Source organism: Peribacillus sp. SIMBA_075, from assembly GCF_046534585.1.
This window is the reverse complement of the sequence record NZ_JAWRYN010000002.1, coordinates 57,672-115,342: the sequence shown is the minus strand read 5'-3', so window position 1 is coordinate 115,342 and position 57,671 is coordinate 57,672. Positions and strand designations below refer to the sequence as shown.

Genomic DNA, 57,671 nt, shown 5'->3' with positions numbered 1-57,671 from the left:
ATCGATCAGTTTCTCAAATTTGTCTGAACAGAAAAACAGAGGGTATCCACGATTCCCTCTTTTCTAGTTAGATTTTATTAAAATAGCTCATCCTCGGATTTAAGATTTGATTCGGACTTTTTAATTGAAAGCTGTTCGCTTCCGGAACAAAGTCTATTTTCATGACTTCATCCAGAAAAATCATTTTTGATTTCTCAACATATAGGGGAATTCCGTTCGTTTCCGCTTTTTCGGTACCTTCTTCAGGTTCGTTGACCAGCCATAGCGCGGTCACACCACTTACCACGCAGCCACAGCCATCAGTATCATATTTCAACTGTAAATATCCTTCTTTTCCCTGAACCTTATCGGCTATTTTCTCAGCGGCTCTTTCCGTCCATTCAATATACATGATCCATGCCTCCCGATATCTTTGCATTCCCCTATTATAAACGATAAAAATGTTTCTGTTAATGATACTGCTTCCTTCTGCAAGATCGCCCAGATTATCTTTTGCCCCGATGATCCCCTTTCACCAAGAAGAAAATACATTAAAAAGAACCGATATCGTTTCGAATATGAAAGGCTGTCCCTTGGGGAACAGCCCTTCCGCTCATCATTCCATTATCCTTACATCCGCTATATCGGAAAGCTTGATATAGTGAGCCTGCTGAAAGCGATCGACGATATGAAGCTTTTGGGTGAGCTCATTATAATAATGGATCCTGCCGATTAACAGCTGATACCGGTTTCCTTCATAATGAGCGATCGTGACATCCTTTCTTTCCTCCATCGCTTCCCCCATTACCACATTCATTTCTTCCAGTTGCTGCTCATCAAGGATGCGCTTCGTTTCATGGCCATCCTCCACCACCCAATCCCGGAGCATCTTCACATGCTCCGGCAACATCATCGATGTCCATTTGATACGGCCGCGATCACGAATCATTCTTTTCCCTCCCTTCAAAGTCGACCTTACGCCTTATGCCCACCAAGCAGCCTGCTTCGGTAAACGGCTGTACCCGCTTCCGTATACGAAACTGCACGCAATAACGATTTGGGTCCATATTTATGGCGGATTCGATCAACCGTGTAACTCAATTCCCGCTTTTTCCAGCGCGAAGCATCAAATAAAGTCAGCTGCATTTCGTTATCATCCACAATATTCGAGAGTGTGACCGCTATGCTCCGAACCGTTTTTTGCTTATAGTTCTCATGAAAAAGCTCCAGGCAAACTTTATATAACTCCATCGTAATGTTAGTCGGTTCACTAATCGAACGCGAACGATGGAAGCCTCCGCCAAACTCATCCTTGCTGTAACCAATGCTTAAGCTGACCGTCCTTCCTGCCTTGCGGTGGGTGCGTGCCCTTCTTCCAACCTCTTCGCAAATTTCCAGCATGACCTGCTTGACCTCATGCTCCTCCTTATAATCCCTTAGCAGGATTTGACTTTTGCCAAAGCTGACTTGCCCTTCGATGATTGTTGCCCCCATATCCGATAAATCGATTCCCCACGCATGGTGGTAAAGCTGATTGCCCATAATTCCGAACTTCGCTTCAAGTAATTCAAGATCATAATTGGCAAGCTGCCCGACCGTGAATATGCCCATTCCATGAAGGGTTTTTTCTACGCGCCTGCCGATTCCCCACATTTCACGAAGCGGGGCAATCGGCCAAAGTTTGTTCGGCACATCCTCATACTTCCATTCCGCAATCCCTTTATGCTTGGCTTCCAAATCAAGGCAAAGTTTTGCCATAAGCATGTTCGGACCAATTCCAATGGCACAGGGGAGCTGTAATTCCCGTTCGATTTCATCTTTTATCTTTTCAGCTATCACCTGGGCATCTCCCCATAAAGAAGCGGCACCATCGACTTTCACAAAACTTTCGTCCACACTATACACGTGAATCGCTTCTTTGGGCACATAACGGTTGAACAAGCGGGTGATTTCCGTCGAGACCCTTAAATAGGTCGCCATTTTGGGTTCAACGACGACAATCCTTGGATCATTCGGAATCTCAAACCTCCGCGAACCTGTCTTGATGCCAAATTCCTTCTTCATCTTTGGGGAAGCCGCAAGCACAACGCTCCCCGTCCTCTTCAAATCACCAACCACCGCCAGATAACAATCGAGTGGGTCCAGACCAAGCATGACCGCTGAACAGCTTGCATAAAAACTTTTCATATCGATACACATAATTGATTGTTTCGGCATTGACCCATAGTCCATCATTTCTTCACCCTAACAAGAATATACGTTCGCTTTTATTATATTCATAACTTTAACCGAATATACGTTCTTGTTCAATGGAAGTTTTCATACAATTTTCTACTTTTTAATGCAATTTCCTTTAAAAATATAACAAACCCTAAAAATGGATTAAATAACAATTTTAAACTGATTATCCATATAGTTTTTTAAAAACAGATCAATTAGGATCTTGAATAATCTCGAATGAATCAAAAGGCTTAGTTTTTTAAATCCCCCTCACTGCTTTCAACAGTCTTTCGTCCCTTTAATTTCAGTCTTACTACTCATTTTTTGTAATGAAACTGTAACCAAAATTATGTCTAATTGTCATAATGGTATTGTAGGATAATATTGTTAAGAATAAAAGAGAGATAGATAGAGAGGAAATGAACATTATGAAGAAATGGATCGCTTCAGCTGCTGTTGCATCTGCCATGATGCTAACCCCACTGCAAGCCTTTGCAAATATCGGAGATCAAACCCTCAGACCCGGAATGACACATAGCGATGTCAAACAACTACAACAACTTTTAAAAACCAAAGGTTATTTCACATATTCAGGTTCACTGACTACATATTACGGCACGTATTCCACATCTGCAGTAAAAAAATTCCAAAAAGCTAAAGGATTAACTGCCGACGGAATTGCTGGCCGAGGCACATTTAATGCGCTTGGTGTTTATAATGTCAATAATACAAGCCTAATCAGCTATGCAAAAACCTTAATCGGCAAACCCTACAAATGGGGCGGGACAACACCAACTGGATTCGACTGTTCAGGCTACATTTATTATGTATTCCAGAAATCACAAGGAATTACCTTACCACGTACAACATCATTGCTCTATTCAAATACAGGGTTAAAAGTATCTTCACCATCTAAAGGTGATCTTGTATTCTTTGATACTTCTTCTGGAAGAACAGGAGTATCACATGTTGGGATCTATATCGGAAATGGTCAATTCATTAGTGCTACATCTTCAAAAGGAATAGCCATCGCGGATATGGATAATACTTATTGGAAACCAAGATATTTAGGTGCGAAAACTTTATAAAATCCAGGACGTGAGCTCATTCTTGTGAGCGGATTCCCATAAAATAACCGGACAGAATTCATAAATGATTCAGTCCGGTTTTATTCATTTCTTTTATTTTATATATAGTATTTCATCCGTTAAATCCTCAACTGTCACCATGAATGAAAAATCTAAGTTGGAACGATTCATCATTTCGATATTATATACATGTTCTGAGGGCAAATGGCTGACCTCGAGAATCATGAATCGCTGACTTTCCGCTTTGCTGACATGATCGAGGGCAGCAGTGACCGCCCTTTGTTCGGCTAAGCTTTTTGCATCCGTCAAAACAAGAATCAATTCCGCTTCCGCTTTCCCAGGAAATGTTTTCTTGACCCCGCCCCGGTGCCATGGTTTCACTTTCATCCCGATTTCCAGGTCAGCATAATCGAGATCATTCCCATGTTGATCTTGAATATATGTATCATTGGTCACCTTGTAGTACGTCCCTTTAATCAAAATCCGTTTATCGTCAAGATCCGTAATGAAACCTTTTTCCCCCTTATCAATGGCCTCATGCATATTCCTATCAGAAGATTGACAGCTAGCCAGAATAAAGGCAACAATTATATATATATAAAGGTTTACGATCATCTTCATGAAAATCCCTCCTAAAAAATAGACGGTTTTCCCAATGAAACAGTTACCAATTTATTCAAATTTTTTTCAAACAAAGGGGGAATGTCATTAGACATTCCCCTTTTGTTTTATCTATTGCTGACCTTATTCGCCTTGTAGCGCTATAGAAAGTCTGGCCTACTTTTTGAAGAATGCTTTTTTCCCTAAAGATTCGGTTATCTTTGGAAACATGTTATACCATTTCCCAGCTAAATTCATCCAGCCAGGGAGATTGATTTCCCTCTTATTGGTCAGCATCGCTGCTACGATTTTGGTCGCGACATCTTCAGGGTTAAGCATGAATTTTTCAACATTCTTTAAATATGTCCCTGATTCATCCGCAATGTTAAAGAAATTCGTTTCTATGGGCCCAGGATTGACGGTGGTCACAAAAACATGATCTTCCATTAGCTCGAGCCGAAGTGCGTTTGAATAGCCAAGAACTGCGAACTTGGTCGAAGAATACAATGTTGATTTAGGAGTGGCAATTTTACCGGCCTGTGAAGCGATATTGATGATATGCCCCGATTTTCTCCGCTTCATATACGGAAGAACCAGCTTTGTGCAGGCCATTAATCCAATGACGTTAACAGCAAACATTGCTTTCGTTTCATTTAATTCCGTATCCTGGGCTTCTTTAAACGTGCCGAAACCGGCATTATTGACCAATACATCCACTTCACCTATTTGTTCATGGATGTCATTGAATACCCTTGTCACCTGATCAGTATCTGCAACGTCAAGCTTATAGGCATATGCGTCAATCCCATATTGGTTGATTAGTTCATTCTTTAGCTGTTGTAATTTATCCAGGCTTCTGGCCAAGAGGACGAGACGGCCTCCCTGCTTTGCACTTTGGATTGCAACTTCCTTGCCAATCCCTCCGGAAGCACCGGTAATAACAATAACTTTCCCTTGTAACTTATTCAAAAAAGTGAGCCTCCTTGAGAACATTAAGCGATTGAATACAGAATGACCCCTGATTGGATTTCTGTTTCGACTTCACCCAAATCTTCTAAATAATCCAGCTGACCAACCGTTTCCGAAAGTGTCAGGCCCACTTCCTGAAGGTAAACTTTCGGAAAAAGCTGCTGACACACTTCAAAGACCGATAAAGGTTTATCTTGAAGCATGCTTTTCACCTGCATGGCCCGGTTATGCTGCCGCTCGAATCTATATTGAATCAAGTCAGCAACCGCATCTCCTTCCACTTCAGTTCCATGTCCAGAGTATACAGTGGATATGGAAAAATCCAATAATTTCTGAAGTGATGCATTATATTGCAGTAACGGACGAGGCCTCTTACCGCCCAGAAGTAAAGGCGGTTCCATTAAAGGATTAGGTGAAATCTTAGCAAGCAAGTGATCACCCGCGATCATGACACCGTCACTTTCCCTGTAAAAGGATAAATGGCTTTGCGCATGCCCTGGAGTCTCGATCGCTTTCCAGCCTGGAAGACCAGGAAGCTCATCCCCCTCAGCCAAATATCCATGCAGCTTCCGTTGACTAAGGAAGCTGATTTCATCGCGGTTATGGATCAGTTTATTTTTCAGCTCTTCTGCCACTCCAAACTTCGTGGCATAATCAAGAAAAAAACGATTATGGGTTTCAAGGAACTCATCACTGATAGTCAGCCAGCGCTGATTGTTTTTATGTCCATAAACAGGGATATCCTTTTCAAAGAAATCGAGTGCACCTGCATGATCAGGATGATGATGGGTTAAAATGATTTGTTCGATATCAGTCAATTCCAGACCCAAATCACCAAGTCCATTAGTCAAGGCTTCCTTTGATCGTTTTGTTTTAACTCCAGTATCAATTAGCGTTAAAGCATCCCCTTTAACAACATAAACATTTACATCGCCCACTGCAAATGGCGTGGGCAATGCAAGTTTTGCGATATCTCCATTCCAATTCGCCATAATCTTTTCCACCTTAGAAATTATATTTATATAAATCTTTTTATACGCTAGACAGAATTTTTAGTACACTTATCAATAAAATGTAGGTATAATTACCATTTTACATGTATTTTTAATCACTGTCATTATTTTCACATAATTCATGTCTATTTTTTGTCGTCCATGCATATATTATCATTGACAGAGTACTGATATATCCTTCATAATCACAAGTAATTAAAGACGGATGGCTTTGATTAAGGCCAAGTAAATTTATTGATGGCGTAAAGAGAGTGAAGCTCGGAATGTGCTGAAAGGCTTCATCGCCCCCTCATTATTGAACCTACCTTATGAGCCTTCAGGAAAACCTGACGTAATTCCCGCGTTAGAGGAATCAAGTGCAGCTTTTCTGTTTATTTGTTATGGAAAAGTTGAACAAAGGTGGTACCACGGAAGCTAGACCTTTCGTCCTTTATTGGATGAGGGGTCTTTTTGTTTTTAAAAAAAGACCGAAAATTTAAAAGAAAAAGGAGCGAGAAATATGAAAAAAATCGCATTTATCGGGGCTGGATCAATGGCAGAAGCCATCATTTCGGGGCTGGTGACTCAACAGGTAATTGATCCAGCAAATATTTTTGTAACAAATAAATCCAATGATGACCGGTTAAATTATTTAAAGAAAGAATACGGTGTAACTGCCACAAGATCGCTGCAGCAATTAGTACAGAATGCAAACCTTGTCGTACTGGCGGTGAAACCGAAAGATATTTTAGAAACGATGCAATCAATAAAAGAATACATTCGCGAAGAAATGCTGTTCATTTCCGTGGTGGCCGGGGTTCATACAACAAGTTTGGAAGGAGTCGCCAACAAACAGTTCTCAATCGTCCGAGCCATGCCTAATACATCGGCAGCTGTAGGAAAATCAGCAACTGCCCTTGCGGCTAATGGTCACACGAAAGAAGCGCAATTACAAACGGCGATTACCCTTTTTGAAACGGTAGGAACCGTAGCTGTCGTTGGCGAAGCCCAGCTAGATGCGGTAACAGGCTTATCAGGAAGCGGGCCGGCTTATATATATTACTTGGTCGAAGCATTGGAAAAATCAGCAGAAAAAATAGGTCTCGATTCCGAAACAGCGAAGCAATTGATTCTCCAGACACTGATGGGTGCGGCCGATATGTTACAGAAATCACCTAAAACGCCTGCCGTGCTAAGAAAGGAAGTAACTTCACCAGGCGGAACGACTGAAGCAGGTCTGAAAGCACTTCAAGCACATCAAGTGCAAGAAGCATTCATTGCCTGTGTACAAGAGGCGACTGAGCAATCGAGGAGAATGGGCAATCAAATAAGTAAAGAACTTGCCAAGCATGTAGTTTCACAGTAAAAGGCACATGATGATTACCAGCTGTTGCCTAGCCACTCCCGTATAGGCAGTGGCTAGGCAACAGCCCTTTTTATGATCCAACTCCTGAAGGCATAGGGAAGGCCCATGCCTTTTGATTTTCCAGCCCTTCCGCAGTGCGCGTTACTTTATAATGAGCATATCCGTTTCATCAAAACTCCAATCCTTCGAATACGCAACCTCCCAATAGTAACCATCGGGGTCTGAAAAATATCCGCTGTATCCTCCCCAAATAACATCTTGAGGTGATTTCTCGATCGTTCCCCCGGCCTTTTCAGCCTTGTTGATCACTTCATCCACTTCTTCTATTGATTTAGCATTATAAGCGAGCGTAAGCCCCGGGAAACCATGTTTCTTAGGCGGTGCTTTCTCATTAATGTCCTTTGCTAGCTCCTCTAAAGGATACAAAGCAAGTTTCGTTCCTGCATTATTAAAAAAAACGATTGCTGGTTCTTCCTCTTTTATCGATGTGCAAAATCCCAACCCATCCCGATAAAACCTTAAGGATTCATTGATATCCTTAACACCTAAAGTTATAAGGTTAATTCTGTTCATACTATTCCTCCTTTTTTCTTCTTCAAAGGGTAATTCGACATATGAATCATTTTCCCTTTATAGTTTGATTGACCATCAAGCCACACCATCACAAATGCTTCTTCTTAAATCTCCTAACAAGGCATACCATTTGCCAAAACCGGCTCCAAGAGTATTCCTTCTCGGATCGGTCCTCATGCAAATTACGTAGGAAATCCACTTTCTTTGCCGAATGAATACTTGTTTTGTCATCTGTAAAGGAATTGTCTCATACTTATCGAATTCAACAACAAAAGGGGGAATCTCGATGAATACAAGTGCAGTTGCCCGGTTACTGAATGTTTCCCATAGTACGATTCAACGCTGGGTCACCCAATTGAACATGGAGGTAGAACGGAATCAGCTTGGCCACTATCAGTTTTCAGAAGAAGACATTGCATTATTGAGAAAAATCCAAGATCAGCTGAACGAGGGCATCATTCTCCAAAAGGTCAGTATATCAGAGAAAAAGATTAGAAAAGCAACCGGCCAGAAACACTCCGAAACGAATAAAGAACATGATCAACTGATAGAACGAGTCGTCAGGCTTGAAAATGGACTGAAAACAAAAGCGGACGATGTTGTATCCTATCAACTTTTACAGCACAGAAGTGAAATGGAAGAAATGCACAAGCTCGTTAAAAAGCTCGAAGCTCGTATCGAAGCGTTAGAAACACCAATTGTCCAGCCATTTGATTATTTCCTCGCGGCTGAAGAAGCTGCTGCCACTAAAAAGACGAAAAAAAGGCCATTCATAAAAATGATTTTTGGAAATAACAGAAGGAATGATAGTTCATCATGGAGCACAGCAGACAGCGATTAACATCGATTATATTCAAGATCGTTAATGAGCACCCCACCATAACCATTTTTCCTAGCTCAAGTACTTCTTCGGCATTCGTGTAGTAAATAGAGACCTGATCTGATTAATTACCCCAAAAATAAAAAGGCCAGGACCCAAGATTTATCTCACCTGGGTCGGGCCTTTTCATCATCTTAAATCAACACTGCACGGTCATTGAGCATTTTTTCGCCTTTGATGCGCTGGAATTCGTTAAGCAGCTTTTCAACGGTTAGCTTTTGCTTTTCAGCGCCTCTAGCTTCAAAAATGATCTGTCCCTTATCCATCATGATCAAGGAATTTCCAAGATCGATGGCCTGCTGCATATTATGGGTCACCATCAACGTCGTTAACTGGTTCTTTTCAACGATTTCCTTCGTCAGATTTGTCACAAGCTCTGCCCTGGAAGGATCGAGTGCTGCTGTATGTTCATCAAGAAGCAGGATTTTAGGATCGGTGAAGGTCGCCATCAGCAATGAAAGTGCCTGGCGCTCCCCACCTGATAATAACCCCACTTTTGCAGTCATCCGATTTTCCAAGCCTAAATGAAGGGTACCCAAACATTCTTTAAAAAGCTCTTTCCGTTTTTTTGTCACCCCGAAGCCCAAACCTCTTCTGTTGGTTCTGCCATATGCAATCGCCATATTTTCTTCAATCGTCATATGTGGTGCCGTCCCCAGCATCGGATCCTGAAAAACGCGGCCAATCATTTTAGCACGGGCATGTTCCTCAATGGCCGATACGTTTTCCCCATCAATGATGACTTCACCGGCATCAGGGAGAATCTTGCCGGATATCATGTTCATCAGCGTCGATTTACCTGCTCCATTACTCCCGATGACTGTTACAAATTCGCCTTTAGTCATCTGCAGTTCAAGATTCCCAAGGGCTAGCTTTTCATCTGGTGTCCCTTCATTGAAGACCTTATAAATCTGATTTAACTGAAGCATATCCTTCTCCCCCTTTCGATGAAGTACCACCATGGCGCATCTGTATTTCTTTGAGCCGCCTTTTCTTTCGGCTTTTTTCCTTTTGTTTATCGGTAATTTTCGGAATGACAAGTGCCCCGACCACAATAAGTGCCGTAATTAATTTAACATCACCTGTATTAAGGAAATCTACGCGGAGTGCCAAAGTTACGACGATCCGGTAAATGATCGCTCCTCCAATGACCGCAAGTGTCGCACGTGCAATCGTTTTTGAGCCAAATAATGCTTCGCCAATTATAACGGATGCCAATCCGATGACGATGATTCCAATCCCCATGCCAATATCGCTAAACCCGTTATATTGGGCAACCAAGGATCCCGAGAAAGCCACAAGTGCATTTCCGATTGCAAGTCCCAGGATTTTCATGTTTCCTGTATGGGCGGAAAAACTCTTGACCATTGCTTCATTATCACCCGTCGCACGTAAAGCAAGACCGATTTCCGTTTTTAAAAAAGCTGACATTCCAGCTTGAATGATTAAAGCCACAATCAACATAACAATTAGTATGGCCCACGTTTTGGGCAAGCTATCACCGAGGCCCACGATCGTTAAAAGACCATTCAACACATTGTCCACCCCTGTGCCAGCCCAGGCATCCTGAATATTCGTGATGATGGTTGTTTGGGAAAGCAACGGAATGTTGGATGCACCCATGATCCTTAGGTTGATGGAGTAAAGTGCGATCATCATTAAGATACCTGCAAGGAGTGGATTGATTTTCCCTTTCGTATGAAGGAAACCCGTTATTGTGCCAGCAATGAACCCGGCAACCATTGCACTCAACGTGGCTATGATCGGCGAGAAACCGTTAACGATCATAATGGCGGCAACAGAGGCCCCTGTCACAAAACTGCCTTCAACTGTCATATCCGGGAAGTCGAGAATCCTGAATGTTAAATAGACACCGAGTGCCATGATCGCATAAATCATTCCCGACTCAAAAGAGTTGAATAAGGCTGAGAACATATTTTTCTTCCTTCCCCGAACAAAAGCAGAGTTTATTTTACAAACTCAGCATCTGCTTTCCATTCTTCTTTTATTTCAACACCCATATCTTTTGCTGCCTTTTCATTGATGACCAATTTTAGTTTTTGTGGATATTGAACCGGGATATCTCCGGGTTTTTTGCCATCCTTCAGGATTTCAACCGCTTTTTGCCCCGCTTCATAACCAATATCATAGTAACTGAAGCCATAGGCTGCAAAACCACCCGCATTCACGGAATCCAACTCGCCAACAAACAAAGGGATATCTTTATCATCTGCCACAGAAATGACCGATTCCAGTGCCGAAACAACTGTATTATCAGTAAAGATATAGAAAGCATCCGCTTTTCCGATTAATGATTCCGCTGCCTGTTTAACATCTGCAGAAGTTGAGACAGATGCCTCCACAACTTTCAATCCCGCTTTTTTCGCTTCCGCTTTCACATTTTTTATTTGGACGACGGAATTTTGCTCCCCTGTATTATAAACGGTTCCAATTGTCTTGGCGCCAAGTTCATCTGCTAGGAATTTCATTGACTTGGCAATTGCTTCAGGATGGGAATCCGTCGTACCCGTCACATTTCCGCCTGGCTTATCCAAAGATGTAACAAGCTCCGCCGCAACAGGATCGGTAACCGATGTAAAAACGATTGGAATATCCTTGGTCGCATTTAAAGCGCTTAGGGCACTAGGAGTGGAATTCGCAAAAATCAAATCCACTTTATCCCCAACAAAGTTATTGGCGATCGTTTGACTGTTATTTTGGTCACCCTGTGCAATTTGAAGATCATATTTGGCATTGATGTCGCTATCCTTCAATGCCGCCTGGAATCCTTTATATGCCTGATCCAGGGAATCATGCTGTACGAATTGTGATACCCCAATGTTGAAGGTATCCTTTCCGCCTTCATCCTTCGCCGCATCTTTTTCCTTGTCATTTCCACACCCAGCCAATAATAACCCTGCGACCAATGTCATAGCTGCAGTTGAATATAATTTCTTTTTCATATTTTCCCCCGCCTTTTTTCTTATTTAAGACTATGTCTTTCTAACGAAGCCAGCATTTTCGCTTTTATGTCCTAAATTATAATCGTTTAGTCCCAATTATCCAATATATATTTTAACTTTTTAGAATTTTTCGAGTTTTAAATGTAAAACATCAAAAAAAGCTGCTGTGAAAGGTATGATGACTTTCACAGCAGCTTAATGGAATATCAGTGTTCGACTACTTGATTAACAATTTCGGTAACTGTAGCACGATCAATTTTTTCTTTGCCTTCTTTTAAGGCCTTCAATGTGGCTTTTGCCAATTCCAAAGGTATTTTACAGAATTGGATGATCTCTTTCGTTTCAATTTCCCCAATGTACGCATCGGCTAATGCAAGATTATGTTCCGTATGGGCAAGCATCTCATCGAAACCCCAGCCATCCGGATAAAAGTTCACACCACGTTCTGCATCCTCCTCACGGTTACGCAGGATATTGACCGTTTGGAGTCCACGGCCAAATGCGATGGCAAGTTCACGGTCCGTTTCCGTTCCATCGTACCAGTTCCACATATCGGACAGCATGACGCCAACTAAACCCGCAACATAATATGTGTAATCATCGAGCTCTTCTTCATTATGAATTTGCCAGTCCTTAGTAACCCATTTTGCCATGCCTTCGGCCATTTCCTTTGTCGACTCCAAGACTTTGGCTTTTGCACCGGGAGGACAAAATTGAATCCAGTCCGAAAGAAGCAGGGTCACTTCGGGCAGAAAATCCTTATATGGTTCAAATAACGATTGAAGTTCTTCTTCCCTATGATCCGCCCCAAGCAGCTCGCTTAGAGCATGTAACAGGGTAACCTTAGTATCTGCAGGCAGATCGGGGTGGTCTTCGATCTCATCGATGGCGCGCATGCAAAGGTATGCAGCTCCAATTGCCTCCTGTAATCCCTTCGGAAGATAGCTGATTGGAATGAAAAAAGTCCGGCTTGTTTTTAAGAGAAAATCCATTGCTTTAGTATGTAGGCTACTTTGGTCAGTCATATTTACACTCCTTTAAATATCCAATGAACAATTGATTAATTATATCAAACATTCTCTTTGATTTCAGCTACCCTATTCCTTTGAATATAAAGGAACTTTAATGGCCATTAGATCTTCAGCCATGATCGTGTTTGCGAAGATAGCTTCGCTTTCCTTCCTTAACCTCTGTGAATCCTCTGGAGTATACCGTGAGCTGATATGAGTAAGGATTAGATGCTTAGCTCCCGCTTTCAAAGCCGTTTCTGCAGCCTGAACCGTGGTCGAATGATAATAGGCGGATGCCATTTCAGATTCTTCTGCTGAAAATGTAGCTTCATGAACAAGGTAGTCCGCTGAATCAGCAAGAATGAGAGCATTGCTGCACACACGCGTATCACCCAGAATCGTGATGATCCGGCCTTTTTGCGGAGCACTTAGATAATTCTTCCCATTTAAGATACGGCCGTCATCAAGACTGACCGTTTGTCCATTTTTCAATGCTTTAAAAAGCGGACCCGGCTTCACACCTTCTTGAAGCAGCCGATCGACGAGCAAGCTTCCCTGGCGATCCTTTTCTATAATCCGGTAACCGATACTGTAGATGCCATGATCCAGCGCCATGGCCGTCACTGTGAATTGTTCGTCCTCAAATGCTACGCCTTCCTCTATTTCAATGATTTCCAATGGATATTTTAAATGAGTGCCACTCACCTGTAAGCTCGTCTTAATAAATGCATCAATGCCATGCGGACCATATACGGTCAATTTATCCACTCCGCCCTGAAAAGATCTGCTGCTTAAAAACCCAGGTAGTCCGAAGATGTGATCACCATGCAAATGGGTGATGAAAATTTTTTCAATCTTTCGCGGTTTGACTGCCGTTTTTAAAATTTGATGCTGTGTTGCTTCACCACAATCGAATAACCAAACCGTCCCGCGCTCTTCCAATAATTGAAGAGCGATTGATGTCACATTACGCGCTTTAGCCGGAACGCCAGCGCCTGTACCTAAAAAAACAAAATCCACGATACTACCTCCGTTGCAAATACTTTATGACTTAACTATAGCATAATCAAAGGTGCTCTTTCATTTATGCCCCATTAAAACCGAAACAACATTAAACTTTTAATGAAATATGAGAAAAAAAATGCGCAAATTGATTGCTTTGAGGGAAAGCTAAACGTAGAATTAGAAATTGGTACACAATCGGGAATTCCAACTTTATAGACAGATTTAACGGAAAGTTGAGGTTTTAACATGACAGAAAACAATAAACCCACAGCATTGATTATGATTTTTGGTGCTACCGGAGATTTAGCGAAAAGGAAACTGTTTCCTTCCATATATCGACTATTTCAAAAAGAGAAAATCAATAAATTCGCCGTCGTTGGAGTAGCAAGGAGATCATTGACGAACGAAGAGTTTCAAACAAGTGTCAAGGACTCCATACTTAAGTTTGGACATGCGGAAGAAAAGGTAGACGAATTCATTTCCCATTTCCATTATCACTCCCATGACGTAACTAGCTCGGAATCATACCTCCAGTTAAAAGACATTGCCGAAAATTTAGACGGGCAGTACCATTTAGAAGGAAATCGGATCTTCTATTTAGCGATGGCACCTGAGTTTTTCGGAACGATTGCCGAACAGATTAAAGCTCAAGGCCTGACTGATTCGACTGGATATAAGCGCCTGGTCATCGAAAAGCCATTTGGGCACAGTTTCGAAACTGCTCAAAAATTGAATGAGCAGATTCGAACTGCATTCGCTGAAGATGAAATCTACCGTATCGATCATTATTTAGGAAAAGAAATGGTTCAAAATATTGAGGTCATACGTTTTTCAAATGCCCTATTCGAGCCGCTTTGGAATAACAGATATATATCTAACATCCAGGTTACTTCAAGTGAAACGCTTGGTGTTGAAGAACGTGGGCGTTATTATGAAACTAGCGGTGCCCTAAGGGATATGGTCCAAAACCATCTGCTGCAAATGGTTGCCTTGCTTGCCATGGAACCCCCGATCGCTTTGACAACCGAAGAGATCCGAAGCGAAAAAGTGCGGGCATTGCGTTCACTTCGACCTATGAAGGTGGACGAAGTCAATCAATACTTCGTCCGTGGCCAATATGGTGAAGGAACGATAGGCGGTCAAGCGCTTCCGGCATACCGCAATGAACATAACGTAAATCCCGAATCCAACACAGAGACCTATGTTGCGGGTAAATTGATGATAGATAACTTCCGTTGGGCCGGTGTACCTTTTTATATCCGTACCGGTAAGAGAATGGATGTCAAATCAACGAATATCGTTGTACAATTTAAAGATATCCCAATGAATCTATATTATAAAACAGAAGAAACGTTAAACCCAAATCTTCTCGTTATCCATATCCAGCCAGACGAAGGTATCACATTGTACTTAAATGTCAAGAAATCCGGGACGACATCCAATACAAAGCCAATGAAGCTGACCGTCTCGAACAAAGGGATCGAACACATCAATTCCCCCGAGGCATATGAAAAGCTATTGTTTGACAGTATGCGCGGAGATGCTACAAACTTCACTCACTGGGACGAGGTTGCCCTCTCATGGAAGTTCGTCGATACCATTTCCGATGCATGGGAAAATACTAAAGAAGAATCTTTCCCTAATTATGAAGCAGGATCCACAGGTCCACTTGCATCCGATGAACTCCTGGCAGAAGATGGACATATTTGGTGGCAAATCAAGAAAAGCGAAAATAATGATGATTGATAGGATATCAAGAAGGGATGCAGATTTGAATTCTGCATCCCCTTCTTCATTCATGAAACATTCTTCCTGACCAATTTCTCCCGGATAATATGAAACATTTCCTTGGGCTTTGACATTTCTTCATCTCTTTCTAAATTAAGCCAAAATGAAACACCCAGTTCTAAGACAATGAATAATAAAAAAATGGCTACAGCCAACCAGATGATGAACATTAGTCATCCGCTCCTTCTCTCTTATCTGCCTACTGTATCCTATGGTCCGTCCATGGCTTTCAATGTTTATATTTCCTTTTCCGCAGGTGTTTAAACCTAAAAAGATGGATGGATGAATGACATACATCATACTACATTTCCATAAAAAAGGAAATAAACCAACACTATTTACACCTAGTTCATTTTTACCCTTTCCAACCTTTTGGACCCTTTATAGAAAAAGAATGGTAAGGTCTTGCTGAGGTTACACTAGAAAAGGTGCAAGTAATGGCACCACTAACTTCGATGTGGGGGGATTATCGAATGGACATTCGTGAAGGGCTAATTCCAACAGCGTTGGGCACAGCCGTGACAGCTGCTGGTTATGCAATGAAGCAGAACCGGCGCTCAAACAAAATGGTGGCTAATACGGTATTTGGTTTCGGTTTGGCACATATTGTATTAGGGGTCATTGACCTTGTGGAGCATCGGAGATAGTTTTTTTTAAAAAAGCCGGCTTAAAAGGGAATTCCCTTTTAGCCGGCTTGAACTTATTATTTTTCCATCCATTCGGTATGGAATGTTCCTTCTTTATCAATGCGTTGATACGTATGAGCTCCAAAATAGTCACGTTGGGCTTGAATTAGGTTAGCTGGCAGCGTTTCTGTACGATAGCTGTCGAAATAGGCAAGTGCTGATGACAAGCAAGGAACCGGAATTCCGTTCATCACTGCCGTTGACACTACCTCACGTAGAGCTCCTTGATAGCTTTCGGCAATCCCTTGGAAATAAGGATCAAGAAGCAGGTTGTTCAAGTTCGCTTTACGATCGAACGCTTCCTTGATTTTTTGAAGGAATTGTGCGCGAATGATACAGCCGCCACGGAAAATCATCGCGATTTCGCCATATTGCAAGTTCCAGTCATTTTCTTCTGATGCTGCTTTCATTTGTGCAAATCCTTGTGCATATGAACAGATTTTGCTCATATAAAGTGCTTTTCGGATACTTTCAATCAAAGCCTTTTTGTCGCCTGTAAATGATTCGGCTTTTGGACCACGAAGGATTTTACTCGCTTCAACACGCTCGTCCTTGATTGCTGAGATAAACCGGGCGAATACGGATTCCGTAATGATTGGAAGCGGAACACCAAGATCAAGCGCACTTTGACTTGTCCATTTCCCTGTTCCTTTTTGGCCCGCTTTATCTAAAATGATATCGACCATCGGCTTGCCAGTTTCTTCATCATATTTTTTGAAAATATCAGCAGTAATTTCAATTAGATAACTATCAAGTTCCCCTTCATTCCATTCAGTAAAGACTTCATGGAATTCTTCAGCGGACAGCCCAAGAAGATTTTTCAAAAGGAAATAAGATTCTGAAATCAATTGCATGTCCCCGTATTCAATACCATTATGTACCATTTTCACATAATGACCTGCTCCATCCGGTCCGATATACGTACAGCAAGCATCACCATCGACCTTAGCTGAAATATCCTTCAAGATCGGTGCAACCAGTTCATATGCTTCTTTTTGACCCCCAGGCATGATGGATGGACCTGTTAGAGCCCCTTCTTCCCCTCCTGAGACGCCTGTACCGATGAAATGGATGCCAAGCTTGCTTAATTCGTCATTACGGCGCTGAGTGTCCTTGAAGAAGGTATTTCCTCCATCAATAACGATATCCCCTTTTTCAAGTAACGGTTTTAATTGCTCGATTGTCGCATCTGTTGCAGCACCAGCTTTAACCATCAATAAAATTTTGCGTGGTGTTTCCAAAGAATGGACGAATTCCTCAAGCGTGTATGCGGCCGTTACGTTTTTACCTTCCGCTTCCTTCATCATTTCGTCCGTTTTTGCTCCTGAGCGATTATAGACGGAAATTGAATATCCTCTGCTTTCAATATTAAATGCAAGGTTCTTGCCCATTACCGCTAGTCCGATAACGCCAATCTGTTGTTTTGTCATGATCATCTTTCCCTTCTCTATATCTTTACACAGCTTATACGCTATTCTTTTTCAAAAGAAGGATCATTCCTCCTGGATTGCTCAAAGAAATCTTTGCTGAAGCTAGTGTCCGTTCCAATCGAACGGTTCTTCAAGGGTAATCCCTTTTTAATAATATTTTCTCCGTACTTATTTTGCAAGTGTTCCATCGCTTCATACAGAGGTTCTTTTGCTGCATCCTCTTGAAAGGAGAAAATATCCAGCTGTTTGAAGGCTGACTCTTTCTCTATGACATCATAGGCAGTGACACCAAGGAGTCTGATCCCTTCCCCATTCCAATTTTTCATAAAGAGATCTGTAGCTCCATCCAGGATATCCTTTTTTTCAAAAACAGGATTAGGAACCGTCCTGCTTCTCGTTATAGTGCGGCGGTCTTTGTAACGGATCGTCACTCCTATTTTTTGACCAAGCAGGCGTTTATTTTTCAAACGGATGGCTACCCTCTCAGAAAGCTTTTCCAATACACCGATCAATTCTTTTTGATTTGTGGAGTCATGTGGCAGAGTTGTTGAGTTCCCAATGCTTTTATGATCAAAAATCGCTTCGGGATCCACAATCCTGGGGTCAATTCCATTAGCCCTATCTTTCAAACGGATGCCATTGATCCCAAGAAGCTGTTTCAGTTGACTATCATTGGCAATTGCAAGGTCCCTGATCGTCATTATGCCGATGGTTTTAAGCTTTTCCGAGGTCTTATCCCCGATTCCATGCATTTCGTTCACTTGTAAAGGCCAGAGCTTTTCCGAAATATCCCTTTTCCTTAATATGGTGATTCCCATTGGCTTCTTCATATCAGAGGCAGTTTTGGCCAAAAATTTATTAGGGGCAATCCCGATGCTGCAAGGGAGATCCATCGTATTCAAAATTCTTTCCTGAATGCTATTGGCTATATCTAAAGGTGAACCCAATTCGGCGCATTCACTAATATCCAGATACCCCTCATCTATCGAAACCGGTTCAACCATCTCTGTATATTGCCTCAATACATTGAAAATAGCCAGTGATGCCCTTCGATAACGCTCGAAATTCGGTTTCTGAATGACTAATTGAGGACATAGTTTTTTCGCCTGCCAAATCGGCATGGTCGTTTTAACCCCGAACTTCCTCGCCTCATAGCTGCAGGTGACGATTATGCCTCTTCTCTCTTCAACATTGCCTGCAATCGCAAGCGGTTTGCCTTTCAATGAAACATCATATGACATTTCAACTGAAGCATAGAAACTATTCATGTCTACATGGAGAATGACCCTGCCATTTTTGGGATACATGTCCTTCATGTTTGACCGTCACATCCTTGTAAAAATAAAAAACACCGGATAATAGGGCCAATAAAAAACCATTTCTTTTAAGATACCCCTATTTATCTTTGGTAACCACAGTGAAAGATAATGCAAATCCAAGAAAAACAGCCATCATGTCATTGATGACTGTACATAAATTCCAGCAATACTTGAACAAAGATGATACGAGTTTTTAAGGATCAATGATTGTAATCAAACGGCTACCCCATTGGCAACACCCTGCATATATTCAGTTTATTGATTGCCTGGCTGGACTATGTGTCCGGTGGGGAGGACACCCGTCCATTTTGCAATCCACCTCTGTTCATCATTGCCGAGAGCTGATTTACCTGGATATAATACCTCATTCATATATCAGTGGTAATAATTCATTCCTGACATTGCCCATTCCAGCAACAAATCCTTGCTAGGGGGAATCAATTATATGGCATCAGATTTCTCGATGGAAATCACGGATTGAAATCGGTAAAGCACATTCCTCATTTCCAACAAGAAATACGGCCACCTTCTTTAGATTTACTCAGGAAACTCTCTTCCGGATCTATTTTTCGATTTAATTATTCCCCGGATACTTCTTTGATGATACTGACAACCATTTCAGCAAGCTTCGTTAATTCCTCAACGGGTATTCTTTCATTCGTAGTATGGATATCTTCATACCCCACTGCGAGATTGACAGTAGGAATCCCAAAACCTGCAATGACATTGGCATCGCTTCCGCCGCCGCTTTTAACCAACTCGCATGGACGACCGATTTTCTCTGCTGCCTTTCTTGCGACCTCGACTACATGATCGCCAGCCCCATATTTAAAACCAGGATACATGACGTTAACTTCAACTTCAGCCCGTCCGCCCATTTCAATGGCGGCAGTCTCGAATGCCTCTTTCATTCTCGCCACTTGTTTTTCCATTTTTTCAGGAATCAAGGATCTTGCTTCCGCAAGGATTTCAACATGGTCACAAACAATATTGGTTTGCTGTCCACCTTGGAAACGTCCGATGTTGGCTGTCGTTTCCTCGTCGATCCGGCCTAACGGCATTCTTGAGATCGCTTTGGAAGCGATCGTAATTGCCGAAACTCCTTTTTCAGGGGCGACACCAGCGTGAGCAGTCTTGCCTAAAATTATCGCAGACACTTTCGCCTGAGTAGGTGCAGCAACGACGATATTGCCAACTTTCCCATCACTATCAAGAGCAAAACCGAATTTTGCCGTTACAAGTGAGCGATCCAATGCCTTTGCCCCTATCAAGCCAGATTCTTCACCGACTGTTATGATAAATTCGATTGTCCCATGCTCGATATTCTGTTCTTTCAACACTTTAAGCGTTTCTAACATGACCGCTAATCCAGCTTTGTCATCCGCTCCTAAAATGGTCGTTCCGTCTGACACTATGTATCCATCTTTGATGGAAGGCTTGATTCCGTTCCCAGGTACAACCGTATCCATATGGGAGGTGAAATAAATGGTATCTACGCCCTCTTTCATTCCTTTTAAAGTACATACTAAATTGCCTGCACCATGACCCGTAACTGCTGTTGTATCATCTTCAAAAACCTCTACACCCAGTGCCTCGAATTTTTCTTTCAGCACTTTGGCGATGGCTGCTTCATTTTTCGTTTCGGAATCAATCTGGACCAATTCCATAAATTCACTAACTAAACGTTCTTCATTAATCATAAAATAAAACCTCCAAAAAAAGTTTTCCTCTTTAATTATACTTCTAAAAGCGGCGCCCCGGCAAATAATGTGAAATTGAGGAACCGTGCTTAAATGGAATGCTGGTCATCCCCCGTCCAAAGTTCCCCTTAAAAAGGGTGAATGATAACATATAAATGGGTTTACGAATTCTTCCCAGTATGGAAAAGAGCCCAAAATAGATATATTTCGGGCTCCTTGCAGTTGGATCATAACGGGATATTGCCGTGTTTTTTCCATGGACGTTTTTCTTTTTTGTTGCGAAGCATTTCAAGTGATTGAATGATCTTAATCCTTGTTTCCCGGGGATCAATTACATCATCTACCATTCCAAGACTTGCAGCAACATATGGATTAGCGAATTTATCACGGTATTCTTCTATTTTTGCCTCACGAGTCGCTTCAGGGTCTTCACTATTTTGAATTTCACGGGCAAAAATGATATTTGCCGCTCCAGCCGAACCCATTACCGCGATTTCCGCATTTGGCCATGCAAATGTTAGATCAGCACCGATGGATTTACTATTAAGGGCCACATAAGCTCCTCCGTATGCTTTACGCAGGATGATTGTCAATTTTGGTACTGTTGCTTCTGAATAAGCGTATAGCAGCTTTGCACCGTGACGGATTATCCCGCCATGCTCTTGTTTAACGCCCGGGAAGAAGCCTGAAACATCTTCAAACGTAATTAACGGAATGTTAAACGAGTCACAAAAACGGATAAAACGGGCAGCCTTATCAGATGAATCAATATCCAGTCCCCCTGCCAATACTTTTGGCTGGTTACAGACAAGTCCCACTGATTTCCCTTTGATTCGCGCTAAGCCGACCACTATGTTTTTCGCAAAGCCCTCTTGCACTTCCATGAAGGAACCCTCATCGACAATTTGCTCCAATACTTTCCGAACATCATATGGACGGATCCCTTCATAAGGGACTACATCCGTTAAGTCCGGACGGTAGTCATCCCCATCGTCCGTTTCCAAAACCGGCGGCTTCTCTTCATTGTTTTGTGGAAGATAGCTCAGGAGACGTCTAACGTCGGCCAATACTTGTTCTTCTGTCGCTCCCTTGAAATGCGCATTACCGCTTATGGTATTATGTACAGTCGCTCCACCCAATCCTTCAGATGAAATCTTTTCACCCGTAACCGTTTCAATGACTTTAGGTCCTGTTATGAACATTTGGCTCGTTTTTTCAACCATGAAGACAAAGTCGGTTATGGCTGGAGAATAAACGGCTCCGCCTGCACAAGGTCCCATAATAACGGAAATTTGTGGAATGACGCCTGAATAAATGGAGTTCCGATAAAATATTTGTCCATAACCGTCAAGGGAAACAACACCTTCTTGAATACGCGCTCCACCAGAATCGTTCAAACCTATGAAGGGGGCCCCATTTTCCGCCGCCAAATCCATAACATTGGCAATTTTCAGAGCATGCATTTCCCCTAGTGCACCGCCAAATACAGTAAAGTCCTGGGAAAACAGATAAATGTCGCGGCCGTTTACCTTTCCATAACCGGTGACGACCCCTTCTCCCGGTCCTTCTTCCTTTTCCATGCCAAAATTAGTATTACGGTGTTTGATGAAAGGATTAAGTTCAATGAAAGTTCCCGGATCAACTAAAAGCTCGATTCTTTCCCTTGCAGTAAGTTTGCCCTTTTCATGCTGCTTATCGATTCTTTCTTCACCGCCGCCCATTTCCACTTTTCGGCGTCTGTCATATAAGTCATTGATCGTTTCATATATGTCTGTCATTCCTGCTCCTCCTTTGATCCGGCTCGTTCACAAAGCTCAAACAATACACCTGCAGTAGACTTGGGATGAACGAAAGCAACATCTGCTTTGTGTGCTCCCTTTCTTGATGAATCATCAATCATGCGCAATCCTGATTCTTTAATTTCTTTAATTCGATCTTCGATACTATCGACACCAAGGGCCACATGATGAATCCCTTCACCGCGTTTATCAATGAATTTGGCGATTGGACTTGAAGGTGACAACGCTTCCAATAACTCCAAACGGGTATTGCCTGCCAAGATAAAGGCCACTTTTACGCCTTGGCTCTCCACTGTCTCTATTCCTTCAAGTTCCAAGTTCAGCGTTTCCGTGTAAAGTGGTAAGGTTTCATCAAGTGACTTGACGGCAATACCAATATGATCGATATTTTTAATCATCATTCATCCCCCCATGTTATGTATTATGGATGACTCTATTAAAATACTATTAATCTTCCATTGAAGCCTTTCAAGATTCGGAATAATATGAACATTGTACTTTTACTTGTTTCTACTAAACGTTCAAGTTAAAATAAAACCAATTAAACTGTTTGAGGGAGAGAGAGCATATGGGAAATAAAAAAATAAGAAAGATCGTCGTGTATTTAATGCTTATCTCGATGTTGTTGACGACCTTATTATCAGGTATCGCATTTCTTTTATAATAAATATCGGAATGAGAGGGAAGCAAAGACTTCCCTCTCTTTTTTATTTTATCGCTCCGTTTTTCTTTGCCAAAGTTTTGAAATCATCGTTCGACTTGGTGATTAACACCTTTGTGCCGATAGGGACTTTTTCATACAAACGCTCTACATCGGCTTTATGCATCCGTACACAGCCATTTGAAATGAATTTACCGACTGACGACGGTTGATTCGTACCATGTATCCCGTAAATCCTGCCATCGGTATTTCGTGCATCAAATCCAATCCACCTCGATCCCAAAGGGTTCCTGGGATCGCCGCCCGGAATATTCTTTTTTCGATAATAGGGATTGACCGCTTTTATTTTAACCGTGAAAATCCCTTCAGGTGTCAATTCCTGACTCTTCCCAGTGCCGACCGGCAGAATCTCCTTGACCTCGTTATCATCAATGAACGCCAATTTATTGTTGGCTTTATTGATGATGATAAAAGGATCTCCCGGCTTAACCGATTGAGGTTGAGCTTGTACCTGTAGCGGCCACAAAGATAGCATAAGCAACAAAGAAAGGATCCATTTCATTTATATCAATTCCTTTACTCTTTTGCTTAGTTTAAGCCATGTGCCTCTTTTTCATTCGGTTATTGGCCAGCTTGGGTAACCCCTTGAAGGAATGCTTCAACAATAAATAGCGTTCCATTTCCTTCATGAGCTGCAGTAATGCGGCCCTTGATTCAAACTCTTCCCGTGTCTGTGGAAGTGCCATTCCCCTAAAATGCAGCTCCATTTCTTCAAGCTTTTTCAGATAAAGAATGGCCGTATTTTGTGGATGGACGTTTTCTGCCAGGTCCTCAATAAAATCAGCCACTATCCCGCTTTGCTTGACGACCAATGGAATATTCGTGACTAGAGGAAGAATGCGTTCAATTATTTCAAATTGCTTTTCACGCATTTTGAAATAATGGTAATACAGGTCTTCTTCCCTTAAGAAATGATTTTCCACGTCCCTGAAGGCAAGGCTTTTGGCTTGGTTAAGAAGATTGGCTGTTTCAGTAATTTCCTTACCATCCCATGTGTGGTCATTATCCCTTAAATAGCGGACAATCCCCATCAAGATCGCACTAAAGTTAGTTTCGATACTTTCCTGATAGGCAAGCAGTTTTTCATCGACACTGGGCATGTACAGATTCATGACAAGTGCAACTCCAACTCCAACGGCAATTAATATCGTTTCATTGATCAGCAGGGAAAAAGTGATGTTGCCAGCTCCATAAAGATGCATGATGATGACGCTGCTCGTTACAATTCCCTCATTAATCTTCAAGGCAACTGTCGTAGGAATGAAAATCAAAAGGATCAACCCTATTGTCAGCGGATGGAACCCGATGAAATGAAAAAATAGGGATGCATAGACCATTGCGATCAAACAAGCTAAAAACCGGTGCCAGGAGGCATCCACCGACTTCTTTTTTGTAACTTGAATGCATAAGATCGTTATGATTCCCGCAGCCGAAAAATATTCCAGGTTAAGCATTTGCGCGATAATAATTGCCAGGGTAACCCCCAAAGCAGTTTTAATCGTCCTGTATCCGATTTTAAACATTGTTATGTATCACCTGGCTCTTTCGCTATCTATTATAATACTATCAGGATTTCAGATGTTTTTACAGTCCTTTGTGAATGAAATTCCCAATTTTTCAAAATCCATTCACTCAAAAATACATTATAGGAATAAAATAAAAAAAGGTAACCTAGTCGTTACCTTTTTTTTATAATTATATACTATTTGCCTTGGCTTATAAAACTTTTTCCAAGAAGTCTTTTGCACGCTGGCTTTTCGGATTGGAAAAGAATTCTTCCGGAGCACTTTCTTCGACGAGAAGACCCCCGTCCAAGAAAAGTACACGATCGGCCACTTCTTTGGCAAATCCCATTTCATGCGTTACGATAAGCATGGTCATCCCAGTATGTGCCAGTGACTTCATTACCTCGAGCACTTCTTTTACCATCTCAGGATCAAGAGCTGAGGTCGGCTCATCGAAAAGCATCACTTCCGGATTCATTGCCAATGCCCGCGCAATGGCGACCCGTTGTTTTTGTCCGCCTGATAGACGATTCGGATATGACGATTCTTTATCGGCCAAACCGACTTTAGTCAAGAGCTCCCGAGCTTGTTTTACTGCTTCAGCTTTTGATAATTTTTTCACCTTCATCGGTGCATATGTCAGATTCTCCAGGACGGTTTTATGAGGAAATAAATGAAAATGTTGAAAAACCATTCCTACATTTTCACGCACTTTCATGATATTGGTCTTTTTTTCAGTGATGTTTTGATCTTTAAACCAAATTTGACCATCAGTTGGAGTCTCAAGCATATTGATGCAACGCAAGAAAGTTGATTTTCCCGAACCGGATGGGCCGATGATCGCTAACACTTCACCCTGCCCTATCTCGGTGCTGATGCCTTTTAATACCTCGAGCTTACCATAATTTTTTTTGAGCTCATCAATTTTAATCACTGCGTCTCATTCTCCTTTCAATCACTTTGCCTAAGATGGTAAGAACCATAACCATCACATAATAAATGAGACCGGCAAATAAAATCGGCTCGAAGAATTTATATGTCTCACCGCCGACAATATAAGAACGGCGCATGATATCCCCCAACCCAATAATTGTGACAACGGCTGATTCCTTCGTTAAGGAAATCACTTCGTTCACAAGGGACGGCAGGATATTCTTGATGGCCTGCGGAAGTATTATATTAAGCATCATCCCTGAATAGGGTACCCCAAGTGCAAGTGCAGCCTCACGTTGCCCTTTATCTACCGCTAGAATGCCTCCCCTGATAATCTCAGAGATGTATGCGGCAGAGTTTAGCCCGAATGCTAAAAATGCTGCTTGGAATGCTTCGATTTGAATCCCTAATATTTGCGGTGAACCAAAATAAATCAGCATTAATTGCAGCACTAAAGGGGTACCGCGGAAAATGGATGTATAAAAGTCAGCAATCCAATTTAAGGGCTTGATTCTACTGATTTTAAGTATAGATAATAATATTCCCAAAACAAAACCGATTACAGCCGCAACCGCTACAACCTTTAATGTAGTCGGTATTCCCTCCAGGATATATGGAAGGGAGGGTATAATCCTATCAAATTCCAGATTCACTCCATTCATCCTCTCTTATGAAGGCCGTTATCATGGGCCTTCCTCCTGCTTCATTTAATGTCAATAAAGCGCGGAAAAACGTTCAGAAGGCATATTGCATCTCTTCTGAACGCTTTTCCTCTCTCTGTATTATTCGGTTTCGCTGCCACCGAACCATTTTATTATTAATTTTTCCATTTCACCATTCTGTAACATTTTTTTCAATTCGGCATTGAATTCGCCAGTTAACTTGCTTCCTTTTTGGAAAGCGATTGCCGAACCGGCATCTTCTTCACCAGATTTGATCACATAGCCCACCAAATCTTTATTATCTTTCAAATAGCCTTTTGCCACAGTATCTTCCATGATTGCGGCGTCAAAACGTCCCGTGGACATTTCTTGAACAACCTCTGGAATACGATTCCGTTTTTCAATTTTCATCCCGGTCTTTTTGGATTTATTCAAGTCGTTTGCCAATGTCTCCTGAATGGATGCAAGCTGTACCCCTACCGTTTTCCCTTTTAAATCTTCAACAGTTTTGATTTTACTGTCCTTTGTCGTGATGATCATGTTTTTAGCTGTATAGTATATATCACTGAAATCAACGGATTGTTCACGTTTTTCTGTTGGAGTCATTCCAGAGATAACGAAATCGACCGATTTATTTTCCAGAGCTGGAACAAGACTATTAAAGTCAATGTCCTTCACTTGAACCTCATAACCTAATTTTTTACCGATTGCTTTAGCGATATCAATGTCAAATCCTTTTATTTGATCACTTTTAGATGTTTCAACATATTCAAATGGCGGATAATCCGCAGATGTTCCCATTACCAGGACCTTTTTGTCTTCTTTGCCAGCTGTGTTTTTATCTTTTTTCTCAGATGTTCCGCATGCTGCTAAAATACCTACTAATAACACAGAAGTAAGCAACAATGCTAACTGCTTTTTCAACTTCATTATTATTCCTCCAAAATGATATTTTCAATTCTCTTGTTATTAAATTTGGTTTTAGGATAAATTAATTAATTTGCATAACTAATATTCATACACTAATGTGTATTTTAACACACTCTAATAATTATTCAATAACGTAAAAAATAGATTTACTTTTCGAAGTATTCACTCAATTAACCTTCCCCATTTCGCACTTTTTCTCCAGAGGGGATATATCTGGCTTCCTTATCTATCTTCTTTCCTAAATGTTCCTTATTTATGCAAGTTCATGAATAAAAAAAAACCCGTCGATTGGCGGGTTTTTTTGCTTATGGCTATAGCTTACACTTCTTCGCAATATTGATCGAAGTAGTCTTGTAATTTTTCAACTACGGACATCGGGTGGTGCCCTTCAATTTCATGGCGTTCTATCATAGTGATGATTTTTCCATCTTTCAGCAATGCAAATGATGGGGATGACGGTGGATACCCTTCGAAGTAATCACGGGCTTTTTCCGTCGCCTCCTTATCTTGCCCAGCAAAAACAGTTACAAGCTGATCAGGGCGTTTATCATTATGAATCGCATGAGCTGCTGCAGGTCTAGCTATTCCCCCAGCGCAGCCACAAACGGAGTTGACCATAACAAGTGTCGTTCCTTTTTGTGCAAATACCTCTGCTACTTCCTCGGGAGTAGTCAATTCTGTATATCCAGCAGTCTTAATCTCATCGCGAGCCTGTTTGACTACGTCGTTCATTAAAAAATTAAAATCCATATTCATGGTATGTGCCCCTTCCAAGTTTTCTCTTCAATCCTATCATAACAATTGCCACTTCGTGATTCAATAAATTTACCTGCTAAAGGTGGATAAAGGGATCTGAAACATGTTTAAAACGAAAAGGAAGCGGGAACCATGTGTGTAACAACAAGAAAACTTCTTACAAAGGGATGGGGCATGAGAAACAATTCAAGCCCCACCCCTTTCCTGTTTAATTTGACTTAAACGTATCAGTAAAAAATTGAAAGACTTGCTTAACAGCAGTGGTGACCGTTTTATTCCCTGACATCACTTCATTCTCCAAAATAGGGAGAAGACCTTTGACGGTTTCATTTTTATAGAACATCGTTTTAAGTTGGTGATCCATTAATGAATAAAGCCATTCCTTAGATTGCAGTCTTCTCCGTTCTTGAAAAACACCAGATTCCTTGGTCATAGCGGAAAATTCATTCAATACATCCCAAAGCTCTGGAATTCCTTTACCGGTTATGGCAGAACAAGTATATGCCTTTCCTGCCCATCCCTTTGTTGCCGGCTGAAGGAAGTGCAAGATTCTACTATATTCGGACTTTGTCCTAATCGCCAACGGAATGTTCTCTCCGTCCGCTTTATTGACCACAATTCCGTCCACAAGTTCCATGATCCCTTTTTTCATCCCCTGTAATTCATCCCCGGCACCGGTTAGGACAAGGAGCATGAAGAAGTCGACCATGCTTCGTACTATAGCTTCACTCTGGCCGACACCAACAGTTTCTATCAGGATGACATCAAATCCCGCCGCTTCACAAAGCAACATCGTTTCCCTTGTTTTGCGGTGAACTCCTCCTAAGGTGCCTTCGGATGGTGAGGGCCTTATGAAGGCACGGGGGTTTCTTGCCAGCTCCTCCATCCTCGTCTTATCACCTAGGATACTTCCCCCGTTGATAGAAGAGCTTGGGTCGACGGCTAGAACAGCAACCTTATGGCCCCTGGCACATAAGTAGGATCCAAACGTCTCGATAAACGAGCTTTTCCCTGCACCTGGCACTCCGGAAATCCCGATTCGAATCGAGTTCCCTGTATGAGAAAGGATGGAATGTAATAATTCCTGTGCAGGATCGAAGTGGTGGGGTGCATTGCTTTCAATCAGTGTAATCCCTTTAGCAAGATTGGCCCTATCCCCTTTTATGATTCCCTCTTTAAGTTCATGGATCGGTATGCTTACATTTTGTTTTTTGACGAATTTGCTTTTTGAAGCTTTGTTATGACTGGCTGCTAATTCTACACCTGGCTTTAATGAAGAAGCAAAACCTTCCTGATTGTTAAGATCGACCCATTCCGGCTTCTTGTCTTCACTCATTATTGGACCACTTCCTCATATCCGAGGCGATTGTATATTTCCTGAAGCACTTTTTTCGCTGCCTGTGGAATGACTGTACCAGGTCCAAAAATGGCTGAAGCGCCATTTTCCATTAAGTAATCATAATCCTGTGCAGGGATGACGCCGCCGACGATCACTATGATGTCTTCACGGCCCAATTTCTTCAGTTCCGACATAAGCTGCGGCAACAATGTTTTATGACCGGCAGCAAGCGAACTCATTCCGACAACATGCACATCATTTTCCACGGCCTGTAAGGCGGTTTCTTCCGGTGTTTGGAATAATGGACCGATATCGACATCATAGCCTAAATCCGCAAACCCCGTTCCTACTACTTTAGCTCCACGATCATGACCGTCCTGACCCATTTTAGCCATTAACAAACGCGGTCTTCTTCCTTCATTTTCAAGGAACTCTTCCGTCATGCGGACGACTTCCTCAATTTCCGCTTCTTTTGAGTATGCCGAGCTATATACGCCGCTGATAGAACGGATCGTTGCTTTATGACGTCCAGCCACCTCTTCGACCGCATCGGAGATTTCACCTAGTGAAGCCCGTACTCTTGTAGCTTGCACAGCCAGTTCAAGCAGGTTACCTTCGCCTGTTCTAGCAGCCCTGGATAGCGCCTGAAGAGCTTCATCCACCTTTGCCTGATCACGCTTCGCTTTTAATTCGCCCAAACGCTTAAGCTGACTTTCGCGAACTGCGGTATTATCTATCTCCAGTATTTCAATCGGATCTTCTTTTTTCAAACGATATTTATTGACGCCGACAATCGTTTCATCCTGAGAATCGATTTTAGCTTGACGCTTTGCAGCCGCTTCCTCGATCCTCATTTTTGGAAGGCCGGTTTCGATTGCCTTTGCCATTCCTCCAAGACCTTCGATTTCTTCTATGTGAGCCCAAGCCCTTTCGATTAATTCATTAGTGAGCGATTCTACATAATATGAACCCGCCCATGGATCGATTACCTTTGTGATACCGGTTTCCTCCTGCAGATAAAGCTGTGTGTTACGTGCAATGCGGGCCGAGAAATCAGTTGGCAGTGCAATGGCCTCATCCAGTGCGTTCGTATGCAGGGACTGTGTATGTCCCAGTGCGGCCGCATGAGCTTCAATCAGGGTCCTTGCGACATTATTAAACGGATCCTGCTCGGAGAGGCTCCAGCCGGAGGTTTGGGAATGAGTCCTCAATGCCATCGCTTTATTATTTTTCGGTTCGAACTGTTTCATCAGTTTTGACCAAATGAAACGAGCCGCCCTCATTTTCGCCACCTCCATGAAATAGTTCAATCCTACAGCCCAGAAGAATGACAGGCGTGGTGCAAACTTATCGATATCAATACCTGCCTTCATGCCGGTACGTGCGTACTCAAGACCATCAGCCAATGTATAGGCCAGTTCGATATCCGCCGGCGCCCCCGCTTCTTGGAGATGATAACCCGAGATGGAAATGGAATTGAATTTCGGCATATATTTGGAGGTATACTCAAAAATATCAGCTATGATTTTCATGGACATTTCAGGTGGGTAGATATACGTATTCCGGACCATATATTCCTTTAAGATGTCATTTTGAATCGTGCCCGAAAGCTTATCCTGCGTAACGCCTTGTTCTTCAGCTGTCACGATATAAAAAGCCAGGATAGGTAATACTGCACCGTTCATAGTCATTGATACGGACATCTGATCCAGCGGAATCCCGTTGAAAAGGATTTTCATGTCAAGGATGGAATCAATGGCAACTCCCGCTTTCCCCACATCACCGACAACGCGTGGATGATCGGAGTCATAACCACGGTGTGTGGCTAAATCAAAGGCAACTGAGAGCCCTTTTTGCCCCATCGCCAGATTACGTCTGTAGAACGCATTGGATTCCTCAGCAGTCGAAAAACCTGCATACTGGCGTACCGTCCAAGGACGATTGACATACATCGAAGGATAGGGCCCCCTTGTAAACGGAGCGATGCCTGGGACACTTTCCATATGCTCCAATTCGCGATTATCTTCTTTAACATAAAGCGGTTTGACTTTTATTTGTTCATTGGTTTCAAACAGAAGGTTATCGATATTTTGCCCAACGGCTTTTTCGGCTTCTTTTTTCCATGCTTCTACCGTCCCTTTAATCTTAGCCTTGGCAGGATTTATAGCAGAAAAATTCGGTTTTTTCATTTCAGTTCACCCCTAGCTCATGCAATAATTCCAATAAAATCGCTATTACGTTCGTTTTAACATGGATAGAATCTTTCATGCCGGCTTCACTTAGTGTGATTTCCAATTCTTCTTGCTGCTTGCCAGCCAAATAAATATTGATTTCAGGGAATTGCTTTTTAATTTCTTTAATTGTGATTGGGGCTAATTCCGCGTAGTCACCATCACTGCCGCAAATACAATAGATAGGGAAATTGGTCGAAGCCACGTAATCGACTGCTTCCTGAATGGTTTGACACCCCTTACTACCTACTGTTTCAATACCTCCTGCTGCAGCCAGACTTTTAACGAAATCTGCACGGGGTTTATAGGATTTAAGGTTTTTCAAATTAATCAAACCGATTGTTGGAGCTGTTCCATTTATTTCTTTATAACTTTCACTGCGCAGTCTTATTTGTTCGAACTGAATGGATACCCGTTCCAAGGCAATTGGGGTAATGCCAACCGGCTTCTCAACTTTCATGTATGACACATGTTTATCCAGTGTCGGGGTTTTAATCTTATCAGCTGGATTCGGATATACATTCGTTCCGATGATACTATCTTTTCTGAAAGCCGCATTTTGAACTCTTCCTAGGTATACTTCAACTATGTCTTTCTGCAGGGTGCCTTGCTTAATAAGCTCTAAAATCCCCCCGGCTTCATCGATTTCAAGGAATTTCGCCCAAGCCTTTTCAGCCAATTCATCCGTTAATTGTTCAACATACCAAGAACCGCCAGCAGGATCGACCACGGTGGTGATATTTGTTTCCTCTTTTAAAATCAAATGAGTGTTACGGGCGATTCTTTCTGAAAAATCATCAGATTCACCAGTTGCATGAGTAAATGGATGAATTTGAAGATATTGAATGCCACCGATAGCTGCAGCAAAAGCTTGGTTTGTGGTCCGAAGAATATTGACGTGCTGGTCATATAGCGTTTCTGTCAATTCGGAAGTAACAGCATGTATGGCCATTTTAAAATGATCCGGAGCTGTATCGAAGGCTTCAGCAAGACCTGCCCAAAGCCTCCTGGCAGCCCGCAGTTTGGCGATGGACATGAAGTAATTGGAATCGACTGCAAACGAAAATACTATTCTTTCGGAAACTGAAGAAATGGAAAGCCCTTGTTTTTGCCCTTCCAATAGATATTGGACGGCTGCCGATAATCCGTACGCGATTTCTTGAACGGCATTCGCTCCTCCATTATGATAGACTGCCGTATTAATCAGGACTGTCTTTAAATCCCGGCCTACCTTCTGATAATCTTGGATCGTCTTAAGCCAGTCTGCAAAATAATGATCCGTATCCTCTGGCAGCTGACCGCCAATGAGCCATTCTGCAATGGGATCTTCTGCAACTACGCCTGTCAATTGGGCATTTTGCGATTCAGCAACGGCTTTGAATTGCGGGAATAATCCTTTTTGTTTTCCCTTAAGGTCAATGAAAACCGGGATTTCCCTTAATGGGATATCTTTAAACAATTTTTCAGCCCTTGCTCCCTCAGCAAGCAAACTTGCAGGGTATGCCACGACATTTTGACCGCGCTTGAATGACACCTTCATCTTTTCATTTGCCTCTTCAGCCGTGACACCGCTTACAGGTTGAACGACCAGCCAAGGTTTTTCATAATAACCCGTTGGAAACGTTCCTCGGGTATAAGGGAAGAACCCTGGCAATTCAGCTACATTTGCCGTTGAATCCGCCGTTTCTGTATAAAGTGGATATAAAGTGATGCCCTCATATGTATTCGTTTTTAATTTTTCTATACTTTTTCCTTTTAAACTGACTTCCGCAGCTTCTTTCCACTCTTCCAAAGAAGGCTTAGGAAAGGTTATGTTTTTTACATCTTTCAGTTCCATCTGTAATCGCTTTCTTATCGTCTGCCGCCTCAATCGCCATATCCATTCTTCGGGAGAACGAACGCTCAGTCAGTTCAGATAAGAAAACCACCCTCCCATCAATTTGATCTGGATTATACTAACATTCTATCATAATTTTCTTGAAATTTAAGCCAATAGAAATCAGCAAAGGAGTTCTAAGAGAAAGCTGATAGCCTTTTTCGTCTCTTTGAAATAAAGTACAGCCCTGTTCTGTGCTAGAACAGCTCTCAATAAAATAATAGCAAAAATAAAATTTTTGTCGATGTTTTTCTAAAAAGAAGTACAAAAAAAGGAAGGAACCTACTGTCCTTCCTTTTTCTTCATTTTAGTATATGGAAGTGTTTTCCTTGGAAATCTTTTCGATGATTTCTTTAACTCTTGCGAGGAACCGTCCACATACCAGGCCGTCCAAAACACGATGATCAAGTGATAAACAGAGATTAACCATATCCCGTACTGCAATCATGTCATTTATGACCACTGGCCGTTTCACAATTGTTTCAACTTGTAAAATGGCTGCCTGTGGATAATTGATGATTCCCATGGATTGGACAGAACCGAATGAACCAGTGTTATTGACAGTGAACGTGCCACCTTGCATATCCTCTGCTTTTAACTTACCCGCCTTCACTTTGGATGCGAGTTCCTGTATCTCCCTTGCAATACCTTTGATTGATTTTTCATCTGCATTTTTTATTACCGGTACAAATAAGGCATCTTCAGTTGCAACGGCTATTGATATATTGATTTCTTTCTTTTGTATGATTTTTTCGCCTGCCCACATCGAATTGAGCTCTGGAAATTCCGTAAGGGCTTGAGCAACCGCTTTTACGAAAAAGGCAAAGTACGTTAAATTATAGCCTTCTTTTTGTTTAAAGTCGGATTTTAGATTATCACGCAACTTCACCATATTGCTTGCGTCAACTTCCACCATCGTCCAAGCATGCGGAATTTCGTGCTTACTTTTCAACATATTGGACGCAATTGCCTTACGGATGCCGGTAACAGGTATTTCCTTGTCACCAGCCGCAGTCGTAACGTTTGTTACTGGGCTGGTTTGCCGATCAACTTGAGGAGCGAGCACTTCAGGAGCGAGCACTTCAGGAGCCGAATCGGGCATTGCCGAAGGCTCATCCGCCTTAGGAAGATTCCCTGATTCAACAAGTTTCAGTAAATCTTTACGGGTGATCCGTCCCTCATTCCCCGTTCCTTTCACTTTTGTAAGATCGATTCCATGCTCCTGGGAAAGTTTTAACACTGCTGGCGAATAGCGAGCTTTCCTTGATGGTTCGGCCGCTTGCTGTACATTTCTTGTAACAGGTGCATCAACTTTTTCTACACTATGAGAAACAGCTTGCCCTACATTATCGTTATCCGTCTTTACCGTTTCAACTTCAATCGAGCAAATGACTTCCCCGACTGCTAACGTTTGATTCTCATCCGCTTTCAATTCCTTGATGATGCCGGTGAAGGAAGAAGGAACCTCAGCATTTACTTTATCCGTCATCACTTCAGCTAACGGGTCGTATTTCGTGACATGATCCCCAGGCTTTACAAGCCATTTACTGATGGTTCCCTCTGTGACACTTTCGCCTAGTTGAGGCATCTTCATTAATTCCATAGCCATAAATCGTTCCTCCTTCTTAACAGTCATTAATACTCAGCCAATTCCCTCATGGCTTTTTCCACCTTATCTGGATTCACCATAAAATGTTTTTCCATCGTAGGCGCATATGGCATGGCAGGTACATCAGGTCCGGCCAACCGTTTTACAGGAGCATCCAAATCAAAAAGGCAATGCTCGGCAATGATGGCTGCGACCTCGCTCATAATGCTTCCTTCTTTATTGTCCTCCGTAACCAGTAAAACTTTCCCCGTTTTAGATGCCGCTTCTATGATAGCATCTTTATCTAAAGGGTAGACGGTGCGCAAGTCAAGAACATGTGCAGAGATTCCATCTGCAGCTAATTTTTCTGCTGCCTGAAGGGCAAAATGCACACAAAGGCCATAGGAGATGACAGTAATGTCCTCCCCTTCCCTTTTCACATCCGCCTTACCGATTGGAAGTACATAATCTTCAGTGGGTACCTCACCCTTGATCAAACGATATGCGCGTTTATGTTCAAAGAAAAGCACTGGATCTTCATCGCGAATGGCAGCTTTAAGCAAACCCTTTACATCATACGGAGTGGAAGGCATCACAATTTTCAAACCCGGCTGATTGGCAAAGATTGCTTCAACCGATTGTGAATGATAAAGAGCTCCATGAATTCCTCCTCCATATGGGGCACGGATCACCATAGGACAGCTCCAGTCATTATTGGAACGGTATCTAATCTTGGCTGCCTCTGAAACAATTTGGTTAATGGCAGGCATGATGAAATCAGCAAATTGCATCTCAGCTATCGGCCGAAGCCCATACATGGCGGCTCCAATTCCCACTCCTGCAATTGCAGATTCAGCGAGCGGTGTATCGATGACCCTGGCTTCACCGAATTGGTCATATAAACCATGAGTCGCTTTAAAGACCCCACCTTTTTTTCCAACATCCTCTCCCAATACGAATACACGGGAATCACGTTCCATCTCTTCCCTCATTGCCATTGTTACAGCATCTATATAAGAAATCACTGGCATTCTATTACCCCCTTACTTTTGTGCATACACATGATTCATTGCACTTTCAGCCTTCGGATATGGAGCATTTTCAGCATAATCAGTAGCTTCGTTGACTATCTTCATGACTTCATCATTCATTTGTTTCTCAAGATCCTCATCCATGATTCCCACTTCTTTTAAATACGCTCCAAATGTCTTTATGGAATCCTTTGTTTTAGCTTCGGCCACTTCATCCGCTGTCCGGTAGCTTCTGTCATCATCATCACTTGAATGTGGAGTGAGCCTATATGAAACGGTTTCTACAAGGGAGGGCCCCTCTCCCCTTCGTGCACGGTCAGCCGCTTCTTTCACTGCAGCATACACTTCCAATGGGTCATTGCCATCCACCGTTATTCCAGGCATCCCATAGCCAATCGCCCTATCGGAAACATTTTCACACGATAGCTGTTTCTCAATAGGAACGGAAATCGCATATTTATTATTTTCACACATGAAAATGACCGGTAGCTTATGCACACCTGCAAAGTTGGCCCCTTCATGAAAATCGCCCTGATTTGATGAACCTTCCCCAAACGTTACGAATGTTACTAAATCCTTACCTTCCATCTTCCCAGCAAGGGCAATTCCAACTGCATGCGGGACCTGTGTCGTTACAGGTGACGAACCGGTGACGATCCTATTTTCCTTTTGACCAAAATGTCCAGGCATTTGACGTCCCCCGGAATTGGGATCTTCCTCTTTCGCAAAACCTGAAAGCATCAAGTCTTTTGCGGTCATTCCGAAGGTAAGAACCACACCAACATCCCGATAATAAGGCAGTACATAATCCTTTTGCCTATCCAGCGCAAAAGCTGCTCCAACCTGTGCAGCTTCTTGCCCCTGGCAGGAAATTACGAAGGGAATTTTCCCGGACCGGTTTAAAAGCCACATACGCTCATCAATCCTGCGGGACAAAAGCATTGTCCTGTACATATCTAAAACCATTTCCTCAGTTAAGCCTAATTGTTCATGACGTTTTTCTACCATCATAAAACCTCCTGACCTTATTCTTATGAATGAATGGCAAGTCCATCGATAGCAAGCGCCGCCTCGCCGATTGCTTCAGAAAGACTTGGATGTGGATGAATTGTCTTGGCTACCTCCCAAGGTGTCGCATCAAGTACTTTTGCAAGTCCAGCTTCTGAAATCATATCCGTAACATGTGGTCCGATCATATGAACGCCAAGTATATCATCCGTTTTCTTATCTGCAATGATTTTGACAAAACCATCTGCTTCCCCGAATACAAGGGCCTTACCAACTGCACGGAATGGGAATTTCCCAATTTTAAGTTCATAGCCTTCCTTGTTTGCCTGCTCTTCCGTCAAACCTACGCTGGCAGCTTCAGGGCTAGAATACACACATTTTGAAATTAGCGAATAATCCAACCGTTCTGGTTTTTGGCCTGCCATATGCTCAACGGCTGTAATACCTTCATGGGAGGCAACATGAGCCAATTGAAGACCGCCGATACAATCACCGATCGCATAGATATGTGTTTCCTTCGTTTGGAAGAATTCATTGGTTTCAATAAAGCCTTTTTCTTTCACAATTTCCGTATTTTCAAGGCCGATCCCTTCAACATTTGCTGATCTGCCCACGGAAACCAGCATTTTTTCAGCTGTGAATTCCTCTACCGATCCATTTACTTCAGCAGAAATAGTTACTGAAACATCCGTTTTCAGGGTTTCAGGCAATACCTTGGCACCTGTAACGAATTTGACGCCTTTTTTAGTTAGGAGACGAAGCATCTCACTAGAAATATCATGGTCTTCAGTCGGGATGATTCTATCCGCATATTCAAGTACTGTTACTTCTACACCAAAATCATTCAGCATCGAGGCCCATTCAATTCCGATAACTCCCCCGCCTACAATAATCAATGATTTTGGCAGGCTCTCAAGCTTTAGGGCTTCATCCGATGTTAAGACCAATTCCCCATCAATTGGTAAACCTGGCAGTGTCCTCGGACGCGAACCGGTAGCTATGATAATATTCTGAGGAATAAGCATTTCATTTTCACTGCCATTATTCATTTCCACGGAAATTGTCCCAGGCATCGGTGAAAATATAGATGGACCAAGTATACGTCCTAATCCTTCATAAACGGTTATCTTCCCTTGTTTCATCAAGTGCTGAACACCTTTATAGAGTTGATCAACCACTTTATTCTTTCTTTCCTGTACCTTAAGGAAATCCAACTTTACATCCCCGGTAATAATACCGAATTCCTCGCTCTTCACTGCAGTCTGATAAACTTCTGCACTTCTTAAAAGTGCTTTTGAAGGGATACAGCCTTTATGTAGACACGTTCCGCCGAGCTTGCCTTTTTCCACGACAGCCGTTTTCAATCCTAATTGTGCAGCCCTTATTGCTGCCACATACCCACCTGTTCCTCCTCCGAGGATAACGAGGTCAAATTCTTCAGCCAAAACCACTCCTCCTCACAATTACAGATTGTCACCTTTTTACTTGCACTATGTTTATTACGTTATCCATGTTGAAAATTCCTGTGTTTATTTTAAAAAAACACAGGAATCTATAACTTGTATAACTACATTCATTTTCTTCCATTCAAGATATGCTTTTCATTTTGTAAAAATTGACTTCTTGAATTCCTCATACGAGCAATGCGCTCCTCTGCCATCCTGTCCGCTGCTTTGTAAGTTGGAATTTGATCACGTTTTGCAATCTCCATGACCCGTTCAATGGTATCATAAACCGTTTCCACTTTCTTAAGCGCTCTTTCCCGATTATACCCTAAAAGCTCATCAGCCACGTTTATGACTCCACCTGCGTTAATTACATAATCAGGAGCATATATAATACCTTTTTCATGAATTTGATCGCCATGAACAGGATCCTTCAATTGATTATTGGCTGCACCTGCAATGACTTTCGCCTTGATTTTATTGATTGTTTGATCATTTATGACAGCCCCTAATGCACAAGGAGCATAGATATCACATTCAACCCCATAAATTTCATCTGGATCCACTGCTGTCGCCCCAAAGGATTCAACTGCACGGGCCACGCTTTCTTTATTGATATCAGTCACGATCAGTTTAGCGCCCTCCTCATGAAGGTGACGGCATAAGTTATAAGCTACATTCCCGACGCCTTGGACTGCAATTACCTTGCCTTCTAAAGAATCATTGCCGAATGCTTCTTTTGCAGCAGCTTTCATACCGCGGTATACCCCATAAGCAGTTACAGGGGAAGGGTTACCTGAGGAACCGAATGCAGGGGAAATCCCAGTGACAAAATCCGTTTCCTCGTGGATGAGATCCATGTCTTCAACTGTCGTCCCTACATCTTCAGCTGTTATATAACGCCCATTCAGCCCTTGGATATACCTTCCGAACGCACGGAACATTTCTTCATTTTTATCCTTGCGCGGATCGCCGATGATGACGGTTTTTCCCCCGCCTAAATTCAAGCCGGCTGCTGCATTCTTATATGTCATTCCTTTCGAAAGCCTTAAAGCGTCTTCTATGGCATCTTCTTCAGAAGCATACGTCCACATCCTTGTGCCACCAAGTGCAGGTCCCAATGTCGTATCATGAATGGCAATAATCGCTTTCAAACCCGATTGTTTATCCTGACAGAATAGCAGTTGTTCGTAATCATACTTCTCAAGATATTTAAAAATTTCCATAAAGGAATCCTCCCTAGATGTTTTAATCGTTTGTGTCAGATATGAGGATGCTAAATTACTCCTCATTCTTACTGGTTACTACGTTCATTTTAAATAAATTCCGCTAAACACATGATATTTTCCCCATTTGGAATGGTTCCCTTGAAAAATCCATTCACTTTTAAATATGCAAATAACATGCCAATAAACTGAAAAGTGAGAGCCTTTTTAACCAAAAAAAGGAGATGCTGGTTAATAAGTTGGACTACTATAGCCTATAACAAATTTAAAAAAATTTCATGTTAGAAGTGGACTCTCACTCAAATTAAAATAAATCAGAAAATTCCGTGCAGTTTTTTTCATAGTGCGCAAATTTTAACGTGCAAAGAATTTCATAGTTCGAATTTTTCCATTTTGTAATACAGATTTCTAACTGATATCCCCAGCGCTTTTGCTGTAAGTGTTTTATTTCCATTGTGTGTATAGATCGCTTGCTGAATGATTTCGGCTTCATACTGGTCTATTATCTCCGAGAGCGGTTTACCCGATACGTAGCCAGAAGAAGGCCTCATTAATTTCTCCTGTTTTAATGGAACCTCTTCGATAAAATCGGGAATATGCTGTATATCAATGATCGTCTCGTTCAATTTCATGAAAATGATCGCCCGTCCTAAAATATTCTCCAGTTCCCTCACATTCCCTGGCCAGTTATAGATTTGCATCTTATGTATAGCATCTGCAGTGATTCCCTCTATGCTCCGTCCATACTCCTGATTGATTTTATGAATTAAATGCTCCGCCAATTCTTTCAAATCTTCTTTTCGCTTTCGTAAAGGAGCAATGAAAATGGGCATGCGGTTCAGCCTGAAATATAAATCTTCCCTGAATGATCCGCTTGATATTGCCTGTTCAAGGTTGATATTCGTAGCTGCTATGACACGGACATTGATGGGAATCGGCTTTGTTCCCCCCACTCTGATGATTTCCCGTTCTTGTAAAACCCGTAATAATTTTGCTTGGATGTTGGCTGGTAATTCACCAATTTCGTCCAAAAAGATACTCCCTTGATTTGCCTCTTCGAAAAAACCGACCTTTCCGCCTCTGCTTGCCCCTGTAAAGGCCCCCTCATCATAACCAAACAGTTCACTTTCAAGTAATGATTCTGAGATGGCCGCGCAATTTACACGTACGAATTTATTGAATTTCCTATCGCTCGCATTATGGATGGCGTGGGCAAACAACTCTTTTCCTGTCCCTGATTCCCCTCTCAATAAGACAGTAGCGGGTGTCCTTGCCGATAATTTCGCCTGTTCAATCGGAAGCTTCATCTCTTCGGAAGCTCCTATTATATCATCAAAGGAATATTTAGCCTGCAGTGTCCGGATAATTTGTCTCGCCCGATTCAATTCGTGAGTCAATGCTTGAATTTCAGATACATCATGAATGACGCCAACACTGCCTTTCAAGCACCCGTCCACAATGATTGGAGCTACATTCACAATCACTTCCTTATGTTTTGGGCCGACACGCATATTGACACCCCGAACAGGTTTTTTTGTCTGGAGCACTTTCATATGCATACTTTCACCTTCGTAAATATCGATGGAAGCCGGCTTACCAATCACTTGGTTCTTTGTTAAGCCAGTGATTCTTGTATATGCCGGATTGATCAATAGTCCCCTCCCTTGATCATCCACGACCGATATGGCTTCATCACTGGATTGAATGATTGCCTGGAGCATCGTCTGTATCTCTTTTAAATCAGTGATCTGCTCGGCCAATTGCACAGCTTCCGTTTTATTCCTAAACACGGAAAAAGCCCCTATGATTTCCTTATCGGCATTTACCAGAGGAATCCTTGTCGTTATGAGCTCCATCCCATTAGTAAGGGTGATCTCCTGATTTACTTCTTTTTTGTTCATTTCCATCACTCGAATTAATCCAGTTGAAGGGAAGAGATCCTTGATATGTCTGCCAATCACGTCCTCGCGCTTTGTGTCAGATGCTCGTTCCGCACTATCATTGAACATGATGATGAATCCCTCATGATCAATCACCACCATCCCTTCACTGGTCGTATTCAGGATCAAATCCATTTTTGCCGAGGCATTCTCCAATTTATTTATTAAACGATTTTTCTCTTCAAACAGCTTAGTCATAATGAGGGCAACACTTCCAGGAATGAGTATCGTTTGATCATCCATATCCCTTTTTATCTTTTTATAGACGGACGGGTCTCCAGTCGTATCAAAAATGATGTCCAAATCCCAATCCAATCCCTTGCTCCAATTAGTCACTGTAGGAATCCTTCGCTCTTTTGCAGCAAGCATTCCTTCAGCCGATTCATTTGTATCAGCCATACAAACAATTGAGAATACTTCACTTTCCGAAAGGAGTTTCAACACGGTTGTCCCTCCCACTCCTCCCCCCACTATCATGACTTTTTGCATGAGCCATCCCCCTTAAATAATTACCCATTTATTATTTCTATCCCTGCAATTTTTTTCATACTCCACACCTCATCTTACCATATTGGTATCCTTTAAAAAAAGCCACCAACTTCCAGTCATTTTCTAGATTCCCGAAACTTGACAAATATTTTATATCTATTATCATTTTTAAAAGATGGAATTTTCGGAAGGGATTTGACAGCATGAAACGTTTAATCGCTTTTTTGATTCTTTTTATACCCGGGGCCTTCGCTGCCTATGGCATAAAAATAATGAGGGACATGGTGTTCGGTATTTTACAGCCTCCCTATCCAGTCCTTTGGCTGCAATTTTTAATCGGACTGCTTTTAGCGATTGCCGGGATAGCCTTTATCGCAGGCTTCGTCCTTCATCGAGATCGGAAACAAAATAAGGTCCAAAGCAGGTTCAATAAATTTTAAACACTAAAAAGAACACAAAAAAAGAAGGTGCCATGTAATTATGGCACCTTCTTTCTTTATCTCGATTTAAGTCCTTCTCTGGCCCGTACGGCTGCCTCAGGAAAATCGGTTATGATGGCACTGCACCCCAATTTGAATAATCTTTTCATCTCGGCTTCCTCATTGATGGTATATGGCCGTACAGCAACACCCATGCTCAACGATGCTTGAATAACAAAATCAGGGGCAGCCCGGAAATTTGGATGGATTGCGCTCCCGCCTATTGCCTTGGCATATATCCACGGCATGTACAGACCATCCCTATAAAGCGGTGCCGTTTCCAGTTCCGGTGCCAATTGATGGCATTTAACCAAACTGTAATGATTGAATGATGAAAGGATAATCCTTTCATCCATTTCGTAGGCACGGGTGAGCTGTATGACTTTCTCTTCTAAACCTGGATACAGAAAAAGCGTGTTTTTCAGTTCAATATTGCAATAAAGCTGATTGTCGTTAAGCCAGATAAATAGTTCTTCAAGCGTCGGAATGTTTTCTTTACCCAATTTCCCCTTAAAGTTTGGGGACGCATTAAGTGTTTTCAACTCCATCAAGGTCCTGTCTTTTACATACCCTGAGGCATTCGTGGTCCGATCGAGCTTTTCATCGTGAATGATGACCACTTCTCCATCTTTCGAGAGCTGGACATCCGTTTCGATTCCGTCCGCCCCTACACGTGCAGCTTCTTTGAACGCAGACATCGTATTTTCCGGATGTGTTCCTGCCGAGCCTCGATGTGCAAAGATTAAGGTCATGATGAAATCTGCCCCCTCTCCCAAAAATCGTTATATCCCAATTTTATGAACAGACACAGCAAATTATTTTCATCTAGATCAATCATTTATCGGAAACTTTCAAAATGCAGGTGATTATTTTCGGCATAGAAGGTTCCTTTCGTTAAACAACTCAATTTCTTTTCCAAACTTTTGATTTGCCAGCAGGTATCCGGAAAGGCATTTGACCAATCGTTATTTCACCTTCCCCTTTTGATTCAAGCATATCTATGATTGACTTCCGTTTCTCATCCAATTGAAGGATTTGAGCCATCAACCTCTCCAATCAACATTTTGTTTGTTCATATTCCTTTATTGATTCGAGTTCCTTTATTTTTGATTTATATAAAGGCAAAGTATCATTCAATTCTTTTTTTAAAGATTACGGTCAAACCCCTTGTCATTAATTATCGTTTTCCCTCCATACGACTCCCGATAACTGCCGCTCTAACTTTTCCATCCGCCTCAATAACGACGCCGATTAATTTTCCCATCTTTTCATCCGTTAAGATATTCTTGGCTTTTTAGGAAACTCCCCGGCGAATATGTCGCTAACCTAAAAAAAAATTAATGATTCAGATAATGAATCCCGCTTTTTCGACCAAACAAAAACGCCTTTTATTTATTGGATTCTTCCTGCAAAATCCAATAAATAAAAGGCGTTTAATTTTTTTTAATCGGCAGCGTAAAAAATTGAAGTTGCCGATTATAAAAAATCACAAAGCAACTTCTTCCTGTCCCCTTACCACCAGACGGAGAGTTCTTATTTATATTTAGCGGCTCTAGCCTTTATATGGTCAATGGTTACCCTGAATCTTAACAACCGTTTCCCCCTACCCCTGTCAAGATGCTTTATGCTCGAGACGGAGCTTATCGGCCACCATAGCAATGAATTCGGAATTTGTAGGTTTTGCCTTAGTCATGCTAACGGTATAACCGAAAAGGGATGAAATGGATTCTATATTGCCACGGCTCCAAGCCACTTCAATCGCATGTCGGATGGCACGTTCCACACGGCTTGCTGTAGTATTGTACTTTTTTGCAATATCCGGATATAAAACTTTGGTGATTGATCCCAATAGTTCAATATCATTATATACCATGGATATGGCTTCCCTTAAATACAAATAGCCCTTGATATGTGCAGGCACTCCAATTTCGTGAATAATGCTTGTGATGCTGGCATCGAGGTTTTTAGGCTTGGGTTCATTTTGGGGACGATAGCTAAACTGACTATGATTTTTTAAAACCGCCTGCCCTTTACCGCTTACCTGACGAATATGATTGGCTAGATTTTCCATATCAAAAGGTTTTAGGATAAAATAAGACGCGCCCAAATCAACTGCTTTTTTCGTGACATCTTCTTGACCAAAGGCAGTAAGCATAATTACATTAGGCATAGCACCCCGTTTTAATTCACGAAGTTTTTCAAGTACACCTAACCCATCTAAATGAGGCATGATAATATCGAGGATCAATATATCCGGATCAACGCTTTCAAGCATACCCAGGCAATCTTGACCGTTATGTGCCACCCCAATTACTTCCATGTCTTCCTGTGCAGAAATGTATTCTTCCAGAAGGCCAACAAGTTCTCTATTATCATCTACAACGCACACCTTAATTTTTTTCACGCTTGATTTCCTCCTCAACTACAATTGGTCTTTTTTTCTATATGACTAAATTCTATTGTAATTGAACTTTTCGACAATGGAAACTAAATTCCTTTTATTTTTGAAAAAATATAAGGAATTCAATATTATTCTCCGGATATCTCTTGTTTTCGACTTCGTTTGCTATTCGAATGAACCGATTGTCGAAAAATCTTCATTTCGTTTTCATTTTATCACATCGTTTTAAAAAAACATCTATTTTTTGAAGAAATCATATTTAATTCCTACCCATGACCTGCGTTTTATAAAAAAAGGGCATCCAAAAGGATACCCGGTTTCATTAGCTTGCCTTTTCATAATTATCTTTGTCATATATATTTATACCGGCTTCGTTTAACATCCATTCGATATGGACTCCATACCCACTTGTAGGATCATTAACAAATACATGGGTGACTGCACCGATTAATTTCCCATTTTGTATGATGGGACTGCCGCTCATTCCCTGAACGATCCCACCCGTTTTTTGAAGCAATTCTTTATCCGTCACTTTTAAGACCATTCCTTTAATCGCAGGAAACTTCTGTGGTATGGAACTGACGATTTCCACATCGAATTCCTCTACTTTGGAACCATCCACCACCGTCAGGATTTTAGCTGGTCCTTCCTTTACCTCATGGGAAAGGGTGATGGGGAGCGCCTTGTCATTTATCCCATTTTTAAAATCTTGATTTAATTTCCCAAAGATCCCAAAGGGGCTGTTGCGATTGATATTTCCTATTTTTTCTTTATTAGAAGAAAAGCGTGCCAATTTTTCTCCCGGATCACCATTGCTTCCCTTTTCGATGGACGTGACAGTCGATTGAACGATCTGTCCGTCCTTTACAACAATCGGCTTTTTTGTATCCATATCGGAAATGACATGTCCCAATGCCCCATATTTTTTCGAGTCCGGGTGATAAAACGTCATCGTTCCGATGCCGGCTGCTGAATCACGGATATACAAACCTAATTTGTAAGTTCCTTCATTCTTATCTTTCAAAGGTAAAAGGGTACTATGAAGCACTTTATTCTCTCGGTTAATGACCAAATTCAACGCCTGACCCTTTTCACCTGCCTGTTGAACAAAAGGGGTTACATCCCCCATCTTCTTTATCGTCTGACCATTGATTTCTGTAATAATATCACCTATTTCAATTTTCGCTTTTTCTCCTGGTGATTTTTTTCCCTGCGCAGTATCAATAAGATGATGACCTACTACGAGCACCCCAAGAGTATTAAGCTTCACTCCAATGGATTGGCCTCCAGGCATGACTTTAAAGTCTTTTATCACTCTAATGTCGACCTTTTTGGCAGGCAGGCCTGCTACATCGAGTAACACTTCATTCGTCCCTGGTTTCTCAGCACCAAGCGTAATTGAAGTTTGCTCATCATGAAGCGAAATCCCATCACTGGATCCCGAAGCTTTTGCAGAAACAGGCAATGATTTGGAAATACTATATTGACTTCCTTCAAATAGTACAAGATGATTTGGAATTAAAAAATATTCACGAGATGGCTGGTATAACCCTAATGTTAATAGCGAAACAAGGAGAATTCCACCGATGATTCTGTTTATCCATACAAATTTCAATCCATTCACTCTCCTCGCTCTCTGAAACTTTATGGCTACACCTTTAATTTAGCCCTCAGGACAGTCATTTATAACAAGTGCACAAAATAAAAGCTATCCGTTTTTGGATAGCTTTACAATGAATGCTTATGATAAAAGTTTAAATAATCTTCTTACTGGCCCATCAAGATGTAATCTTCAGCCTTTTGGCCAGCTGAATTAATTCATTGGCATGCTGCTTCGTCAAATCCGTAATCTCGACTCCTGAAATCATCCTGCCGATTTCTTTTATTTTTTCAGTTTCAATTAGAGGCTTTACCGAGGTATTCGTACGTCCAGCCCTTACATTTTTCGCTATGAAAAGGTGGGTATCCGCCATAGCTGCCACCTGTGGTAAATGGGATATGCACAGCACTTGAGACCCCGTTGCCACTTTATAGATCTTTTCAGCAATCGATTGTGCAACCCGTCCGCTCACACCCGTGTCCACTTCATCAAATATAATCGACGTTATGCCTTGGTGCTTGGAAAAAATGCTTTTCAAAGCCAGCATGATCCTCGACAGCTCTCCACCCGATGCAATTTTAGAAAGGGGTTTTAACGGTTCCCCCGGATTGGTGGAAATATAAAATTCCATCGAATCCAGCCCCGATTGATTAATGCCCCTATCTGATAACTCATCGAAAGTATAAGCCGTTTGAAGGAAATGGGGTTCGAAAATTGTCTTTTCCATGTATAAATCTTTTAATTCCTGATGGATTTTTTTGGTTAACTGCTGAGCGAATGTCTGACGAAGATCAGACAAATTCTTTGCTTCAACAATTAAATCAGCCTTTATTGATTTCATTTCCTTTTCAAGCTTTGCTATGTGTGTTTCCCTATTTTGCAGTTTTTCGACTTCTTCTTCTATGCCTGCACCATATTCCAGGATTTCCTCGATGGACCGCCCGTATTTACGTTTTAGCTGATTTATTTCATTTAGGCGACTTTCAATGAATTCAACACGTTCTGTATCAAAATCCAAAGAGTCTAATTGATCTCGAATGTTCGATACGGCCTCTTCAAGAAGGAAGTAACTATTTGATACGGTCTCGGAGCTGTTTTTTAAACCTTCATCAAGCCCTGCCGCCTCTTCCAGGTTATTCATGGCTACGGAAAGCCAATCAATTGCATGCTGCTCACCATTTAAAGCATTGTAACTCGTTTGCAGCGCTTCATGAATTTTTTCGAAATTATTAATTTTCTTCCGCTCTTCCATCAATTCTTCATCTTCGCGAAGTTTCAAATCAGCTTTTTGGATTTCATCGAATTGAAATTGGATCAAGTCAAGGCGATGGACCATTTGCTGTTCATTTTGACTCAAACTATTTAATTGTTTAGAAGCGGTTTCATAACGTTTATATAGCTTTTGGTATTCCGTAAGTGCCGATGCGATTTTTTCTCCGCCGAATTGATCCAGCAGAGGAAGGTGGAGCCGTTCATCCATTAATTCCTGATGTTCATGCTGACCATGAATATCTATCAATGTCCGTCCTATCTCGCGTAAAATGGCAATCGTTACAAGTTTTCCATTTACCCTGCAAACGCTTTTGCCGCTCTGTGAAATATCCCTACGAAGAATGGCCATACCGTCATTCATATCCAGGCCAAACTCTTCTGCCTTGGCAAAGACCGGGTGTTTCTCATCTTCAATTTGAAATAATCCTTCTATTTCGGCCTTCGACTCACCATGCCGTATGAACTCGGCAGAACCACGTCCTCCAACCAAAAGGTGAACGGCATCTATAATAATTGATTTCCCTGCCCCTGTTTCTCCGGTCAAGACAGTCAAGCCTTTCTCAAATGAAACGGACAGGCTGTCTATGATCGCAAAATTCCTAATCGATAGTTCTGTTAACAAACTAGGTCACCTCACAAAATTATTAGAGCATGTCCAAGAATTTGCCGGAAATGATCTTTGCATCTTCCTCAGAACGGCAGATAATTAAACAAGTGTCATCGCCGCCGATCGTCCCGAGTATTTCTTGCCAATTTAAATTATCAATCAATGCACAGATTGCCTGGGCATTACCCGGGAGCATCTTCATTACAAGTAAATTATTGGCTGCGTCAATGCGTACAAAAGCATCAACCAGGATTCTCTTTAATTTTTGAAGTGGATTGAAACGTTGATCGGCTGGCAGGCTATATTTATACCTTCCATCAGTTAAAGGGACCTTAACAAGGTGAAGCTCTTTAATATCCCTTGAAACAGTGGCCTGAGTTACATTGTATCCAGCTAATTTCAGCTCTTCAACTAGCTCATCCTGGGTTTCTATATCATTATTCGTTATAATGTCCCTTATTTTTATATGTCGTTGTCCTTTATTCATAAGTAGAAGCACCTCTTCTCAACTGTTGCTCATTTAATGAGTATCACTTTTATATCATACTTAAGCAAGCTGCCCAAAATGGGATTGTTTCAAGTATCATCCGTACGTGCAAATAGACCGCTTTCTAAAGTGGCTAATATTAATGTTATCGGATTTTTATGCAATTGTACAACTTTTTCTCTAAAAAGCATAACAACTCTATTTTTTGTTCATACCTATTTTATGTATTCCCCTTAAATGATTCAAGTGCATTACAGGACCATTTAAAATTAAAAAGCTCCTTTTAGCCAACCATCCAGCCAAAGGAGCCATACAAAAAGTTCTAGCTATTCTTTTTTAAATTGGGCATGGGCTTCCCTAACGATGTCATCCACCGTTTTCGAAAGCAATATCGCTCCATCGTCTTTTGACCCTTGCCAGTATAAATGAAGTAAAAATTCAATATTTCCATCGCCGCCGGTAATCGGTGAGAAGGAAGCATCCTTAATATCGTAGCCTTCCTTTTTTGCAAAAGAAATGATCTTATCCAGCACTTGTTTATGGATTTTGGGATCACGAACAATCCCCTTTTTACCCACTTGATCCTTCCCAGCTTCGAATTGCGGTTTAACTAAAGCAACGACGTCGCTTTCCGGAACGAGGAGCGTCTTTAACACCGGTAAAATTAACGTTAGCGAGATGAAAGAAACATCAATGCTTGCAAAGTTTGGCATCTCCCCATCGAGATCGGCGGGTGTAACATAACGGAAATTCGTCCGTTCCATTACTTTTACCCGTTCATCCTGCCTAAGCTTCCATGCAAGTTGATTATAGCCTACATCAAGTGCATAAGACATTGTGGCACCATTTTGCAGAGCACAATCGGTGAACCCTCCAGTTGATGATCCGATATCAAGCAGGATTTTTCCGTTCATTTGTAAATCGAATTCCTTTAAGGCCTTTTCAAGTTTAAGTCCGCCTCTTGAAACGTAAGGCATAACTTTTCCTTTGATCGTAAACTCAAGATCGACCGGCACTTTTTCACCCGGTTTTTCGTACCTCTCTTCATTCGCGTAGACAAGACCAGCCATAACCATACGCTTCGCTTTTTCACGTGTATCGGCCAAGCCTTGTTCTACAAGTAATATATCTACTCTTTCTTTCATCACTTTCATATTGTCAGGCCCTTTTTTCTTTTTTTGGTGTTATCATTTTAATCTTTTTGATGGCTGTCTCTGTCGTTAAACCGATTTCTTCAAGAAGTTCATCGACACTGCCATGTTCAATGAAATAATCAGGTATTCCCATTCGATCTATAATTGCCCCATAAAAACCTTGATCATGAGCATATTCAAGTACAGAACTACCAAAACCACCTTGAAGAACCGCTTCTTCTATAGTCAAGATAGGCATTTTTTCACCAAGAAGACTGCTTAGCATGTTCTCATCCAAAGGCTTGATGAAACGGGCATTGATCACCTTAACTGAATAATCCTCTTTCTCAAGCAGTTCTGCAGCTTTAAGAGCCATGGGGATGGTTGTACCGAACGTTAAGATGGCAGCATCCGTTCCTTCTTTAAGAACTTCCCACGTACCGATTGGAATCTGCTGTAAGTCAGTATCCATTTCAACTCCCGAACCATTCCCACGAGGGAAACGCATAGCGATCGGACCATCATTATAGCTTAAGGCCGTATTGACCATATGTTGGCCTTCGTTTTCATCTTTCGGCATCATCAACACCATATTTGGAATGTGGCGTAAGAAAGCAATATCGAAAACCCCTTGATGTGTTTCACCATCGGAACCAACCAATCCGGCACGATCGATCCCTATGAATACGTTTAGATTCTGTCGGCAGATATCATGGACCACCTGATCATAAGCCCTTTGCAGGAAGGTTGAATAAATAGCCAGGAATGGTTTCATTTTTTGCGTTGCCAATCCAGCTGCAAAAGTTGCTGCATGCTGCTCGGCAATCCCTACATCATAGAAACGTTCTGGGAACTCTCGGGAAAACCCCACCAATTTCGAACCTACAGGCATTGCAGGTGTAATCGCGACAATCCGTTCATCTTCACGAGCGAGCCTGCTGACAGTATCGCTTACGAGGGCACTCCAAGCAGGAGCTTTACTAGTGGATTTCACGAAATCGCCTGTCTCGATCTTGTATGGGCCTGTCCCATGCCAATTTCCTGTTGTATCCAACTCGGCAGGTGAATAACCCTTGCCTTTTTTCGTGATGACATGTAGCAGTACGGGTCCCTTCGTTTTCTTGGCATATCTTAAATTCTCCAGCAATTCTTCATAATTATGACCATCAACTGGTCCAAGGTATGTGAACCCGAGTTCTTCAAAAAAGATTCCTGAGACCAATAAGTACTTCATGCTATCCTTCAAGCGTTCAGCGGTAGCCGCAAGTTTACCACCGACTGCAGGAATTTTTTTCAAAAGCAATTCCAATTCATCTTTTGCCCAGTTATATTTACCTGCTGTCCGCAATCTTCCCAATATCGTGTGTAAAGCACCTACGTTAGGGGCTATCGACATTTCATTATCATTCAGGATAACGATCATGTCCTTTTTTTCATCACCGATATGATTCAAAGCTTCAAGCGCCATTCCGCCTGTTAGGGCCCCGTCCCCGATGACAGGTAAAATAAAACTTTTTTCACCTTTGATATCACGGGCAGCCGCCATTCCCATTGCAGCTGAAAGAGAAGTCGAACTGTGACCGGTTTCCCAAACATCATGAGGGCTTTCAATCATTTTAGGAAAGCCGCAAAGACCTTTATATTTCTTTAAGGTATTGAACTCTCCTGCTCTGCCAGTCAGGATTTTATGGACATAGGATTGGTGACCGACATCCCATAAAATTTTATCGTTCGGACTGTCGAATTCTTTATGCAAGGCTATAGTCAACTCGACTACACCTAAATTGGGCCCAATATGCCCACCGGTCACCGATAATTTTTCCACAAGAAATTTTCGTATTTCCATACTTAACTCAACTAGTTCTTCATTATTCATATTCTTCAAAAAAGAAGGGTCTTTTATAGATAGAAGATCCAAACAGGACCACTCACTTTCTGTCATTTTCGGTTGTAAGCAAAAACAAAGCCTCATAAAAGAGGTCTATATGGAAGACTTGACCGAAAAATTGGTTTTAAGTTAAAAAATAGCCGCCAACACCCAGGTGATTTCGGCGGCTTAATATACCTATTTATCACGTATCTCAATTAAAAATCCCATTTGGGTTTTCACATATTTTTGCACAATGAGTATACCATAAAACCTCATTTGATAACAAATTTAGCCACAATCAATGGTTACGGTTCGCTATTAAATCAGTTAGATCTTTCAACAGATCCGTTTGTAATGTTGTTTTTCCTAAAGCGGCATGAGCAAGTTCAATATGATGTTCCAACTTTTCCTTTGCCCCTTGAAGAGTAAGTAAAGAGGGGTATGTGCTTTTGTGATTTCCCACATCACTGCCAACCGGCTTGCCGATCAACTCTACTGATCCTTCAATATCCAGAATATCATCCCGAATCTGAAAAGCAAGCCCCAGATGGTATGCAAAGTCACGTAAATGCAGTCGCTGTTCTTCATTCGCCCCGGCCAATATAGCTCCGGAAAGGATGCTAGCAGTCAATAATTTCCCTGTTTTATGTTCATGGATATACTCCAATTCCTGGAGCGTCAACCTTTTATTTTCACCTTCCATATCGGCAACTTGACCGCCAACCATCCCTTCGGCTCCGGCGGACCTGGCAATTTCAGATACAAGGTTCAGCTTCATTTCAGCCGTCACCTCGGGATCGATCATTTCCGTCACCAATTGAAAACTATATGTAAGGAGGGCATCACCTGCCAGTACTGCTACCGCTTCACCGAATACTTTATGGTTCGTCGGTTTTCCCCGGCGAAGATCATCATCATCCATCGCCGGGAGATCATCATGGATCAATGAATATGTATGTATCATTTCAATGGCAGCGGCTGCAGGTATCCCCATCCTCAAGTTTTTCCCAAAGGCCTCTAGAACCGCAAAGACCAATAAAGGGCGAATCCGTTTACCGCCTGCTTCCAACGAATAGATCATGGCTTCTTTGACCACAGCCGGAGCTTTCAACTTATTGACATATTCAACGATTTCTCTTTCTATAATCGCCTTATATTCTTTAGAAAACATATCAAAGGACGCCGTACCCATGTTATTCTTCCTCCTGGACAGCGAAGTTTTCAAGTTCCCCATCTTCGCGTAAAATTTGAGTCAATTGATCTTCAACTGCCTTAAGTTTTGAGTGACAAAGCCTGGATAAATCCATTCCTTGTTTATATATGGAGATGGCTTCTTCTAAGGGCACATCCCCCTCTTCCAACTGTTCCACAATTTTCTCGAGATTCTCCATCGCTTCTTCAAATGTAGCTTCCTGTTTTTTTGTCATGGTTCCATTCGCTCCTTTATTTCTTTAATTTCACATTCAAGGGTTCCATCTTTTATGGAAACGGCTATTCTATCACCTTCGGTTACTTGCTGTGTACTTTTCACTAATGTCTCACCCTCAGCAAAAACCAATCCATAGCCCCGTTCCATGATTTTTAATGGGCTGAGGGCAGACAACGTGGCTGTAATATGAACGAACTGCTGTGATTTTTGCCGATAGATGGCTTCCATGGCCCTCTGTAATACTTTTGCATGCTGCCGCAAATCATCTTTGGATTTTTTCACAGCTTGTTCAGGATGCTGCTTTTTCAGAATATCGTTGATCTGATTAAGCTCATCTCTCTTTTTCATGAAATAACGCGTGCTGGACCTCCCTAGCCTGTCCATCGTCTTGTCTAGCTGTTCAAGCTTCTGTTCATACATTTTATGTGGATAACGAAAAGCATAAGACCTCTCCATCCTGGTCAATCGGGTACGTTCAAAATTCACCGCTTCACGAATGGAACGGGTCAAGCGATTCTTACGGTTCATCAGACGTTCGTGTATTTCATTAAGATGGGGAACTGCTAACTCTGCTGCACCCGTCGGCGTAGGGGCCCTCATATCGGCGACAAAATCAGCGATTGTAAAATCGGTTTCGTGACCGACAGCAGAAATTATCGGTATATCAGAATCATAGATCGATTCAGCCACTATCTCCTCATTAAAGGCCCATAGCTCCTCGATCGACCCGCCACCCCTTCCGACAATGAGCACATCGCTTTCCGCCCTTGCGTTAGCCATGGAAATTGCCTTGGCAATCGATTTAGCGGCATTATTCCCTTGCACAAGTGCAGGGTAAACGATAATTCTGGCAATTGGAAATCTCCGCTTGATCGTTGTCAGGATATCTCTTAGTGCGGCTCCGGTCGGTGAAGTTATGACTCCCACAGACTTAGGGTACTGTGGAATCGGTTTCTTATGTTCGGCCAAAAACAAACCTGCCGCCTCCAGCTTTTTCTTCAGCTGTTCATAAGCAAGATACAAATCCCCCACGCCATCAGGTGCCATGCTTTTCACATATAGCTGATACTGTCCGCCCGCTTCATATAATGATATATCGCCCTTAACAAGTACCTTCATTCCATTTTCGGGGAGGAATTTCATCCCTTTGTTGTTGGCGGCGAACATAACGGATAGGAGTCGGGCCTTCTCGTCCTTTAGAGTAAAATACATATGTCCGCTTGTATGTTGTTTAAAATTCGAAATTTCGCCTTTTATGTATACATTTTGCAAATGGGGATCGGCATCGAACTTCCTTTTGATATATTTCGTTAAAGCCGATACACTCAAATATTGTTGGTTGCTCATATAATGTCTCCTTCCGATGGAAATCGGATATAAAGAAAACTTACCTATAGGTTACACTTAAAACTTGATTAAATCTATGAATGGAAAAAAGCGGTCTCCCGTTATTATAAAACAAGAGGTCCGCTTCTTTAAAATAATTTAACGCTTTTTTCAGTTTTTCAATGCTTGCTTGTTCTGTTCAAGTGCTTTTTGGGCAGATTTGACCGTATTCTTCATAAGCATCGTAATCGTCATGGGACCAACGCCTTTAGGAACAGGTGTAATGAATGAAGCCTTATTTTTCACTTCATCAAACGCCACATCACCGCAAAGCTTCCCTTCTTCATTCCTGTTCATTCCGACGTCAATGACGACTGCACCTTCTTTGATATGTTCACTCGTGATCGTGTCCCTCTTGCCGACAGCGGCCACAACGACATCAGCTTGCTTGGTATAATACGCAAGGTCCTTTGTCTTTGAATGACAGTAAGTAACGGTTGCATTCGCATTTAAAAACATTTGTCCGGCTGGTTTTCCAACGATATTACTTCTTCCTACGATGACAACATGCTTACCTTCAAGGTCATAGTCGATATACTCAAGCATCACCATGACACCGTATGGCGTACAAGGTAAAAAGGCATCCTGCCCCGTCATCATCCGCCCAATATTAATCGGATGAAATCCATCTACATCCTTCTCGGGGGAAATCGCTTCAATGATCGCTTTTTCCTGAATATGTCCAGGTAACGGCAGCTGCACCAATATACCGTGAATACTGTCATCCTGGTTTAATTCATCAATGCTCTGAATTAATTCCTCCTGAGATAGTTCCGCAGGCTTTTTAATTAACACAGAATGCATGCCCAAATCTTCACAGGCCTTTTGCTTATGGCGTACATAGGTTTGTGAAGCTTGATTGTCGCCCACAAGGATTACAGCCAAACCCGGAACGATATTTTTTTCACGTAACTGCTGCACTTCCTTACTCATTTCCTGCCTAACTGACTCTGCAATTTCTTTACCATTAATGATTTGAGCTGACATGTGTATATTCCTCCCAAGATAATTTGCTAAAGAAATTGCTGAGAAAATCCTCGTTCAAGGCTGCAGCTTTAGCTGCCGCTTTTCACCTTTACTTTCGATAAAACGGCATTTACAAAGCTGCTTGATTGATCATCACCGAATTTCTTAGCAATTTCAATAGCTTCATTCATTGCAACACTTACAGGAACATCTTCACTGTGAATCATTTCATAAACCGCGATCCGCAGTAAATTCCGATCAATGTTCGCCAGTCTTTCCAACGTCCAGTTCTCTAAATTGTCCCTGATCATTGCATCAAGTTGTTCACGATTTTCCGTTATTCCCATTACTAATTTCTTGAAATATTCATCAGTAGGAGCACCATCCAGTACGCTTTCCATTGCTTCTTCTGCATTCGACTTGGCAATATCTATCTGATATAGTGCTTGAAGGGATTTTTCACGGGCTACTCTTCTTTTCATAATCTTACTCCTTTAACATCTACTATTATATATGAAAATGCTAGAACAAACGAACATTAAATAATATTTTTTGAAAAATATTAAGATTTTCGCTGTTTTTTTTATAAATTAAGCTAATCTCACTAAAATTAAGGGCCAAAAGACTCAAACACCTTGATTCAAGACAACATTTCAAGGTTCATTTCCAGTTAAACGGCCAACAAAGTCCCATACTTTTTTAAAGTGTCAAAAAGCTCTTACCTAGCTTTCATGCTCATATTTCACCTTTTACACTCTAACAGAAATCACCCTTGAATTAAAGGGAAACTTCCAGACACCGCCTTATTATGTTCATTTTACGTAATATTATAAGCCGGGTATCATCGAGTCAAAAATTCCAAAAACAAAAACCCGGCTTTTTGCCGGGTTTTTGCAGGTGTGAATCGACTGAAGCCACTTACACTTCTTGTTCGTGATCCGCTTCTTGTTTAGCGTTTTCAAACGCAATGCCTACTACATGAATGTTCACTTCACCCGCGTCGATAGCGGTCATATTCAACAAAGCTTCACGAATGTTATCTTGAACTTCCTGAGCAACTTTCGGAATCGAAACACCAAATTTCATGACACAATAAAGTTCGACTTTGATGGATTCTCCCGATAAGTCCACTTTAACACCTTTACCGTGATTCTTTTTACCAAGCTTTTCAACAACACCTGTAGCGAAATTCCCGCGCATATGTGCAACACCTTCAACTTCCGATGCAGCGATACCCGCAATTACCTCTATCACCTCAGGTGCAATCTCCACTTTACCCAGCCCATTATAATCATTCATTTCGAGTAATTGGCCTTCCATTTCATTCATTCAAAAGCACCTCCTGTCTTCCTTTACATTATGAGTTCATTACATCATATATTTCAAGGAATTTGGTATTAAATTCTCCGGAAACAAATTGTTCATGCTGAAGTAACTTAATATGGAAAGGAATTGTCGTATTGATACCCTCAATGACAAACTCTCCTAAAGCGCGTTTCATCTTCTCAATCGCCTCGTCCCTCGTCGGTGCATGGACAATCAATTTAGCGATCATGGAATCGTAATACGGCGGTATCGAGTACCCAGGGTATGCCGCAGAATCTACACGCACTCCGTAGCCGCCTGGGGGTAAATACATGTGAATTTTACCTGCGGAAGGCATAAAATTCTTTTCTGGATTTTCTGCATTGATCCGGCATTCGATAGACCATCCGTTAAAAGTCACATCTTCTTGTGAAAGTGATAGTTTGTCACCTGAAGCAACTTTGATCTGTTCTTTAATCAAATCCACGCCCGTTACCATTTCTGTAACTGGGTGCTCAACCTGGATACGTGTATTCATTTCCATAAAGTAGTATCTTCTATTCACATAGTCATAAATAAATTCAACTGTACCTGCACCTGAATAGTTAACGGCAAGAGCAGCCGTAACTGCAGCCTGCCCCATTTCCGCCCGTGTTTCACCATCAAGGGCTGGAGATGGAGTTTCTTCA

The 57,671-nt window shown here is 41.8% G+C and carries 56 protein-coding genes (2 of these 56 cut by a window edge); 8 read left to right on the top strand and 48 right to left on the bottom strand.

What is annotated here, in order from left to right; all coding sequences use genetic code 11:
• Positions 1-27, top strand: partial view of an alpha/beta hydrolase gene (locus SB775_RS02300; RefSeq protein ID WP_410860394.1) — the final stretch only. It extends 873 nt beyond the left edge of the window; the window shows 27 of its 900 coding nt (coding positions 874-900); its start codon lies beyond the left edge, outside the window; its stop codon occupies positions 25-27.
• Positions 28-67: 40 nt separating this feature from the next.
• Here the strand turns inward: SB775_RS02300 and SB775_RS02295 are convergent, their stop codons facing one another.
• From SB775_RS02295 to SB775_RS02285, 3 genes are all read right to left on the bottom strand, one after another.
• On the bottom strand, positions 68-391 hold the full coding sequence (locus SB775_RS02295) for an iron-sulfur cluster biosynthesis family protein (protein ID WP_089361456.1): 324 nt from the start codon (positions 389-391) through the stop codon (positions 68-70).
• 204 nt (positions 392-595) lie between these two features.
• Positions 596-928, bottom strand: coding sequence for a YolD-like family protein (locus SB775_RS02290; RefSeq protein WP_284470273.1), 333 nt, complete (start codon positions 926-928; stop codon positions 596-598).
• A gap of 26 nt (positions 929-954) precedes the next feature.
• Positions 955-2,214 (bottom strand): Y-family DNA polymerase, encoded by a 1,260-nt coding sequence (locus SB775_RS02285; protein ID WP_410860393.1) that lies wholly within the window; start codon positions 2,212-2,214, stop codon positions 955-957.
• A 413-nt stretch (positions 2,215-2,627) separates the two neighbouring features.
• Here SB775_RS02285 and SB775_RS02280 point away from each other — a divergent pair, with 413 nt between their 5' ends.
• Positions 2,628-3,287 carry a C40 family peptidase gene (locus SB775_RS02280; protein WP_410860392.1) on the top strand — a complete coding sequence of 220 codons (660 nt, stop codon included), beginning with the start codon at positions 2,628-2,630 and terminating at the stop codon, positions 3,285-3,287.
• A gap of 93 nt (positions 3,288-3,380) precedes the next feature.
• On the opposite strand, the gene SB775_RS02275 is transcribed toward SB775_RS02280, so the two are convergent.
• The 3 genes from SB775_RS02275 to SB775_RS02265 form a co-directional block, all read right to left on the bottom strand.
• Positions 3,381-3,908, bottom strand: a complete 528-nt coding sequence (locus tag SB775_RS02275; RefSeq protein ID WP_410860391.1) for a hypothetical protein — start codon at positions 3,906-3,908, stop codon at positions 3,381-3,383.
• Between the two features lie 156 nt (positions 3,909-4,064).
• Positions 4,065-4,880, bottom strand: coding sequence for an SDR family NAD(P)-dependent oxidoreductase (locus SB775_RS02270; protein WP_061463956.1), 816 nt, complete (start codon positions 4,878-4,880; stop codon positions 4,065-4,067).
• Complete coding sequence (locus SB775_RS02265) at positions 4,880-5,848, bottom strand: MBL fold metallo-hydrolase (protein ID WP_061463957.1); 969 nt, start codon at positions 5,846-5,848, stop codon at positions 4,880-4,882. Before SB775_RS02265 ends, SB775_RS02270 begins: the two co-directional genes overlap by 1 nt.
• 520 nt (positions 5,849-6,368) lie before the next feature.
• Between SB775_RS02265 and proC the strand changes: the two genes are divergently transcribed.
• On the top strand, positions 6,369-7,214 hold the full coding sequence (gene proC / locus SB775_RS02260; RefSeq protein WP_061463958.1) for a pyrroline-5-carboxylate reductase: 846 nt from the start codon (positions 6,369-6,371) through the stop codon (positions 7,212-7,214).
• Positions 7,215-7,355: 141 nt separating this feature from the next.
• Here the strand turns inward: proC and SB775_RS02255 are convergent, their stop codons facing one another.
• The gene (locus tag SB775_RS02255; RefSeq protein ID WP_410860390.1) at positions 7,356-7,787 is read right to left on the bottom strand and encodes a VOC family protein; all 432 of its coding nucleotides are present in this window, start codon (positions 7,785-7,787) and stop codon (positions 7,356-7,358) included.
• A 286-nt stretch (positions 7,788-8,073) separates the two neighbouring features.
• On the opposite strand from SB775_RS02255, the gene SB775_RS02250 reads away from it, so the two are divergent.
• On the top strand, positions 8,074-8,628 hold the full coding sequence (locus tag SB775_RS02250) for a MerR family transcriptional regulator (protein ID WP_410860389.1): 555 nt from the start codon (positions 8,074-8,076) through the stop codon (positions 8,626-8,628).
• A 173-nt stretch (positions 8,629-8,801) separates the two neighbouring features.
• Here the strand turns inward: SB775_RS02250 and SB775_RS02245 are convergent, their stop codons facing one another.
• The 5 genes from SB775_RS02245 to rnz form a co-directional block, all read right to left on the bottom strand.
• A complete protein-coding gene (locus SB775_RS02245) occupies positions 8,802-9,596 on the bottom strand; it encodes an ABC transporter ATP-binding protein (RefSeq protein ID WP_061463961.1) in 795 nt (264 codons plus the stop codon).
• Positions 9,571-10,602 (bottom strand): ABC transporter permease, encoded by a 1,032-nt coding sequence (locus SB775_RS02240; protein ID WP_089361464.1) that lies wholly within the window; start codon positions 10,600-10,602, stop codon positions 9,571-9,573. The genes SB775_RS02245 and SB775_RS02240 overlap by 26 nt, the downstream gene beginning before the upstream one ends.
• Positions 10,603-10,634: 32 nt before the next feature.
• Complete coding sequence (locus tag SB775_RS02235) at positions 10,635-11,630, bottom strand: ABC transporter substrate-binding protein (protein ID WP_061463963.1); 996 nt, start codon at positions 11,628-11,630, stop codon at positions 10,635-10,637.
• Positions 11,631-11,836: 206 nt separating this feature from the next.
• The gene (locus tag SB775_RS02230) at positions 11,837-12,655 is read right to left on the bottom strand and encodes a squalene/phytoene synthase family protein (protein WP_089361465.1); all 819 of its coding nucleotides are present in this window, start codon (positions 12,653-12,655) and stop codon (positions 11,837-11,839) included.
• Positions 12,656-12,727: 72 nt separating this feature from the next.
• A complete protein-coding gene (gene rnz / locus SB775_RS02225) occupies positions 12,728-13,660 on the bottom strand; it encodes a ribonuclease Z (RefSeq protein ID WP_410860388.1) in 933 nt (310 codons plus the stop codon).
• A 231-nt stretch (positions 13,661-13,891) separates the two neighbouring features.
• Here rnz and zwf point away from each other — a divergent pair, with 231 nt between their 5' ends.
• Positions 13,892-15,391 (top strand): glucose-6-phosphate dehydrogenase, encoded by a 1,500-nt coding sequence (gene zwf / locus SB775_RS02220; RefSeq protein WP_318686025.1) that lies wholly within the window; start codon positions 13,892-13,894, stop codon positions 15,389-15,391.
• A gap of 50 nt (positions 15,392-15,441) precedes the next feature.
• Here zwf and SB775_RS02215 read toward each other — a convergent pair whose 3' ends face one another.
• Positions 15,442-15,603, bottom strand: a complete 162-nt coding sequence (locus tag SB775_RS02215; RefSeq protein WP_155727338.1) for a hypothetical protein — start codon at positions 15,601-15,603, stop codon at positions 15,442-15,444.
• Positions 15,604-15,906: 303 nt separating this feature from the next.
• On the opposite strand from SB775_RS02215, the gene SB775_RS02210 reads away from it, so the two are divergent.
• Entirely contained in the window at positions 15,907-16,080 is a 174-nt protein-coding gene (locus SB775_RS02210; protein WP_089361468.1) for an asparagine synthase, read from the top strand.
• Between the two features lie 56 nt (positions 16,081-16,136).
• On the opposite strand, the gene gndA is transcribed toward SB775_RS02210, so the two are convergent.
• The 5 genes from gndA to mce all read right to left on the bottom strand — a co-directional run bounded on the left by gndA (position 16,137) and on the right by mce (position 22,765).
• Entirely contained in the window at positions 16,137-17,549 is a 1,413-nt protein-coding gene (gndA, locus tag SB775_RS02205; RefSeq protein ID WP_410860387.1) for an NADP-dependent phosphogluconate dehydrogenase, read from the bottom strand.
• A 41-nt stretch (positions 17,550-17,590) separates the two neighbouring features.
• Positions 17,591-18,865, bottom strand: a complete 1,275-nt coding sequence (locus tag SB775_RS02200; protein WP_410860386.1) for a DNA polymerase IV — start codon at positions 18,863-18,865, stop codon at positions 17,591-17,593.
• A 581-nt stretch (positions 18,866-19,446) separates the two neighbouring features.
• The gene (locus SB775_RS02195) at positions 19,447-20,568 is read right to left on the bottom strand and encodes a tripeptidase T (protein ID WP_089361470.1); all 1,122 of its coding nucleotides are present in this window, start codon (positions 20,566-20,568) and stop codon (positions 19,447-19,449) included.
• Positions 20,569-20,795: 227 nt separating this feature from the next.
• Entirely contained in the window at positions 20,796-22,346 is a 1,551-nt protein-coding gene (locus SB775_RS02190) for an acyl-CoA carboxylase subunit beta (RefSeq protein WP_410860385.1), read from the bottom strand.
• Complete coding sequence (gene mce, locus SB775_RS02185) at positions 22,343-22,765, bottom strand: methylmalonyl-CoA epimerase (protein ID WP_089361472.1); 423 nt, start codon at positions 22,763-22,765, stop codon at positions 22,343-22,345. Before mce ends, SB775_RS02190 begins: the two co-directional genes overlap by 4 nt.
• Before the next feature lie 170 nt (positions 22,766-22,935).
• Between mce and prli42 the strand changes: the two genes are divergently transcribed.
• On the top strand, positions 22,936-23,031 hold the full coding sequence (prli42, locus tag SB775_RS02180; protein WP_155727341.1) for a stressosome-associated protein Prli42: 96 nt from the start codon (positions 22,936-22,938) through the stop codon (positions 23,029-23,031).
• 43 nt (positions 23,032-23,074) lie between these two features.
• Here the strand turns inward: prli42 and SB775_RS02175 are convergent, their stop codons facing one another.
• The 15 genes from SB775_RS02175 to SB775_RS02105 form a co-directional block, all read right to left on the bottom strand.
• Positions 23,075-23,590 (bottom strand): L,D-transpeptidase, encoded by a 516-nt coding sequence (locus SB775_RS02175; protein ID WP_061463972.1) that lies wholly within the window; start codon positions 23,588-23,590, stop codon positions 23,075-23,077.
• Positions 23,591-23,621: 31 nt separating this feature from the next.
• Positions 23,622-24,611 (bottom strand): aromatic acid exporter family protein, encoded by a 990-nt coding sequence (locus tag SB775_RS02170; RefSeq protein ID WP_089361473.1) that lies wholly within the window; start codon positions 24,609-24,611, stop codon positions 23,622-23,624.
• Positions 24,612-24,804: 193 nt separating this feature from the next.
• Entirely contained in the window at positions 24,805-25,527 is a 723-nt protein-coding gene (locus SB775_RS02165) for an amino acid ABC transporter ATP-binding protein (protein WP_061463974.1), read from the bottom strand.
• Positions 25,520-26,179 (bottom strand): amino acid ABC transporter permease, encoded by a 660-nt coding sequence (locus SB775_RS02160; RefSeq protein ID WP_061466139.1) that lies wholly within the window; start codon positions 26,177-26,179, stop codon positions 25,520-25,522. The genes SB775_RS02165 and SB775_RS02160 overlap by 8 nt, the downstream gene beginning before the upstream one ends.
• A 129-nt stretch (positions 26,180-26,308) precedes the next feature.
• Positions 26,309-27,112 (bottom strand): transporter substrate-binding domain-containing protein, encoded by an 804-nt coding sequence (locus SB775_RS02155; protein WP_176431790.1) that lies wholly within the window; start codon positions 27,110-27,112, stop codon positions 26,309-26,311.
• Between the two features lie 324 nt (positions 27,113-27,436).
• Complete coding sequence (locus tag SB775_RS02150) at positions 27,437-27,874, bottom strand: BrxA/BrxB family bacilliredoxin (protein WP_061463976.1); 438 nt, start codon at positions 27,872-27,874, stop codon at positions 27,437-27,439.
• Between the two features lie 208 nt (positions 27,875-28,082).
• Positions 28,083-29,210 carry a methylmalonyl Co-A mutase-associated GTPase MeaB gene (gene meaB, locus SB775_RS02145; RefSeq protein ID WP_089361474.1) on the bottom strand — a complete coding sequence of 376 codons (1,128 nt, stop codon included), beginning with the start codon at positions 29,208-29,210 and terminating at the stop codon, positions 28,083-28,085.
• Positions 29,210-31,402, bottom strand: coding sequence for a methylmalonyl-CoA mutase (gene scpA, locus SB775_RS02140; RefSeq protein WP_410860384.1), 2,193 nt, complete (start codon positions 31,400-31,402; stop codon positions 29,210-29,212). The genes meaB and scpA overlap by 1 nt, the downstream gene beginning before the upstream one ends.
• Before the next feature lies 1 nt (position 31,403).
• Positions 31,404-33,281 (bottom strand): methylmalonyl-CoA mutase family protein, encoded by a 1,878-nt coding sequence (locus tag SB775_RS02135; RefSeq protein ID WP_410860383.1) that lies wholly within the window; start codon positions 33,279-33,281, stop codon positions 31,404-31,406.
• Between the two features lie 346 nt (positions 33,282-33,627).
• On the bottom strand, positions 33,628-34,929 hold the full coding sequence (locus SB775_RS02130; protein WP_410860382.1) for a dihydrolipoamide acetyltransferase family protein: 1,302 nt from the start codon (positions 34,927-34,929) through the stop codon (positions 33,628-33,630).
• Between the two features lie 26 nt (positions 34,930-34,955).
• Positions 34,956-35,939, bottom strand: coding sequence for an alpha-ketoacid dehydrogenase subunit beta (locus SB775_RS02125; RefSeq protein ID WP_061463982.1), 984 nt, complete (start codon positions 35,937-35,939; stop codon positions 34,956-34,958).
• 12 nt (positions 35,940-35,951) lie between these two features.
• Positions 35,952-36,947: a thiamine pyrophosphate-dependent dehydrogenase E1 component subunit alpha gene (locus tag SB775_RS02120; RefSeq protein ID WP_061463983.1), complete on the bottom strand. Its 996-nt coding sequence runs from the start codon at positions 36,945-36,947 to the stop codon at positions 35,952-35,954.
• Positions 36,948-36,970: 23 nt separating this feature from the next.
• A complete protein-coding gene (lpdA, locus tag SB775_RS02115; protein WP_125160628.1) occupies positions 36,971-38,392 on the bottom strand; it encodes a dihydrolipoyl dehydrogenase in 1,422 nt (473 codons plus the stop codon).
• A 128-nt stretch (positions 38,393-38,520) separates the two neighbouring features.
• Positions 38,521-39,618, bottom strand: coding sequence for a branched-chain amino acid dehydrogenase (bcd, locus tag SB775_RS02110; protein ID WP_061463985.1), 1,098 nt, complete (start codon positions 39,616-39,618; stop codon positions 38,521-38,523).
• A gap of 371 nt (positions 39,619-39,989) precedes the next feature.
• Positions 39,990-42,047 (bottom strand): sigma 54-interacting transcriptional regulator, encoded by a 2,058-nt coding sequence (locus tag SB775_RS02105; RefSeq protein ID WP_410860380.1) that lies wholly within the window; start codon positions 42,045-42,047, stop codon positions 39,990-39,992.
• Positions 42,048-42,250: 203 nt separating this feature from the next.
• Between SB775_RS02105 and SB775_RS02100 the strand changes: the two genes are divergently transcribed.
• A complete protein-coding gene (locus SB775_RS02100; protein ID WP_061463986.1) occupies positions 42,251-42,487 on the top strand; it encodes a DUF2627 domain-containing protein in 237 nt (78 codons plus the stop codon).
• Positions 42,488-42,543: 56 nt separating this feature from the next.
• Here SB775_RS02100 and SB775_RS02095 read toward each other — a convergent pair whose 3' ends face one another.
• The 15 genes from SB775_RS02095 to accC all read right to left on the bottom strand — a co-directional run.
• Positions 42,544-43,278, bottom strand: coding sequence for a glycerophosphodiester phosphodiesterase (locus SB775_RS02095; protein WP_317778387.1), 735 nt, complete (start codon positions 43,276-43,278; stop codon positions 42,544-42,546).
• Between the two features lie 151 nt (positions 43,279-43,429).
• Positions 43,430-43,570 (bottom strand): hypothetical protein, encoded by a 141-nt coding sequence (locus tag SB775_RS02090; RefSeq protein ID WP_410860378.1) that lies wholly within the window; start codon positions 43,568-43,570, stop codon positions 43,430-43,432.
• A gap of 568 nt (positions 43,571-44,138) precedes the next feature.
• Complete coding sequence (spo0A, locus tag SB775_RS02085; protein ID WP_061463989.1) at positions 44,139-44,930, bottom strand: sporulation transcription factor Spo0A; 792 nt, start codon at positions 44,928-44,930, stop codon at positions 44,139-44,141.
• A 319-nt stretch (positions 44,931-45,249) separates the two neighbouring features.
• Complete coding sequence (spoIVB, locus tag SB775_RS02080) at positions 45,250-46,542, bottom strand: SpoIVB peptidase (protein WP_061463990.1); 1,293 nt, start codon at positions 46,540-46,542, stop codon at positions 45,250-45,252.
• A 163-nt stretch (positions 46,543-46,705) separates the two neighbouring features.
• The gene (gene recN, locus SB775_RS02075) at positions 46,706-48,421 is read right to left on the bottom strand and encodes a DNA repair protein RecN (RefSeq protein ID WP_061463991.1); all 1,716 of its coding nucleotides are present in this window, start codon (positions 48,419-48,421) and stop codon (positions 46,706-46,708) included.
• Positions 48,422-48,443: 22 nt separating this feature from the next.
• Positions 48,444-48,893 carry a transcriptional regulator AhrC/ArgR gene (gene ahrC, locus SB775_RS02070; protein WP_061144401.1) on the bottom strand — a complete coding sequence of 150 codons (450 nt, stop codon included), beginning with the start codon at positions 48,891-48,893 and terminating at the stop codon, positions 48,444-48,446.
• Between the two features lie 326 nt (positions 48,894-49,219).
• Positions 49,220-50,047 (bottom strand): TlyA family RNA methyltransferase, encoded by an 828-nt coding sequence (locus SB775_RS02065; RefSeq protein ID WP_089361483.1) that lies wholly within the window; start codon positions 50,045-50,047, stop codon positions 49,220-49,222.
• A 4-nt stretch (positions 50,048-50,051) separates the two neighbouring features.
• Complete coding sequence (gene dxs, locus SB775_RS02060) at positions 50,052-51,944, bottom strand: 1-deoxy-D-xylulose-5-phosphate synthase (RefSeq protein WP_061466140.1); 1,893 nt, start codon at positions 51,942-51,944, stop codon at positions 50,052-50,054.
• Between the two features lie 250 nt (positions 51,945-52,194).
• Positions 52,195-53,088 (bottom strand): polyprenyl synthetase family protein, encoded by an 894-nt coding sequence (locus SB775_RS02055; RefSeq protein ID WP_410860376.1) that lies wholly within the window; start codon positions 53,086-53,088, stop codon positions 52,195-52,197.
• A gap of 1 nt (position 53,089) precedes the next feature.
• Complete coding sequence (locus tag SB775_RS02050) at positions 53,090-53,323, bottom strand: exodeoxyribonuclease VII small subunit (protein WP_034308286.1); 234 nt, start codon at positions 53,321-53,323, stop codon at positions 53,090-53,092.
• A complete protein-coding gene (xseA, locus tag SB775_RS02045; RefSeq protein ID WP_410860375.1) occupies positions 53,320-54,672 on the bottom strand; it encodes an exodeoxyribonuclease VII large subunit in 1,353 nt (450 codons plus the stop codon). Before xseA ends, SB775_RS02050 begins: the two co-directional genes overlap by 4 nt.
• A 150-nt stretch (positions 54,673-54,822) precedes the next feature.
• Positions 54,823-55,698: a bifunctional methylenetetrahydrofolate dehydrogenase/methenyltetrahydrofolate cyclohydrolase FolD gene (gene folD / locus SB775_RS02040; protein ID WP_089361486.1), complete on the bottom strand. Its 876-nt coding sequence runs from the start codon at positions 55,696-55,698 to the stop codon at positions 54,823-54,825.
• Positions 55,699-55,766: 68 nt separating this feature from the next.
• Entirely contained in the window at positions 55,767-56,159 is a 393-nt protein-coding gene (gene nusB / locus SB775_RS02035; protein ID WP_061463996.1) for a transcription antitermination factor NusB, read from the bottom strand.
• A gap of 436 nt (positions 56,160-56,595) precedes the next feature.
• Complete coding sequence (locus SB775_RS02030) at positions 56,596-56,997, bottom strand: Asp23/Gls24 family envelope stress response protein (protein ID WP_375166286.1); 402 nt, start codon at positions 56,995-56,997, stop codon at positions 56,596-56,598.
• A gap of 37 nt (positions 56,998-57,034) precedes the next feature.
• On the bottom strand, positions 57,035-57,671 hold the final stretch of the coding sequence (gene accC, locus SB775_RS02025) for an acetyl-CoA carboxylase biotin carboxylase subunit (protein WP_284470244.1). The gene runs 716 nt beyond the window's last position; the window shows 637 of its 1,353 coding nt (coding positions 717-1,353); its start codon lies beyond the right edge, outside the window — the gene reads right to left on this strand; the stop codon is at positions 57,035-57,037.

Bases quoted from the DNA above. Each gene is read 5' to 3' on its own strand.
- SB775_RS02265 (WP_061463957.1), bottom strand. From the start codon at position 5,848: ATGGCGAATTGGAATGGAGATATCGCAAAACTTGCATTGCCCACGCCA.
- SB775_RS02050 (WP_034308286.1), bottom strand. From the start codon at position 53,323: ATGACAAAAAAACAGGAAGCTACATTTGAAGAAGCGATGGAGAATCTC.
- folD (WP_089361486.1), bottom strand. From the start codon at position 55,698: ATGTCAGCTCAAATCATTAATGGTAAAGAAATTGCAGAGTCAGTTAGG.
- SB775_RS02175 (WP_061463972.1), bottom strand. From the start codon at position 23,590: ATGAAATGGATCCTTTCTTTGTTGCTTATGCTATCTTTGTGGCCGCTA.
- SB775_RS02255 (WP_410860390.1), bottom strand. From the start codon at position 7,787: ATGAACAGAATTAACCTTATAACTTTAGGTGTTAAGGATATCAATGAA.
- SB775_RS02295 (WP_089361456.1), bottom strand. From the start codon at position 391: ATGTATATTGAATGGACGGAAAGAGCCGCTGAGAAAATAGCCGATAAG.
- prli42 (WP_155727341.1), top strand. From the start codon at position 22,936: ATGGGAAATAAAAAAATAAGAAAGATCGTCGTGTATTTAATGCTTATC.
- SB775_RS02240 (WP_089361464.1), bottom strand. From the start codon at position 10,602: ATGTTCTCAGCCTTATTCAACTCTTTTGAGTCGGGAATGATTTATGCG.
- SB775_RS02125 (WP_061463982.1), bottom strand. From the start codon at position 35,939: ATGCCAGTGATTTCTTATATAGATGCTGTAACAATGGCAATGAGGGAA.
- SB775_RS02230 (WP_089361465.1), bottom strand. From the start codon at position 12,655: ATGACTGACCAAAGTAGCCTACATACTAAAGCAATGGATTTTCTCTTA.
- SB775_RS02245 (WP_061463961.1), bottom strand. From the start codon at position 9,596: ATGCTTCAGTTAAATCAGATTTATAAGGTCTTCAATGAAGGGACACCA.
- zwf (WP_318686025.1), top strand. From the start codon at position 13,892: ATGACAGAAAACAATAAACCCACAGCATTGATTATGATTTTTGGTGCT.
- SB775_RS02235 (WP_061463963.1), bottom strand. From the start codon at position 11,630: ATGAAAAAGAAATTATATTCAACTGCAGCTATGACATTGGTCGCAGGG.
- SB775_RS02095 (WP_317778387.1), bottom strand. From the start codon at position 43,278: ATGACCTTAATCTTTGCACATCGAGGCTCGGCAGGAACACATCCGGAA.
- mce (WP_089361472.1), bottom strand. From the start codon at position 22,765: ATGATTAAAAATATCGATCATATTGGTATTGCCGTCAAGTCACTTGAT.
- SB775_RS02105 (WP_410860380.1), bottom strand. From the start codon at position 42,047: ATGCAAAAAGTCATGATAGTGGGGGGAGGAGTGGGAGGGACAACCGTG.
- SB775_RS02280 (WP_410860392.1), top strand. From the start codon at position 2,628: ATGAAGAAATGGATCGCTTCAGCTGCTGTTGCATCTGCCATGATGCTA.
- SB775_RS02275 (WP_410860391.1), bottom strand. From the start codon at position 3,908: ATGAAGATGATCGTAAACCTTTATATATATATAATTGTTGCCTTTATT.
- scpA (WP_410860384.1), bottom strand. From the start codon at position 31,402: ATGAAAAAACCGAATTTTTCTGCTATAAATCCTGCCAAGGCTAAGATT.
- SB775_RS02195 (WP_089361470.1), bottom strand. From the start codon at position 20,568: ATGATTAATGAAGAACGTTTAGTTAGTGAATTTATGGAATTGGTCCAG.
- SB775_RS02210 (WP_089361468.1), top strand. From the start codon at position 15,907: ATGGACATTCGTGAAGGGCTAATTCCAACAGCGTTGGGCACAGCCGTG.
- SB775_RS02250 (WP_410860389.1), top strand. From the start codon at position 8,074: ATGAATACAAGTGCAGTTGCCCGGTTACTGAATGTTTCCCATAGTACG.
- bcd (WP_061463985.1), bottom strand. From the start codon at position 39,618: ATGGAAATTTTTAAATATCTTGAGAAGTATGATTACGAACAACTGCTA.
- SB775_RS02290 (WP_284470273.1), bottom strand. From the start codon at position 928: ATGATTCGTGATCGCGGCCGTATCAAATGGACATCGATGATGTTGCCG.
- SB775_RS02100 (WP_061463986.1), top strand. From the start codon at position 42,251: ATGAAACGTTTAATCGCTTTTTTGATTCTTTTTATACCCGGGGCCTTC.
- proC (WP_061463958.1), top strand. From the start codon at position 6,369: ATGAAAAAAATCGCATTTATCGGGGCTGGATCAATGGCAGAAGCCATC.
- xseA (WP_410860375.1), bottom strand. From the start codon at position 54,672: ATGAGCAACCAACAATATTTGAGTGTATCGGCTTTAACGAAATATATC.
- SB775_RS02200 (WP_410860386.1), bottom strand. From the start codon at position 18,865: ATGAAGGACATGTATCCCAAAAATGGCAGGGTCATTCTCCATGTAGAC.
- SB775_RS02065 (WP_089361483.1), bottom strand. From the start codon at position 50,047: ATGAAAGTGATGAAAGAAAGAGTAGATATATTACTTGTAGAACAAGGC.
- SB775_RS02285 (WP_410860393.1), bottom strand. From the start codon at position 2,214: ATGATGGACTATGGGTCAATGCCGAAACAATCAATTATGTGTATCGAT.
- SB775_RS02120 (WP_061463983.1), bottom strand. From the start codon at position 36,947: ATGGTAGAAAAACGTCATGAACAATTAGGCTTAACTGAGGAAATGGTT.
- SB775_RS02090 (WP_410860378.1), bottom strand. From the start codon at position 43,570: ATGGCTCAAATCCTTCAATTGGATGAGAAACGGAAGTCAATCATAGAT.
- gndA (WP_410860387.1), bottom strand. From the start codon at position 17,549: ATGACAAAACAACAGATTGGCGTTATCGGACTAGCGGTAATGGGCAAG.
- ahrC (WP_061144401.1), bottom strand. From the start codon at position 48,893: ATGAATAAAGGACAACGACATATAAAAATAAGGGACATTATAACGAAT.
- SB775_RS02055 (WP_410860376.1), bottom strand. From the start codon at position 53,088: ATGGGTACGGCGTCCTTTGATATGTTTTCTAAAGAATATAAGGCGATT.
- SB775_RS02030 (WP_375166286.1), bottom strand. From the start codon at position 56,997: ATGGAAGGCCAATTACTCGAAATGAATGATTATAATGGGCTGGGTAAA.
- SB775_RS02150 (WP_061463976.1), bottom strand. From the start codon at position 27,874: ATGAATATGGATTTTAATTTTTTAATGAACGACGTAGTCAAACAGGCT.
- SB775_RS02135 (WP_410860383.1), bottom strand. From the start codon at position 33,281: ATGGAACTGAAAGATGTAAAAAACATAACCTTTCCTAAGCCTTCTTTG.
- meaB (WP_089361474.1), bottom strand. From the start codon at position 29,210: ATGAGTGAAGACAAGAAGCCGGAATGGGTCGATCTTAACAATCAGGAA.
- SB775_RS02170 (WP_089361473.1), bottom strand. From the start codon at position 24,611: ATGTTTAAAATCGGATACAGGACGATTAAAACTGCTTTGGGGGTTACC.
- SB775_RS02190 (WP_410860385.1), bottom strand. From the start codon at position 22,346: ATGACAGACATATATGAAACGATCAATGACTTATATGACAGACGCCGA.
- nusB (WP_061463996.1), bottom strand. From the start codon at position 56,159: ATGAAAAGAAGAGTAGCCCGTGAAAAATCCCTTCAAGCACTATATCAG.
- SB775_RS02215 (WP_155727338.1), bottom strand. From the start codon at position 15,603: ATGTTCATCATCTGGTTGGCTGTAGCCATTTTTTTATTATTCATTGTC.
- SB775_RS02270 (WP_061463956.1), bottom strand. From the start codon at position 4,880: ATGTTCTCAAGGAGGCTCACTTTTTTGAATAAGTTACAAGGGAAAGTT.
- SB775_RS02130 (WP_410860382.1), bottom strand. From the start codon at position 34,929: ATGGCTATGGAATTAATGAAGATGCCTCAACTAGGCGAAAGTGTCACA.